This window comes from Microcoleus sp. SVA1B4 (assembly GCF_036700545.1).
Lineage (GTDB): Bacteria > Cyanobacteriota > Cyanobacteriia > Cyanobacteriales > Microcoleaceae > Microcoleus.
This window is the reverse complement of sequence record NZ_JAUBPB010000013.1, coordinates 57,672-111,293: the sequence shown is the minus strand read 5'-3', so window position 1 is coordinate 111,293 and position 53,622 is coordinate 57,672. Positions and strand designations below refer to the sequence as shown.

At 47.4% G+C, this 53,622-nt stretch carries 67 protein-coding genes (1 of these 67 cut by a window edge); 23 read left to right on the top strand and 44 right to left on the bottom strand.

The genetic code is table 11. The features are described from left to right. Positions 1–148: 148 nt before the first annotated feature. From rpsI to rplC, 29 genes are all read right to left on the bottom strand, one after another. Positions 149–562, bottom strand: coding sequence for a 30S ribosomal protein S9 (gene rpsI, locus QT987_RS09225; RefSeq protein ID WP_194067224.1), 414 nt, complete (start codon positions 560–562; stop codon positions 149–151). Further along, the gene (gene rplM, locus QT987_RS09220; RefSeq protein WP_015178725.1) at positions 562–1,017 is read right to left on the bottom strand and encodes a 50S ribosomal protein L13; all 456 of its coding nucleotides are present in this window, start codon (positions 1,015–1,017) and stop codon (positions 562–564) included. The genes rpsI and rplM overlap by 1 nt, the downstream gene beginning before the upstream one ends. 139 nt (positions 1,018–1,156) lie before the next feature. Then, the gene (gene truA, locus QT987_RS09215; protein WP_333239171.1) at positions 1,157–1,999 is read right to left on the bottom strand and encodes a tRNA pseudouridine(38-40) synthase TruA; all 843 of its coding nucleotides are present in this window, start codon (positions 1,997–1,999) and stop codon (positions 1,157–1,159) included. Positions 2,000–2,028: 29 nt separating this feature from the next. Then, positions 2,029–2,379 (bottom strand): 50S ribosomal protein L17, encoded by a 351-nt coding sequence (gene rplQ / locus QT987_RS09210; protein ID WP_006634978.1) that lies wholly within the window; start codon positions 2,377–2,379, stop codon positions 2,029–2,031. A 125-nt stretch (positions 2,380–2,504) separates the two neighbouring features. Continuing rightward, positions 2,505–3,449, bottom strand: coding sequence for a DNA-directed RNA polymerase subunit alpha (locus tag QT987_RS09205; protein ID WP_333057810.1), 945 nt, complete (start codon positions 3,447–3,449; stop codon positions 2,505–2,507). A gap of 174 nt (positions 3,450–3,623) precedes the next feature. After that, complete coding sequence (rpsK, locus tag QT987_RS09200; protein ID WP_332978136.1) at positions 3,624–4,022, bottom strand: 30S ribosomal protein S11; 399 nt, start codon at positions 4,020–4,022, stop codon at positions 3,624–3,626. Between the two features lie 84 nt (positions 4,023–4,106). Continuing rightward, the gene (gene rpsM / locus QT987_RS09195) at positions 4,107–4,490 is read right to left on the bottom strand and encodes a 30S ribosomal protein S13 (RefSeq protein WP_006634981.1); all 384 of its coding nucleotides are present in this window, start codon (positions 4,488–4,490) and stop codon (positions 4,107–4,109) included. Positions 4,491–4,573: 83 nt separating this feature from the next. Further along, positions 4,574–4,687, bottom strand: coding sequence for a 50S ribosomal protein L36 (rpmJ, locus tag QT987_RS09190; protein ID WP_015178722.1), 114 nt, complete (start codon positions 4,685–4,687; stop codon positions 4,574–4,576). 368 nt (positions 4,688–5,055) lie between these two features. Next, complete coding sequence (gene infA / locus QT987_RS09185) at positions 5,056–5,280, bottom strand: translation initiation factor IF-1 (RefSeq protein ID WP_006276978.1); 225 nt, start codon at positions 5,278–5,280, stop codon at positions 5,056–5,058. 293 nt (positions 5,281–5,573) lie between these two features. Next, complete coding sequence (locus QT987_RS09180; protein ID WP_333209323.1) at positions 5,574–6,158, bottom strand: adenylate kinase; 585 nt, start codon at positions 6,156–6,158, stop codon at positions 5,574–5,576. Positions 6,159–6,163: 5 nt separating this feature from the next. Beyond that, entirely contained in the window at positions 6,164–7,468 is a 1,305-nt protein-coding gene (gene secY, locus QT987_RS09175; RefSeq protein WP_333057793.1) for a preprotein translocase subunit SecY, read from the bottom strand. Positions 7,469–7,570: 102 nt separating this feature from the next. Further along, positions 7,571–8,017, bottom strand: coding sequence for a 50S ribosomal protein L15 (gene rplO, locus QT987_RS09170; RefSeq protein WP_006634984.1), 447 nt, complete (start codon positions 8,015–8,017; stop codon positions 7,571–7,573). A 146-nt stretch (positions 8,018–8,163) separates the two neighbouring features. After that, positions 8,164–8,715, bottom strand: a complete 552-nt coding sequence (rpsE, locus tag QT987_RS09165; RefSeq protein ID WP_333239169.1) for a 30S ribosomal protein S5 — start codon at positions 8,713–8,715, stop codon at positions 8,164–8,166. Positions 8,716–8,877: 162 nt separating this feature from the next. Further along, a complete protein-coding gene (gene rplR, locus QT987_RS09160; RefSeq protein WP_333101803.1) occupies positions 8,878–9,240 on the bottom strand; it encodes a 50S ribosomal protein L18 in 363 nt (120 codons plus the stop codon). Positions 9,241–9,242: 2 nt separating this feature from the next. After that, a complete protein-coding gene (gene rplF, locus QT987_RS09155; protein WP_333057791.1) occupies positions 9,243–9,791 on the bottom strand; it encodes a 50S ribosomal protein L6 in 549 nt (182 codons plus the stop codon). Between the two features lie 123 nt (positions 9,792–9,914). Continuing rightward, the gene (gene rpsH / locus QT987_RS09150) at positions 9,915–10,319 is read right to left on the bottom strand and encodes a 30S ribosomal protein S8 (RefSeq protein ID WP_332978141.1); all 405 of its coding nucleotides are present in this window, start codon (positions 10,317–10,319) and stop codon (positions 9,915–9,917) included. A 22-nt stretch (positions 10,320–10,341) separates the two neighbouring features. Continuing rightward, positions 10,342–10,887 carry a 50S ribosomal protein L5 gene (gene rplE, locus QT987_RS09145; protein WP_006634989.1) on the bottom strand — a complete coding sequence of 182 codons (546 nt, stop codon included), beginning with the start codon at positions 10,885–10,887 and terminating at the stop codon, positions 10,342–10,344. Between the two features lie 127 nt (positions 10,888–11,014). Then, positions 11,015–11,377 (bottom strand): 50S ribosomal protein L24, encoded by a 363-nt coding sequence (rplX, locus tag QT987_RS09140; RefSeq protein WP_333212630.1) that lies wholly within the window; start codon positions 11,375–11,377, stop codon positions 11,015–11,017. A 1-nt stretch (position 11,378) separates the two neighbouring features. Then, positions 11,379–11,747: a 50S ribosomal protein L14 gene (gene rplN / locus QT987_RS09135; RefSeq protein ID WP_006634991.1), complete on the bottom strand. Its 369-nt coding sequence runs from the start codon at positions 11,745–11,747 to the stop codon at positions 11,379–11,381. Positions 11,748–11,863: 116 nt separating this feature from the next. Further along, entirely contained in the window at positions 11,864–12,112 is a 249-nt protein-coding gene (rpsQ, locus tag QT987_RS09130; RefSeq protein WP_006634992.1) for a 30S ribosomal protein S17, read from the bottom strand. 68 nt (positions 12,113–12,180) lie between these two features. After that, complete coding sequence (gene rpmC / locus QT987_RS09125) at positions 12,181–12,462, bottom strand: 50S ribosomal protein L29 (RefSeq protein ID WP_333239166.1); 282 nt, start codon at positions 12,460–12,462, stop codon at positions 12,181–12,183. A 160-nt stretch (positions 12,463–12,622) separates the two neighbouring features. After that, a complete protein-coding gene (gene rplP, locus QT987_RS09120) occupies positions 12,623–13,042 on the bottom strand; it encodes a 50S ribosomal protein L16 (RefSeq protein ID WP_333239164.1) in 420 nt (139 codons plus the stop codon). Between the two features lie 115 nt (positions 13,043–13,157). Continuing rightward, positions 13,158–13,886: a 30S ribosomal protein S3 gene (gene rpsC, locus QT987_RS09115; protein WP_242719701.1), complete on the bottom strand. Its 729-nt coding sequence runs from the start codon at positions 13,884–13,886 to the stop codon at positions 13,158–13,160. A gap of 114 nt (positions 13,887–14,000) precedes the next feature. Next, entirely contained in the window at positions 14,001–14,360 is a 360-nt protein-coding gene (gene rplV, locus QT987_RS09110) for a 50S ribosomal protein L22 (RefSeq protein WP_006634996.1), read from the bottom strand. A gap of 97 nt (positions 14,361–14,457) precedes the next feature. Further along, positions 14,458–14,739 carry a 30S ribosomal protein S19 gene (gene rpsS, locus QT987_RS09105; RefSeq protein WP_041623488.1) on the bottom strand — a complete coding sequence of 94 codons (282 nt, stop codon included), beginning with the start codon at positions 14,737–14,739 and terminating at the stop codon, positions 14,458–14,460. Between the two features lie 131 nt (positions 14,740–14,870). Then, positions 14,871–15,734 (bottom strand): 50S ribosomal protein L2, encoded by an 864-nt coding sequence (gene rplB / locus QT987_RS09100; RefSeq protein ID WP_333045754.1) that lies wholly within the window; start codon positions 15,732–15,734, stop codon positions 14,871–14,873. Positions 15,735–15,909: 175 nt separating this feature from the next. After that, complete coding sequence (locus QT987_RS09095) at positions 15,910–16,218, bottom strand: 50S ribosomal protein L23 (protein WP_006634999.1); 309 nt, start codon at positions 16,216–16,218, stop codon at positions 15,910–15,912. Further along, positions 16,211–16,843, bottom strand: coding sequence for a 50S ribosomal protein L4 (gene rplD, locus QT987_RS09090; RefSeq protein ID WP_190657994.1), 633 nt, complete (start codon positions 16,841–16,843; stop codon positions 16,211–16,213). The genes QT987_RS09095 and rplD overlap by 8 nt, the downstream gene beginning before the upstream one ends. A gap of 190 nt (positions 16,844–17,033) precedes the next feature. Then, a complete protein-coding gene (gene rplC, locus QT987_RS09085) occupies positions 17,034–17,669 on the bottom strand; it encodes a 50S ribosomal protein L3 (protein ID WP_190657996.1) in 636 nt (211 codons plus the stop codon). Positions 17,670–18,100: 431 nt separating this feature from the next. Here rplC and QT987_RS09080 point away from each other — a divergent pair, with 431 nt between their 5' ends. The 3 genes from QT987_RS09080 (at position 18,101) to QT987_RS09070 (ending at position 19,856) form a co-directional block, all read left to right on the top strand. After that, positions 18,101–18,577, top strand: a complete 477-nt coding sequence (locus tag QT987_RS09080) for an NAD(P)H-quinone oxidoreductase subunit N (protein WP_333239162.1) — start codon at positions 18,101–18,103, stop codon at positions 18,575–18,577. 114 nt (positions 18,578–18,691) lie between these two features. Next, positions 18,692–19,297: a VWA domain-containing protein gene (locus QT987_RS09075; protein WP_333057785.1), complete on the top strand. Its 606-nt coding sequence runs from the start codon at positions 18,692–18,694 to the stop codon at positions 19,295–19,297. Between the two features lie 73 nt (positions 19,298–19,370). Beyond that, positions 19,371–19,856, top strand: a complete 486-nt coding sequence (locus QT987_RS09070; protein ID WP_333239160.1) for a salt stress protein, Slr1339 family — start codon at positions 19,371–19,373, stop codon at positions 19,854–19,856. 300 nt (positions 19,857–20,156) lie between these two features. On the opposite strand, the gene QT987_RS09065 is transcribed toward QT987_RS09070, so the two are convergent. The 3 genes from QT987_RS09065 to QT987_RS09055 form a co-directional block, all read right to left on the bottom strand. Next, on the bottom strand, positions 20,157–20,699 hold the full coding sequence (locus QT987_RS09065) for a dCMP deaminase family protein (protein WP_333239158.1): 543 nt from the start codon (positions 20,697–20,699) through the stop codon (positions 20,157–20,159). Then, positions 20,696–22,246, bottom strand: coding sequence for a thymidylate synthase (locus QT987_RS09060; RefSeq protein ID WP_333239156.1), 1,551 nt, complete (start codon positions 22,244–22,246; stop codon positions 20,696–20,698). Before QT987_RS09060 ends, QT987_RS09065 begins: the two co-directional genes overlap by 4 nt. A 76-nt stretch (positions 22,247–22,322) precedes the next feature. After that, positions 22,323–22,946 (bottom strand): Uma2 family endonuclease, encoded by a 624-nt coding sequence (locus QT987_RS09055; RefSeq protein WP_333239154.1) that lies wholly within the window; start codon positions 22,944–22,946, stop codon positions 22,323–22,325. Between the two features lie 145 nt (positions 22,947–23,091). Between QT987_RS09055 and QT987_RS09050 the strand changes: the two genes are divergently transcribed. The 3 genes from QT987_RS09050 (at position 23,092) to QT987_RS09040 (ending at position 25,612) form a co-directional block, all read left to right on the top strand. Then, positions 23,092–23,661: an HD domain-containing protein gene (locus tag QT987_RS09050; protein WP_333239192.1), complete on the top strand. Its 570-nt coding sequence runs from the start codon at positions 23,092–23,094 to the stop codon at positions 23,659–23,661. Between the two features lie 50 nt (positions 23,662–23,711). Continuing rightward, entirely contained in the window at positions 23,712–24,845 is a 1,134-nt protein-coding gene (locus QT987_RS09045; RefSeq protein ID WP_333239152.1) for an ABC transporter ATP-binding protein, read from the top strand. Positions 24,846–25,207: 362 nt separating this feature from the next. Continuing rightward, positions 25,208–25,612, top strand: coding sequence for a hypothetical protein (locus QT987_RS09040; RefSeq protein ID WP_333101815.1), 405 nt, complete (start codon positions 25,208–25,210; stop codon positions 25,610–25,612). Positions 25,613–25,675: 63 nt separating this feature from the next. On the opposite strand, the gene QT987_RS09035 is transcribed toward QT987_RS09040, so the two are convergent. The 3 genes from QT987_RS09035 to rbfA form a co-directional block, all read right to left on the bottom strand. Beyond that, the gene (locus QT987_RS09035; protein ID WP_333057778.1) at positions 25,676–25,909 is read right to left on the bottom strand and encodes a DUF4327 family protein; all 234 of its coding nucleotides are present in this window, start codon (positions 25,907–25,909) and stop codon (positions 25,676–25,678) included. A gap of 365 nt (positions 25,910–26,274) precedes the next feature. Further along, a complete protein-coding gene (locus tag QT987_RS09030; protein WP_333239150.1) occupies positions 26,275–27,975 on the bottom strand; it encodes a glycoside hydrolase family 3 N-terminal domain-containing protein in 1,701 nt (566 codons plus the stop codon). Positions 27,976–28,138: 163 nt separating this feature from the next. Beyond that, the gene (gene rbfA / locus QT987_RS09025) at positions 28,139–28,549 is read right to left on the bottom strand and encodes a 30S ribosome-binding factor RbfA (RefSeq protein ID WP_333239148.1); all 411 of its coding nucleotides are present in this window, start codon (positions 28,547–28,549) and stop codon (positions 28,139–28,141) included. 290 nt (positions 28,550–28,839) lie between these two features. On the opposite strand from rbfA, the gene QT987_RS09020 reads away from it, so the two are divergent. The 5 genes from QT987_RS09020 to QT987_RS09000 all read left to right on the top strand — a co-directional run bounded on the left by QT987_RS09020 (position 28,840) and on the right by QT987_RS09000 (position 30,304). Beyond that, on the top strand, positions 28,840–29,265 hold the full coding sequence (locus QT987_RS09020) for an NUDIX domain-containing protein (protein ID WP_333239146.1): 426 nt from the start codon (positions 28,840–28,842) through the stop codon (positions 29,263–29,265). A gap of 138 nt (positions 29,266–29,403) precedes the next feature. Next, positions 29,404–29,610 carry a hypothetical protein gene (locus QT987_RS09015; RefSeq protein ID WP_333239144.1) on the top strand — a complete coding sequence of 69 codons (207 nt, stop codon included), beginning with the start codon at positions 29,404–29,406 and terminating at the stop codon, positions 29,608–29,610. 27 nt (positions 29,611–29,637) lie between these two features. After that, a complete protein-coding gene (locus tag QT987_RS09010) occupies positions 29,638–29,859 on the top strand; it encodes a hypothetical protein (protein ID WP_242719660.1) in 222 nt (73 codons plus the stop codon). Positions 29,860–29,925: 66 nt separating this feature from the next. Beyond that, positions 29,926–30,165, top strand: coding sequence for a regulatory protein SipA (gene sipA, locus QT987_RS09005; protein ID WP_333239142.1), 240 nt, complete (start codon positions 29,926–29,928; stop codon positions 30,163–30,165). Then, entirely contained in the window at positions 30,158–30,304 is a 147-nt protein-coding gene (locus QT987_RS09000; protein WP_333239140.1) for a hypothetical protein, read from the top strand. The genes sipA and QT987_RS09000 overlap by 8 nt, the downstream gene beginning before the upstream one ends. A gap of 135 nt (positions 30,305–30,439) precedes the next feature. On the opposite strand, the gene QT987_RS08995 is transcribed toward QT987_RS09000, so the two are convergent. Then, positions 30,440–33,802: an EAL domain-containing protein gene (locus QT987_RS08995; protein ID WP_333239138.1), complete on the bottom strand. Its 3,363-nt coding sequence runs from the start codon at positions 33,800–33,802 to the stop codon at positions 30,440–30,442. 530 nt (positions 33,803–34,332) lie between these two features. On the opposite strand from QT987_RS08995, the gene QT987_RS08990 reads away from it, so the two are divergent. Further along, positions 34,333–34,773, top strand: coding sequence for a pentapeptide repeat-containing protein (locus QT987_RS08990; RefSeq protein WP_333239135.1), 441 nt, complete (start codon positions 34,333–34,335; stop codon positions 34,771–34,773). A 152-nt stretch (positions 34,774–34,925) separates the two neighbouring features. Here the strand turns inward: QT987_RS08990 and crtH are convergent, their stop codons facing one another. Then, positions 34,926–36,470, bottom strand: coding sequence for a carotenoid isomerase (gene crtH, locus QT987_RS08985; protein WP_333239133.1), 1,545 nt, complete (start codon positions 36,468–36,470; stop codon positions 34,926–34,928). A 24-nt stretch (positions 36,471–36,494) separates the two neighbouring features. On the opposite strand from crtH, the gene QT987_RS08980 reads away from it, so the two are divergent. Next, positions 36,495–36,743, top strand: a complete 249-nt coding sequence (locus QT987_RS08980; protein ID WP_333239131.1) for a hypothetical protein — start codon at positions 36,495–36,497, stop codon at positions 36,741–36,743. A 20-nt stretch (positions 36,744–36,763) separates the two neighbouring features. Here the strand turns inward: QT987_RS08980 and QT987_RS08975 are convergent, their stop codons facing one another. Further along, positions 36,764–36,949 (bottom strand): hypothetical protein, encoded by a 186-nt coding sequence (locus QT987_RS08975; RefSeq protein ID WP_333239129.1) that lies wholly within the window; start codon positions 36,947–36,949, stop codon positions 36,764–36,766. Between the two features lie 25 nt (positions 36,950–36,974). On the opposite strand from QT987_RS08975, the gene upp reads away from it, so the two are divergent. The 3 genes from upp to QT987_RS08960 all read left to right on the top strand — a co-directional run bounded on the left by upp (position 36,975) and on the right by QT987_RS08960 (position 38,854). Next, entirely contained in the window at positions 36,975–37,625 is a 651-nt protein-coding gene (upp, locus tag QT987_RS08970) for a uracil phosphoribosyltransferase (protein ID WP_333155732.1), read from the top strand. 408 nt (positions 37,626–38,033) lie between these two features. Continuing rightward, positions 38,034–38,501, top strand: coding sequence for a TMEM165/GDT1 family protein (locus QT987_RS08965; protein WP_333035444.1), 468 nt, complete (start codon positions 38,034–38,036; stop codon positions 38,499–38,501). A 59-nt stretch (positions 38,502–38,560) separates the two neighbouring features. Beyond that, positions 38,561–38,854 carry a TMEM165/GDT1 family protein gene (locus tag QT987_RS08960; RefSeq protein ID WP_333082112.1) on the top strand — a complete coding sequence of 98 codons (294 nt, stop codon included), beginning with the start codon at positions 38,561–38,563 and terminating at the stop codon, positions 38,852–38,854. A gap of 437 nt (positions 38,855–39,291) precedes the next feature. On the opposite strand, the gene QT987_RS08955 is transcribed toward QT987_RS08960, so the two are convergent. Continuing rightward, positions 39,292–39,798 carry a hypothetical protein gene (locus tag QT987_RS08955; RefSeq protein ID WP_333239126.1) on the bottom strand — a complete coding sequence of 169 codons (507 nt, stop codon included), beginning with the start codon at positions 39,796–39,798 and terminating at the stop codon, positions 39,292–39,294. Positions 39,799–40,119: 321 nt separating this feature from the next. Here QT987_RS08955 and QT987_RS08950 point away from each other — a divergent pair, with 321 nt between their 5' ends. Then, a complete protein-coding gene (locus QT987_RS08950) occupies positions 40,120–41,382 on the top strand; it encodes an MFS transporter (RefSeq protein WP_333239124.1) in 1,263 nt (420 codons plus the stop codon). Positions 41,383–41,473: 91 nt separating this feature from the next. On the opposite strand, the gene hisIE is transcribed toward QT987_RS08950, so the two are convergent. Continuing rightward, positions 41,474–42,124 carry a bifunctional phosphoribosyl-AMP cyclohydrolase/phosphoribosyl-ATP diphosphatase HisIE gene (hisIE, locus tag QT987_RS08945; RefSeq protein WP_333239122.1) on the bottom strand — a complete coding sequence of 217 codons (651 nt, stop codon included), beginning with the start codon at positions 42,122–42,124 and terminating at the stop codon, positions 41,474–41,476. A 327-nt stretch (positions 42,125–42,451) separates the two neighbouring features. On the opposite strand from hisIE, the gene hemL reads away from it, so the two are divergent. Further along, positions 42,452–43,750 (top strand): glutamate-1-semialdehyde 2,1-aminomutase, encoded by a 1,299-nt coding sequence (gene hemL / locus QT987_RS08940; protein WP_333239120.1) that lies wholly within the window; start codon positions 42,452–42,454, stop codon positions 43,748–43,750. Between the two features lie 236 nt (positions 43,751–43,986). On the opposite strand, the gene QT987_RS08935 is transcribed toward hemL, so the two are convergent. Both QT987_RS08935 and QT987_RS08930 read right to left on the bottom strand, forming a co-directional pair. After that, complete coding sequence (locus tag QT987_RS08935) at positions 43,987–44,388, bottom strand: biopolymer transporter ExbD (protein ID WP_333239118.1); 402 nt, start codon at positions 44,386–44,388, stop codon at positions 43,987–43,989. Beyond that, positions 44,372–45,031, bottom strand: coding sequence for a MotA/TolQ/ExbB proton channel family protein (locus QT987_RS08930; RefSeq protein ID WP_333058279.1), 660 nt, complete (start codon positions 45,029–45,031; stop codon positions 44,372–44,374). Before QT987_RS08930 ends, QT987_RS08935 begins: the two co-directional genes overlap by 17 nt. Before the next feature lie 768 nt (positions 45,032–45,799). On the opposite strand from QT987_RS08930, the gene QT987_RS08925 reads away from it, so the two are divergent. From QT987_RS08925 to QT987_RS08905, 5 genes are all read left to right on the top strand, one after another. Beyond that, the gene (locus tag QT987_RS08925; protein ID WP_333239116.1) at positions 45,800–47,401 is read left to right on the top strand and encodes a TonB family protein; all 1,602 of its coding nucleotides are present in this window, start codon (positions 45,800–45,802) and stop codon (positions 47,399–47,401) included. A 101-nt stretch (positions 47,402–47,502) separates the two neighbouring features. Then, positions 47,503–48,576: a hypothetical protein gene (locus QT987_RS08920; protein WP_333239114.1), complete on the top strand. Its 1,074-nt coding sequence runs from the start codon at positions 47,503–47,505 to the stop codon at positions 48,574–48,576. Between the two features lie 170 nt (positions 48,577–48,746). After that, positions 48,747–48,941 (top strand): hypothetical protein, encoded by a 195-nt coding sequence (locus QT987_RS08915; protein WP_333239112.1) that lies wholly within the window; start codon positions 48,747–48,749, stop codon positions 48,939–48,941. Positions 48,942–48,987: 46 nt separating this feature from the next. Further along, on the top strand, positions 48,988–49,464 hold the full coding sequence (locus QT987_RS08910; protein ID WP_333174112.1) for a hypothetical protein: 477 nt from the start codon (positions 48,988–48,990) through the stop codon (positions 49,462–49,464). 140 nt (positions 49,465–49,604) lie between these two features. Beyond that, positions 49,605–51,692, top strand: a complete 2,088-nt coding sequence (locus QT987_RS08905) for an acylase (RefSeq protein ID WP_333239110.1) — start codon at positions 49,605–49,607, stop codon at positions 51,690–51,692. A gap of 155 nt (positions 51,693–51,847) precedes the next feature. Here the strand turns inward: QT987_RS08905 and QT987_RS08900 are convergent, their stop codons facing one another. Together QT987_RS08900 and QT987_RS08895 are read right to left on the bottom strand one after the other, a co-directional pair. Then, positions 51,848–53,134 carry an MFS transporter gene (locus tag QT987_RS08900; RefSeq protein ID WP_333239108.1) on the bottom strand — a complete coding sequence of 429 codons (1,287 nt, stop codon included), beginning with the start codon at positions 53,132–53,134 and terminating at the stop codon, positions 51,848–51,850. 247 nt (positions 53,135–53,381) lie between these two features. After that, on the bottom strand, positions 53,382–53,622 hold the 3' portion of the coding sequence (locus tag QT987_RS08895) for a PepSY-associated TM helix domain-containing protein (protein ID WP_333239106.1). 941 nt of this gene lie beyond the right edge of the window; only the last 241 of its 1,182 coding nucleotides appear in the window; its start codon lies off the right edge, out of view; it ends in the stop codon at positions 53,382–53,384.

The window sequence follows — 53,622 nt, the reverse complement described above, 5'->3', positions numbered from 1 at the left end:
GGACTTGTACACCAACAACAGCACGAATTTTGCCTTATATCTGTTGGAACCAGCGATCGATCGTAGGAAATAGACTTGAAAAAAAAAAGGAAGATAGAATCTGGATAATTTTGCCTTCTTCCTTCTTCCCTCTTCCTTCTTCCCTGGATTACCGCTTCGAGTATTGAGGAGCTTTGCGAGCTTTCCGCAAACCGTACTTTTTCCGTTCTTTTGCCCGCGGGTCGCGAGTCAAATAGCCCTCAGTCTTCAGAGGCTTGCGGTTGTCCGGGTCTAATTGACAAAGTGCTCTAGCGACACCCAAGCGAATCGAGTCAGCCTGACCTGTCAAGCCACCGCCTTCGACTTTTACCAAAATGTCGTACTCATTTTCCAGACCCAAAGTTTCCAGAGGGGCCTTAGCCAGAGCCAAATAAGTAGGATTGAATTGCAGGTACAAATCCCCCTCTTTACCATTGACAGTCAGTATGCCAGTGCCGGGAACCAAGCGCACCCGCGCTACGGAACACTTGCGGCGGCCGGTACCCCAGTACACAGCGCGACCCGATGTATCTGTTGCTTGCATTACTCATTTCCTCCCGGAATCGTGTGAACAATTAATTCTTCTGGTTTTTGAGCTTGGTGCGGGTGGTTGGGGCCAGCGTACACCTTGAGTTTAGTAAACAGTTGTCTGCCCAGAGAAGTGTGAGGCAGCATTCCTCGTATAGCTTCTTCGACAATTCTTTCGGGTAAACGTGCTTGCAATTTGGCAAAAGTTTCTGTTTTCATCCCGCCCGGTCTTCCAGAATGGCGGCGGTAGATTTTCTGGGTGCGTTTTTTGCCAGTAACAGCGATTTTGTCCGCATTGATGACAATTACGAAGTCGCCGGTATCCATAGAAGGAGTGTAAGTCGGTTTGTGTTTCCCCCGGAGGTACATGGCAACTTCTGTTGCCAGACGGCCCAGCCGCTGGTCAGCGGCATCGACCACGTACCACTTGTGCTCTAGGGAGTCTTGAGTAGGGACGTAAGTTTTGTTCATTGTTTGTTGTTAGTTGTCTGTTAACTGTTAACTGTTGTTAGTTGTCAGTTGTCAGTTGTCAGTTGTCAGTTTTTAATTGTTAGTTGTCCTTAGTTTTTTATTAGTAGTTACCTAATGACTAATGACTAATGACTAATGACTAATGACTAATGACTAATTTTGGCTGGGTGTCGTACCAGACCTCTGGGGGAAAGGGAAATTCTGAATAGCCAACCCGCAGCAGGCACAAACCTTGAGCGGGAGCGGCATATTTTACCATTTCTCGGCGTTCGTTGACCCAGATATCGGTGAAATTGTCGATCGGCCTTTCCCCGCGACCCACCTGCACCAGCAACCCCACCAGCAGCCGCATCATCCCGTACAGAAACCCGCTCGCCTGAACCTCAATATAGATAAGAGGCCCAGAACGCTGACACTCGGCAGCTTGCACGTCCACCCAGGAATGGGGGCGGGCAGAACCCGCGCGGTGGAAAGCAGCCAGGTGATGCCGCCCGATGAGCGGTGTCAAAGCTGTCTGAATCAAAGATTCATCCACAGGAGCGTGATAGCAGTGCCAAGCAAAAGGACGCACAAACAAATTAGGGGTCGGGTCTGTATAAAGGGTGTAGCGATAGCGCCGCCAACTGGCTGAGAACCGAGCGTGCCAGGTAGGTTCCACCTTTGCCGAAGCTCGAATTAAAATATCTTTTGCCAGTCGAGAGTTGAGAACGCTTGCCCAGCGGTGAGCCGGAATTGGGCCGTGGGCATCAAAATGCGCTACTTGAGCAGCGGCGTGAACTCCCGCATCGGTTCTCCCAGCAGCGTGCAGCGTTACCGGGCGTTCCAGAACAGTCGATATTGCTGTTTCAATTTCTTCTTGTACTGTACGCTGGTTCGGCTGTCGCTGCCAACCGTGAAAGTTAGTGCCGAGGTATTGGATTACTAGAGCAACGCGCTGTATCGATTGGGGATTTTCGATTGGGGAGTTTGGATTGTCAGTCATAAATCACAAATCTCCAACCCAAAATGGAATTAAACCAGTTCAACGATCGCCATTTCGGAATTGTCTCCTTGACGGGGGACAGTTCGCACTACGCGGGTGTAGCCGCCGTTGCGCGAGCCGTACCGTTCTTGGGCAGCCTCAAACAGGGCGTGTACTAACTGTTTATCGTAGATATAGCCCATAGCTTGGCGGCGAGAGGCTAAGGAGCCATCTTTGGCCAGGGTAATCATCCTGTCCGCCTCTGAGCGCAGCGCTTTGGCGCGGGCGAGAGTGGTAGTGATTTTACCGTGGCGGATTAATTCGGTGGTCAGCGAGCGCAGTAGGGCGCGGCGCTGGTCAGCCGGTTTGCTGAGTTGGGGAACGCGACAGCGGTGACGCATGGCAGTTGGTAATTGGTAATTGGTAATTGGGTGCCGGGATAGTCCGCGAGTTTTGAGCGGTGATTTCTTTAACTTAAAAACTCACCTACTTAAAATTCAGAACTTTTTTACCCGTTACCCGTTGATTAACTTTTAGCTGATTTTTCCTGTGGCAAGGTAATGCCCAAGCGTTTTTGTAAAGCTTCAATCACTTCTTCAGCAGACTTCTGCCCGAAGTTCTTGATCTCGAGCAAGTCTTCTTGGGTATAATCCAATAAGTCTGCGACTGAGTTGATCTGAGCCCGCTTGAGACAGTTGTAAGCCCGGACGGACAACTGCAATTCTTCGATCGGAATTTGGCTAGTAGGATCGGCTTCACCTGGATACTCTGGTTTGAGAGAATCTTGGGTGATGTCTTTGAGAGGTGAAAATAAATCTACCAGGATGTTGGCAGATTGACTCAAAGCTTCTTGAGGAGTCACGCTGCCATCAGTCCAGATTTCCATAATCAGCCGGTCTTTCTCGACAGTACCGCCTACCCTAGCATCTTCAACGCTGTAGTTGACTCTGCGAATCGGCATAAAGATGGCGTCAATTTGGAGAAAATCCAAAGCCGACCCATCATCGCGACTGCGGTCTACTGCTCGGTATCCGATGCCTTTTTCAATTCTGAATTCCATTTCCAGAACTGAGCCTGGGGAGAGAGTTGCAATGTACTGGGAACGATCGATCAATTCCACCTCTGAGGGCAAATCGAATCGATCGGCCGTAACTGTGACAGGCCCCTCAATCCGCAACCTGCCGATTTGGGGCTGCTGAGAATGAGTTTTGAGGACGACCTCTTTCATGTTCAGGAGAATTTCTAGAACATCCTCACGTACCCCTTCGATCGTGGCAAACTCGTGATTGACGCCCGCGATTCGGACTGAAGTTACTGCTGTTCCTTCCAAATTTGACAGCAAAACTCGCCGAAGCGCATTCCCAACAGTTGTTCCTTGACCGCGATCGAGCGGTTCCAGGACAAATTTTCCGTACTGACTGCGGTCTTTGTCAGTGTTAGACTCTATACATTCAATTTGAAACTGCGCCACGGAGTGACCTCCCTTTTCCACTTTGGATTTTTGATTTTGGATTTTAGATTGCAGAGCATACCCCTGAACGGATTTCGGATTTTGGATGGACGGGGCAACAGTTAGAACCATTAGTTTGTGACTTTAAGCAGTTAGCCATTATCCAAAATCTAAAATCTAAAATCTCAAATCGTTTTAGACTCTACGCCGCTTGGGAGGGCGACAGCCGTTGTGAGGAATTGGGGTAACATCTCTAATCAGGGTGATTTCCAGTCCCGCCCCTTGCAGCGCCCGGATTGCAGTTTCTCTACCTGCTCCAGGCCCGCTCACCATTACTTCTATTTGGCGCATTCCTTGGTCGTTGGCTCTGCGGGCAGCACTTTCTGCTGCTGTTTGAGCGGCAAAGGGAGTTCCCTTTTTAGCTCCTTTAAAACCGCTGGAACCTGCCGATGCCCAGGATATCACTTCGCCGTTGAGGTCGGTAATAGTTACAATCGTGTTGTTAAAGGTAGACTGGATGTAGCCTACCCCATTGGGTACATTCCGTTTCTGCTTTTTTGCACCAGATTTCTTGCCTGTTTGTGGTCGCGCCATATTAGTCTCTTTAACGTTTCTCTCAACTAATGTCCCGAAGCGCTAGGAGCCAGCAGCCCCCAGCGTATTTTTCCCAAAAAGATGTTACTTCTTGGAAGGTGCCTTTTTCTTGCCCGCAACTGTTCGGCGGACGCCACGACGGGTTCTGGCGTTGGTACGGGTTCGTTGTCCCCGCACCGGCAGACCCAAACGGTGACGCCGACCGCGATAAGTTCCGATGTCCATCAGGCGCTTGATGTTCATTGACTCCCAGCGCCGGAGGTCTCCTTCGATTTGGTATGTTGTTTCTACATGAGCCCGCAGAGCTGTCACGTCGGCCTCTGTTAAATCCTTGACGCGAGTGTCAGGATTTACGCCTGTTGCAGCGATAATTTTTTGGGCTCGCGACAAGCCTATTCCGTAAATGTATGTCAGACCTATTTCGACGCGCTTATCGCGTGGAAGGTCTACCCCGGCAATCCGTGCCACACTTTTTCTCTCCCTAGTTTTCCTGTTTGGCTACAATGTTCAATTAGGATGCACCTGCGTGCAGTGCCCAATCTTCTTTTTTTCTAACCTTGGCGTTGTTTGTGTTTCGGGTTAGTGCATATCACCATCACTCGACCGCGACGGCGGATGACGCGACATTTCTCACAAATTTTTTTGACAGATGCTCGAACTTTCATCTTTCTTCCTGCCTGGAGAACCCCGCTCTAGCGGAGAACAGGCACGCTGGGACTGCCCGTAGAGCGGTGGGAGGAGAGGCTGGGCAAGGTGTAGACCTCTCCTCGATTAAATTGTATAAAGTGCGGGTTGTTTCATGAAGGAGCCCGCTTGCACCCACTCCCATTGCTGGGTAAAGTTCGCCTGCGCCAGAGTGGTGGCGAGCGATGTTTTTACGGTGTAACAATGACTTAACCCGATACACCGGTAGGTTGTTGACGCCCTTCTCGGCAACACTACAAACGTAGCATTATAGCATAAATTTGAAGCTTTTTACCAAATTCTCTCTAAATTAAACTTAGAATTAGTTTTTAGAAAGTTTTATCTAAGCCTATTTTTTCCGAAGGCGATATGTAATCCTGCCTTTGGTCAAGTCATAGGGAGTCAATTCGACTTTGACGCGATCGCCAGGCAGAATTTTGATGTAGTTGCGGCGGATCTTGCCGGAAATGTGAGCCAGCACGTTAAACCCATTATCTAGGTCAACGCGAAACATCGCATTGGGCAGGGATTCCGTCACTGTCCCTTCCATTTCAATTAAATCTTGCTTAGACAATTTGGTATTTACCTCAACTCTACATTTGATTAACTAGGAGTGTCCCGGCGTTGGCCTCAAAACCTATTTACTGGAAGGAGTCAAACGGGAACGGGGGGCAATAATTAGGGCGCCTCGATCGACTTTAATACTCAACCAACCGCTTGTTTTAGCTTTACTTGAGTAAAGTTGTGGCAATTAGTATCGAGTTCAATCCGGTCTCTAGCAACCCTCACAAAACCTGATAGCACAAAAAGCTCCTAGTTAACATATCTTAGCAAAAGCTTGTGAGTAACAAGCTGTATTGAGAGGGTTCAAGAGTCGATCGAGAGAGATTGTTGCAGTTCTGCGGTGACTAATTCCATTGCTCGATCGCCATCAACCGCAACTAACTGTTGACGGCCGCTGTAAAAATCAATCAAAGGCTCAGTTTGCTCGCGATAAACTTGCAACCGACGGCGGATCGTCTCCTCATTGTCATCCTGCCGGCCCCGCGACAGCAGGCGAGACACCAAAATGTCGTCAGGAACGTCGAGATTAACAGCTTTGAGACCACATTTTGGGTTCGATGTACTCCCCTCGGCACCGCTAAGCTCGTGCAGCAGTTTGTCTAAAAAAGTTGCCTGGGTAACAGTGCGGGGAAAGCCGTCGAGAATCCAGCCCGCATTAGCGTCCGGTTCATTCAAGCGTTCCTGCACGATATCCATCAGCAATTGGTCGGGAACCAACTCACCCCTGTCCATGTAGGCTTGCGCCTTTAGACCCAAGGCAGTTTTCGCCACCACGCAGGCGCGCAGGATTTCGCCGGTAGAAATGTGGGGTATTTTCCAGAGAGCGCCTAATATCTGAGCCTGAGTTCCCTTTCCCGCCCCTGGAGGCCCCATGAAAATAAATTGCATTACGATTACTTCACCATTCCTTCATATCTCTGGGAGATGACGTAAGTTTGAATTTGCTTAGCAGTTTCGATCGCGACACCTACTAGAATCAGTAGGGAAGTTGCGCCAAAACCTCTAAAAGTTTGCACTCCGATCGCGCTTTCTACAGCAGTTGGTACAATGGCCACCAGACCTAGAAAAATCGCTCCCAAGAAAGTCAAACGGTTCAAAACCTTCTCCACATAATCACTCGTTTTCTGACCCGGACGAATTCCCGGAATGCTAGCGCCCATTTTCTTCAAGTTCTGAGACATATCTACGGGGTTGACAATCAACGAAGCGTAGAAATAGCTGAAGAATAGAATCAAAGTCAGATAAAACAGCGCGTAAGCCCAAGGGGCTGGGCCGTTCGGACTCAAAACATTAGCAACTTGAACCAAAAACGGGTTATTGAGAGACTGAGCGAGGAAAGAAGGCACAATCAACACCGAAGATGCAAAAATAATCGGCATCACTCCGCCTTGATTCAAGCGCAGGGGCAGATAACTCCGGCTCTCCCGATAAACTTTGCGGCCGACTTGGCGCCGGGCAGAGATAATCGGAATGCGGCGAGTACCTTCCTGAACAAAAACAATCCCGACAATCGTCACCAAAAAGACCAGCAGTAGAACGACTACGCGGCCGACAACTTGCGTGTCCCCACTTTGAGCCAATTCAAAAGTTTGTCCCAAAGAGCGTGGCAATACCGACACAATATTGATAAAAATCAACAAGGAAGCTCCGTTCCCGATACCTCGTTCCGTCACCACTTCCGATATCCACATCACAAACATTGAGCCGGCTGTCAGAGCCAAAGCAGTTTCTGCTATGAATAAAGGCGCTGGAGATTGAGCAAAAGGGCTGACCCAAATCGCAATGCCAATACTTTGCAGAATTGCCCAGCCCAATGAAACGTAGCGAGTAATTTGAGAAATCTTGCGCCGCCCCGCTTCCCCTTCATTTTTTTGCAAGTCTTCTAAGCTTGGCAGAGCCGCAGTTAGAAGTTGCACAATAATTGAAGCATTAATGTAGGGCAAAATCCCCAACGCGAAAATCCCCAACGCTGACAAGCCGCCTCCTGAGAACAAATCCAGAAAGCCAATTAAAGGGCTATTTTGGACGTTTTGGGCAAAGGCGACTCGATCGATGCCGGGGACTGGCAAGTGGACACCCAGGCGTACTAAAATCAGTAAGCCAACGGTTACGAGGATGCGGCCTCGCAAACCAGCAGCTTGAGCCATCTGCATGAACGTCTCTTGTGCAGTTGGCGCTTTCTCTCTACTAACGTCCATAGTTACGATTTTGGATTTTAGATTTGGGATTTTCGACTAAATCATTTTCTGATAGCAAGCTTGAGGATTTGAGATTTGGACAGACTCTCAAACCTCAAATCTTCACGCAACTAATTCGCAACTTCCGCCTGCAGCTTCAATTTTGGTGCGAGCACCTGCGGTAAAAGCCGAGGCGCGCACTTGCAAAGGTACATTCAGTTCGCCATCTCCTAAGATTTTCAGCGGCCCGTCGTCTGTGGTGACAATTTTTGCTTGGATCAGAGAGGTGAGAGTAACTTCGGTGTTTGCTGGCAGCGATGCTAATTTACTTACATTAATGGTAGTGTACTCTTTCCGGTTCACTAGAGGGAAGCTTTTCAACTTGGGGAGACGGCGGTAGAGAGGATTTTGACCTCCTTCAAAACCGGGTCTAGTGCCGCTACCGGCTCTAGATTTTTGACCGCGCATCCCTTTGCCGGAGCTCGCGCCTTGACCGGCAGAAATACCTCTGCCCAAGCGTCGGGGGCGCTTTTGGGAGCCTGCTTTGGGTCGGGCGTCTTGCAATCTCATAGTTTTAGTAATTGGTAATTGGTAATTGGTATTTAGAGAGGGGGTACGCAGTAGTTTTGAGTGCGTGAGTTTTAAGTTGCGGATTTTTTTATTTTCACCGCAAGCACTTAACACTCAAAACTTACAGTTTCCCATTCTCGCGTGCCCTAACCGTAGAGATTTTCTACTGGAATTCCGCGCTCTTGAGCAACTTCGGACAAGGTGCGGAGGGTGGAGAGGGCATTGACTGCGGCTCGGGCGTTGTTTAAGGGATTTCCAGAACCTAGCTGTTTGGCTAAGATATTGCGGACTCCTGCTAGTTCGAGAACAGTTCGCACTGCTCCCCCTGCAATTACCCCGGTTCCTGGAGCGGCCGGCCGCATCATCACTTTAGCTCCGCCACCGTCACCGTTGATGGGGTGAGGGATGGAGTTAGATTTGGTGAGGGGGACTTCAATTAGGTGCTTTTTGCCGTCAGCGACGCCTTTTTTAACGGCACCGATTACGTCGCTAGCTTTGCCTACTCCTACTCCAACTTGACCGCGTTCGTTGCCGATAATGACTATGGCGCGGAAGCTGAGTTTTTTACCACCTTTGACTACTTTGGTAACGCGCCGAATCTGAACAACCCGTTCTTGCCATTCGGATTCTTTTTCGCGCCCTTTGTTGTTGCTGCTGCTGCTTTTTTTCTTGTTGCGCTGTTCTTTTTGTTCTGCCATAGTTTTGTCCTGTGGGAATTAGTAATTGGTGAAAGGCGATCGGCAAGTGGTAATTGTTTGAGTAAAAAGTAAAAATAGAAGAAATCTGGATTTTGCCTTTTAACTTTCAACTTTTGACTTTTTACTTTTTAATTACTCATTACCCGCTACCCATTACCCCCTCTAGAAGTCTAACCCCGCTTCGCGAGCTGCTTCTGCGAGGGCTTTGACACGACCGTGATAGAGGTTGCCCCCGCGATCGAATACGACTTTGACTATGCCAGCGCTGGAACAGCGTTTGGCAATCAACTGACCGACTTGCACGCTCGCGGAACAGTTGCCGCCAGAACTGAGAGTTGACTTCAATTCGGGATCGAGGGTTGACGCGGCGGCCAAAGTGTGCTGGGCGGTGTCGTCGATTACTTGAGCGTAGATGTGCTGATCTGAGCGAAATACCGCTAGTCTGGGACGTTCGGAGGTGCCGAACACCTTGCGCCGAACACGGCGGTGTCTGCGCTGGACTGATTCTTTGCGAGTAAGCTTCATTGTTACTTCTTACCTGTTTTGCCTGTTTTACCAGCTTTGCGCCGGACGACTTCGCCGCTGTAGCGAATGCCTTTGCCCTTGTAGACTTCGGGCGGACGCACCGCGCGGATGCGGGCTGCTGTATTGCCTACGAGTTCTTTGTCAATGCCGGAGACAATGACGTTGGTGTTGCCTTCAACTGCCATTGTGATGCCTTCTGGAGGGGGCATTTCAACGGGTTTGCTGTAACCGACGTTTAAAATCAGGTTCCGTCCTTGAACCTGTGCCCGATAACCTGTGCCGATAATTTCGAGACGCCGCTGAAAACCTTCTGATACACCTTCGACCATGTTGGCGACGAGGGTGCGGCACAAGCCGTGCAGTTGTCTGGCGACGCGAGATTCGTCTCGGCGGGTAACGAGTAAAGTCTCGCCTTCAATTCCCATGAGGATTTCGGCTGGGATAACTCGGGAAAGTTCACCTTTAGGGCCTTTGACGGCTACTTTTTGACCGTCTAGGGTGACGGTGACTTTCGTGGGGATGCTAATCGGACGCTTGCCAATTCGCGACATAGTTTTTGGGTCCTTTGTTTTTAGTTATTAGTCCTTGATTATTAGTGCTTAGTTATTAGTCCTTAGTGATTGATTTTTGAGTCTGTTGCCAACGACCAGTGACTAATGACTAATGACTAATGACTACCAAACATAACAAAGCACTTCACCGCCCAAACCTTGGCGTCGGGCTTCTCTATCCGTCATAATGCCGCTGGAGGTGGAAATAATGGCTATGCCAATTCCACCTAACACTCTGGGCAGTTCTTTACGGTTCGAGTAAACGCGCAGTCCTGGTTTGCTGACTCGCTTAAGTGCCGTGATAATGGGCTTGCGAGTTTTACCTTTGTACTTTAGAGAAAGCACTAAATGTCGCTTGATCCCTTCTGGTTCTGCTTCTTCAAATTCGCTGATAAAGCCTTCACTTTTGAGGACTTGGGCGATGCTGCGGGTCATTTTTGTAGCTGGAATTTGCGTTGTTTGGTGGCGCGCCATGCAAGAATTGCGAATGCGCGTCAACATATCTGCTATGGTATCGTTAGCTGCCATCTTTTGCTTCTTACTCTAGTGCTTAGTTGTCCCGGAACGGCATTCCCATTTCTTTAAGCAAGGCGCGTCCTTCTTCGTCGGTGTTTGCTGTGGTGATAATTGAAATGTCCATGCCTCGAATTTGATCGATGCGGTCATATTCTATTTCTGGAAAAATTAGCTGTTCTCTCAGACCCAAGCTGTAGTTGCCGCGCCCGTCGAAGCTTTTGGGGCTGATGCCGCGGAAGTCGCGGATGCGGGGAAGTGCGAGGTTGATCAGCCGATCGAGAAAATCGTACATCCGATCGCCGCGCAGCGTCACCATAACGCCGACTGGTACTCCTTTGCGGATTTTGAAGCCTGCGATCGCTTTTTTCGCCCGCGTCACCACGGGTTTTTGCCCGGTGATGATACCAATTTCGTTGATCGAGGAATCCAGTGCTTTAGCGTTTTGAGATGCTTCTCCCAAACCGCGGTTCACTGTGACTTTGACGAGTTTGGGAACCTGATGGATATTAGTATATTTAAACTGATCCATCAGTGTGGGAACGATTTTTCCTTGATAAAGAACTTTGAGTTTGTCCGGCATAGTTTTTGTGTTTCGTTAACTGTCCCTGGGCTTGGTCAGGGAATTGGTTTTTGTCAGTTGTCAGTTGTTAGTTGGCAGTTGTCAGTTGTTAGTTGTCAGCTAATGACTAATGACTAATGACTAATGACTAATTATCGAGGATTTCTCCAGTTTTTTTGAGCTGTCGCAGTTTCCGACCGTCTTCGCTAAATGTATAGCAAACGCGGCTAGCTATTTTTTCTTTTTCGGAATAGTGCATGACATTTGAGCTGTGAATGGGAGCCTCAAACGTGAGTATTTTCCCGGACTCTCCCTCTTGCTGGGGCTTGACGTGCTTTGTTCTGATGTTTACACCTTTAACAATTACTTTGCTGACTTTAGGATATGTCTTTAAGATTTCTCCGACTTTTCCTTTCTCTTTGCCAGTAATTATTTGCACGGTATCGCCTGCTTTGACGTGCATTCTGTAGCGCTGCGGCTCGCTAGTTGGTTTACCCTTTTTTCCGTACATTTTAAAGTACCTCCGGGGCTAAGGAAACGATTTTAGTAAAGTTTTTGTCGCGCAGTTCGCGGGCGACGGGGCCGAAGACGCGAGTGCCTTTGGGGTTGCCGTCTACGTTGATAATAACGGCGGCGTTATCGTCAAAACGAATGCTCATGCCACTGTCGCGGCGCAAACCTTTGCGGGTTCTGACAATGACAGCCCGAACGACATCTGATTTTTTGACGGCCATATTGGGGATGGCGTCTTTGACGACGGCAATGATGACATCGCCGACTCCGCCGTAGCGACGGTTGCCGCCTCCCAATACGCGGATGCACATCAGTTTGCGGGCTCCGCTATTGTCGGCGACATTGAGGTATGTCTGGGGTTGAATCATGGTGATTGTTGACTGTTAACTGTTGACTGTTAACTGTTGACTGTTAACTGTTGACTGTTGACGGCTAATTGATTAATCAAGTACCGATCGGGCGAGCGCGAGATCGCAATTAACTCTTAGCCGTTTTTTGTCCCAAAAATCTCAGCAACCGTCCAACGTTTGGTTTTGCTCAGTGGGCGAGTTTCAGTGATGCGGACGCGATCGCCGGATTTGCACTGATTTTCTTCGTCGTGAGCTTTGTACCGCTTGGTGCGGACTACGATTTTGCCGTATTTGGTGTGGGAGGAGCGGTTTTCGATTGCTACCACGACGGTTTTATCCATCTTGTCGCTGACTACTACGCCAACTCGTTCTTTAATTGCCATAGCTACCTATTTTTGTTGTGCAATTGACTTGTTTTTAGCTACTGTGCGAGCCGAGGCTAGGCTGCTGCTCACTCTGGGCTGACTTCTGGGCTGGGAGCAGAATCTGCTGTTTCTTTAGCTGGGGCTGATTTTGCTTCCGCTTCTTTCTCAGCAAGGATTTGGCGCTCGCGTTCAACTGTCATCAATTGAGCTAGCCGGTGTTTGGCGTGCTTGAACAGGTGAGGCTTTTCCATGCGGCCGGTAGCTTGCTGGAGCCGCAATTCCATTAGTTGGCGCTTGACGGCTAAAATTTGCTCTGCTACTGCGGCATCGCTTAATTCTCTAGCTTCTTTAATCTTGGTCAAAGACATAATTGTGTGCTTTATCGTTAGCGAGCGGTATGACAGAAGACAGAATTGTCTCGCTTGGCTGAAGGTCGAAGGAAAGAAAAGTTATGAAAGCCAGATTTTAAAATGCTGTAGCCGTTTAAAATGCTGATTAATACAGACCTAATTCTACCTTCGCTCTTCGCTATGACTGGTCTTCTTCGCGAGTGATGAACTTGGTTTTAATTGGTAATTTGAAAGATGCCAAACGCATTGCTTCGCGGGCAGTTTCTTCACTTACGCCGCCAATTTCAAACATTACCCGGCCCGGTTTGACCACGGCAACCCAAAACTCAGGTGAGCCTTTACCAGAACCCATCCGGGTTTCTGCTGCGCGCTGGGTGACTGGTTTGTCGGGAAAAATTCGAATCCAGATTTTGCCACCCCGACGGATATAGCGGGTCATGGCGCGGCGTCCGGCTTCTATTTGGCGGGAAGTAATCCAGGCGGGTTCGACGGCTTGGAGCGCGAAGTCGCCAAAGCTAACTGTATTGCCGCGGGTGGCAATACCGCTCATTCGCCCGCGCTGTTGTTTGCGGAATTTGGTTCTTTTGGGGCTTAACATGGCGAAAGGGAGTTGGGTAATTGGTAATTGGTAATTGGTAATTGGTGATTGCTAATTGCTAATTGGTTTGGAACAACTGACAATTAACAAGTGACAACTAACAGTTAACAATTAGCTAGCCTTCGTTCGATCGATCTTCAAAGTTCTGGCGGCGGCGCTTTTGTTTGGTGCGGGGCACTGCTGCATTTGGTGCAGCCTCTTGTTCCTGTCCGGGAATAATTTCGCCTTTGAAAACCCAAACTTTAATGCCCAGAATACCGTAGATGGTTTGAGCAGTGCAGTAGGAGTAGTCAATGTCTGCCCGCAGCGTGTGCAAGGGGACTCTTCCTTCCCGTGTCCATTCGGTACGGGCAATTTCTGCACCGTTGAGGCGTCCACTGACTTGAATTTTGATGCCTTGGATGCCGACTTTTTGGGCGCGGGTGATTGCTTGGCGGACGACTCGACGGAAGGATACGCGCCGTTCTAGTTGCTGAGCGATGTATTCCGCAATCAGTGTGGCATCGGCGTCTACTCGCTGGACTTCGACGACGTTGATGCGGATTTGGCGGTTGCTACCGAGTTGCTGCTGCAAACCGACGCGCAAGGTTTCGATGCCTGCTCCGCCGCGGCCTACGACAACGCCTGGTCTGGCGGTGAACACTTCTAGGTCGATTTGATCGGCTTTCCGCTCAATTCTGACCGAGGAAATCCCAGCATTGCTGAGGGTTTTACGAACGTACTTGCGAATTTTATAGTCTTCTTGCAAGAGTTCTGGATAGTTTTTAGGATCGGCAAACCAGCGAGAGCGGTGCTCTTGGGTAATGCCGAGGCGAAAACCAATTGGATGTATTTTTTGGCCCATAATAGTTGATGAGTTAATTGGTAATTGGTAATTGGTAATTGGTAATTGGTAATTGGTGATTACCCATTTTTTTCAACTTTAAGCTGTTTATTACCTCTTACGTTTTTCCCTGGTTTAGTTTTCTACGAGCGGAGCTACTACTACGGTAATGTGACAGGTTGGCTTGCGGATTTGGTAGGCGCGACCTTGAGCGCGGGGTCTAAAGCGTTTGAGGACTGGGCCTTGGTCTGCGTAAGCTTGAGAAACTACCAGCTTGGATTTATCCAATCCTGCGTTGTGTTCGGCGTTGGCTACTGCCGATCGCAAAACTTTGACGATTGGTTCGCAGGCGCGGTAGGGCATGAATTCGAGTAAAATCAGCGCTTCTTGGTAGCTTTTGCCGCGAATTTGGTCGAGGACTCGGCGCACTTTGAAGGGAGATGTCCGGATGTAACGGGCGATCGCCTTAATTTCGGATGTGGTATCTATAACCATTTCGATTTGGGTAATTGGTAATTGGTAATTGGGAAAAAGGTAATTGGTAATTGGGAAAAAGTTTGTCCGATTACCTATTACCTGTCACCTAATTCGGCTATCTTTTTGCCTTTTTATCACCACTTTTCGCGTGACCTCTAAAGGTGCGAGTGGGGGAAAATTCTCCGAGTTTGTGACCTACCATTTGGTCGGTGAGGTAGACTGGTACGTGCTGTCTGCCGTTGTGAACGGCGATCGTGTGACCTACCATTTGGGGCAGGATTGTGGAAGAGCGCGACCAAGTTTTAATTACTTGTTTTTGGCCGGCGGCGTTGAGCTTTTCGATTTTTGTCATCAGATGATCTGCGACAAACGGGCCTTTTTTTAGCGATCGAGACATGATTTTTGTAATTAGTAATTAGCAGTTGGAATTGAATTGGGAAGAAAGTCGGAGGAATAAAAGAGCGCGGAAAACTTTTTTGTTGTTCCTTCTTCCTTCTTCCTTCTTCCTTCTTCCTTCTTCCTTCTTCCTTAACTTTGTCTGCCGCCCTTGCCGCGCTTGGAAGCTTTGCGGCGGCGCCGGACGATTAAAGCGTCGCTGCGCTTGTTTTTGCGTCGAGTTTTTGCACCCAAAGCTGGTTTACCCCAAGGAGTGACAGGCCCCGGACGTCCGATGGGAGCTCTGCCTTCGCCACCGCCGTGCGGGTGGTCTACCGGGTTCATGACGCTACCGCGAACGGTGGGTCTGCGACCTTTCCAGCGGGTGCGGCCGGCTTTACCCAGGCTGATGTTTCTGGCGTCGGTGTTGCCGACTTGACCGATGGTGGCGTAGCAGTCGGCGCGGACTTTGCGCTGTTCGCCGGATGGCAGTTTGAGGGTGACGTAGCTACCTTCTTTTGCCATTAGCTGAGCGCTGGAGCCGGCGGAGCGAACGATTTGTCCGCCTTTTCCGGGTACTAGCTCGACGTTGTGGATGCTTGTACCGAGGGGAATGTTCTTCAGGGGGAGGGCGTTACCGATTTCGATCGGCGCGTCTGGGCCTGAGACAATTACTGTACCGACGTTTAAGTTGAGCGGGTGCAGGATGTACCGTTTTTCGCCGTCTTTGTAGAACACGAGGGCGATGCGGGCGTTGCGATTGGGGTCATATTCGATCGCCTTGACGGTAGCGGGAATGCTGTGTTTGTCGCGGCGGAAGTCGATGTCTCTATACAGCCGTTTGTGACCGCCTCCCCGGTGGCGACAGGTGATGACGCCTCGGTTGTTGCGGCCTTGTTTGGTGTGCTTGTTGCTGGTTAGAGACTTTTCTGGCTCTGATCTGGTAATTTCAGCAAAGTCCGAGACGGTTTGTTCTCGGGTGCTGGAGGTATAAGGTCGGTAAGAACGGATGCCCATAATCGATCTATTTTAGATTTTGGATTTTGGATTTTGGATTTGACGTTTATCGATTTTAGATTTTAGGTTGAAGATTGGCGATATTTGGTTAACTTACGAGTTTTCTGGTTCGAGAATTTTCACCAGTTAACCGCAATTTAAAATCTAAAATCTAAAATCTAAAATCCAAAATCGTCTAGACTTCTGGGAATAGGAGTTTGCGGATCGAGTCTCCGTCGGTCAGAGTTACGGTTGCTCGCTTGTAACAAGGTTTAAAGCCGACGAATTTGCCAACTCGACGCTTTTTGCGCGGCGGGTTTTGGGTGTTGACGCCGATGACTTTGACCTTAAATAGTTCTTCGATTGCAGCTTTGATTTGAGGCTTCGTCGCTTTGGGAGCTACGTCGAATGTGAATTGATTTAATTCCATCATTCGGGTAGCTTTCTCGGTGAGAATCGGACGCTGGATCAAATCTGCGTAGTCGCGGGGGTCGATTTTACTCACCGTAAATCTCCTGAATTTTAGCTATGGCTGTAGATGTGACGATAATTTTGTCAGCCGCGAGAACGTCGTAAACATTCAGGGAGGTTGCCAAGATGACGTTTACTAATTCGATGTTGCGTCCGGATAAGTAGACGTTTGGTTGCGGTTCTGGCAAGATTAACAGAACTTTTGTATCGGGTTCGATACCCCAGCGGGCGATCGCACTCAGCAATTCTTTGCTTTTCGGTCTCGGAAATTGCTCTGCAAATTCTTCAACCACAATGATGTCTTCGGTGCGACTTTGGAATGCTGTCCGCAAAGCGAGACGGCGTTCCTTTTTGTTCATTTTGACTTCAAAGTCTCTCGGTTTTGGCCCGAAGATGACACCGCCGCCCCGCCACAGCGGAGAACGGATTGAACCTGCTCTGGCTCGGCCGGTGCCTTTTTGACGCCAGGGTTTGCGGCCACCGCCTCTGACTTCCGATCGAGTTTTGGTGCAAGCATTTCCTTGACGGGCGTTATTTAGTTGCCGCGTCAATGCTCTGTGAACGATGTGAGACGCATTTTCTTCTTTGGCTACGCGCAGTTCTAAAGTTGTTTCTCCAACTTCTTCGCCTTGCCAATTTCGCACTACACAATTAACCATATCTTTTGTCCTTTGTCTGTTGTTAGTTGTCTGTTGTTAGTTGTCTGTTGTCTGTTGTCTGTCGTCTGTTGTCTGTTTTCAGGTCTTAGTTTTGGGTTCTTAGTTTTCAGCTTTTAGTTCTTAGTTATTGCTTGCTACTAACGACCAACCACTATCTACTGACTGCTGACTACTGACTAATGACTACTGACTAACGTCCTACTTTTTTCTCAGGCACAACATTGACTAAGGCGCCAGCTTTGCCGGGAACTGCTCCCTTAATTAGCAGCAAATTCTGCTCTGTATCCACCCGGACAATTGTTAGTTTGCGGACGGTGACTTGAACGTTGCCCATACGTCCTGCCATTCTTTTCCCAGGATAAACGCGACCAGGAGTAGTTCCAGGTCCGATCGATCCAGGCTCGCGGTGGTTCTTGGAACCGTGAGACATGGGGCCTCGTTTAAAGTTGTGGCGCTTTTGAAAACCTGCAAAACCTTTACCGATGCTGGTACCGATGACATCTACTATTTGTCCCGGTGTAAAGGTATCTGCTTTTAGTTGTTGACCTAATTCAAAGGAACTGGTGTCTTCCAATCGGTATTCCTGCAAGTGGCGCAATGGATTCGCCCCCGACTTGGCAAGGTGTCCTAGTTCTGGCTTGTTGAGAGCCTTTGGTTTGACTTCGTTGTAGCCAACTTGAACGGCACCGTAGCCGTCAGTTTGTTTTGTTTTGATTTGAGTTACTGTACAAGGCCCTGCTTGTATGACGGTGACGGGGATGGCTCTCCCTTGGTCGTCAAACACTTGAGTCATGCCTAGTTTAGTGCCAAGAATGCCTACAGACACGGATTTTCTTCCTTTTATTTACGCAAGAGGTTTCGGATTGCGAAGTTTTCGTCAATCCGCTTGCTCTTGTGCAGAAACATTTATTTCAGTGTTCCTGCAATTAACTGTTATCAACCAACAGCCTTCCTCGGTGTTTAAAATTGGAGTTTTAAATTTGGGAGCGAGCTTGTGGAAGTCTTGCAAGGGTTGAGATTCGCGGCTTTTTACCGACTCTATCTCCGAGTTTTGTCTCGGTCTTGCTTGTTTGCGCCAGGACTTGAGCAGCAAACCACTCAGTATCCTTTACGGCGACAATTCACAATAGTACATGAAGTGTTTGCCGTTTGTCAAGGCCGCGATGAGAATTTTTCGCCTCAACTTTAGGATTTATAATATTTCCAGCTCGCAAGCAGCGATCGACCAAATTTTGATACAGCAGGAAACACAAATTTATGGGACTGATTACGACGGGATCTGATCTGATTCGGGATTTGGAAAAGTCGGGGTCGCTGGCCCTGTACGTTCCTTTAGAAGGAGGATTTGAGGGGCGCTACCTCCGCAGGCTGAGGGCTGCGGGCTACGGTGGGTACACGATTACGGCGCGGGGTTTGGGCGATTTGGCGATGTATTTAACGGGGGTTCACGGGGTGCGGCCGCCCCATTTGGGCAAGAAAACTACTGGCAATGAAGGGGCTGTGGGTTATACGTACTACGTGCCGCCGATGTTGAAAACTCAATTAGACAATTTGCCACCTAAAGCAAAAGGACTGGTGCTGTGGATTATTGAAGGGCAGATTTTGTCGAGTCAGGAGATTGAGTATTTGACTGTTTTGCCGACGTTAGAACCGCGAGTTAAAATAGCAGTTGAGATGGGGGGCGATCGAGCTTTTAGCTGGAAGCCACTTAAAGATGCTTTAGTTGCAGCTTAAATTCCGGTATTTGCGATCGCAAATCAACTAAAAAACGCAGCGAGCAACTAAAGCTCAACAGCTTCTGCTCGCTGGTTTTGATATTTTTGGAACTTAATTAACAGGAAAAATCTTATGCTTCAGAACCGCGATTATACCATCATTATTGACAAAAGCGGCAGTATGTACACAAAAGACCAGATGGGCGGTAAAAGTCGGTGGGCGCTCATGCAAGAATCGACGATCGCATTGGCGAATAAATGCGAAGAACTCGATCCTGATGGCATAACAGTTTATGTGTTTTCCGGTCGCTTCAAGCGCTACGACAACGTAACATCAGCTAAAGTCGTGCAAATTTTCCAAGAAAACGAACCTTCGGGAACTACGAATTTAGCGGCTGTTCTGCAAGACGCCCTGAACAGTTATTTTCAGCGCAAAGCATCCGGTAAGACTAAGCAAAATGGGGAAACAATATTAGTGGTGACGGACGGGGAACCGGACGATCGCAAAGAAGTGATGAAAACGATTATAGAGGCTTCCCGGAAGCTCGATCGAGATGAAGAGTTGGCGATTTCTTTCATTCAAGTAGGAAATGCGCCGGAAGCTACTAAGTTTCTCAAAATATTGGATGACGAACTGCAAAGCGCTGGGGCTAAATTTGATATCGTTGATACTGTCACGATGGATGATATTGAAGGAATGACCCTGACAGAGGTATTGCTGAATGCAATAACTGATTGAGGAGGCGGGCGAAGTTCACGCGATTATATTTGGGCTAGTTAGCCCAGCAGCATTTTTTAGGGGGGTTTAAGTTATGGAATCTATCGAACGCCTGTTAGGTGAACTTAAGGCAGAGTATCAAGCATCTCAAAAAAATGCTGAGTTAAAAACTCAGGCGCCGGTGCCAGCACAAGCGCCAGCAAATCCAACATTTAAAACATCAGATATAAATTTGTATGCTAGTCCTTTGGACAAGGATTTAGCTCAAATTAAGGCTGAGTACGAAGCACAAAATAAAGCTCAAGAAGTGGCTTTACCTGAACCGCTTAAGGCTGAGAACCAAGCACAAAATAAAGCTCAGGAAGTGGCTTTACAGGAACCGCAGCCAGCCGAAAAAGTCGCGGTGCCGCAGTTGGACGTACAAACGCACAGACAGAAAGTTAGGCAAGCTCAGGTTTGGCTGAAAAAGTTGGATAAGAATTCCGATGAGGGATATTGGTTCGATCAGTTTGCTTTTAAGTATTCTTCGAGGATAGATGCGGCGATCGACTATTTGCAAGTGGTGAATGAGTTTGATTGAATGTTGATTGTTGGCGGTTGGCGGTTGACGGTTGAGGATTTACTGTTAAACTATCATTCCAAAATAGACCTCTTGCAAAAGTCCTTTTCATAAATTTATTGGACGGGCAAGATGCCCATCCCACAAGAAAAAATAACTCTTGTGGGATGGGCATCTTGCCCGTCCTAGTTATTTTTGCAAGAGGTCTCATGTAAAAAATATGAAGTAGAAGCAGAAGTAAAAGTAGTAGGTTGGGTTGAGGTTACGAACCCAACCTACATATTGGGGATTTCACTTAATTAAGAACCGCTGTAGCTATTTTCAACTAATAGCATCTTTGAGGACAGAAGTAGGATGCAATAAAAACAAAGCCGCCTTTTTTGCTGTATCTTCAGATAGCTGAATTTGTTTTAACTCAACAATACCTTCACTGATAAAAGTATCTCTCAAAGCAGCTTTTTCTCCGCTGTTAAAACTCGTTTCGTAAAACACTTCTCGAATTCCAGCCGCAATGACTAATTTCAAACAATAGATGCAAGGTTCTAAAGTGACGTAAATACTAGCCCCAGCAGTAGATATACCGTGTTTAGCAGCTTTGGCGATCGCATTTGCTTCCGCGTGAACCGCCCTTGATGGCAAAGTTTTACTGGCGTCGCAACTACTCAAACCAGGATAGCAGAAGCCTTGAGTAGTACAGTGTGCCGAACCTGACGGCGAACCGTTGTAACCCGTTGCTAAAACTTGCCTGTTTTTAGTGATCACTGCGCCTACAGGAAAAGCCAAACAAGTCGATCGAGTAGCGGCCAATTTTGCTAACATTAAGAAGTATTCGTCCCAAGTCGGTCTTTCTTCTTCTAGATTCATTTTCTATCCTGAATGTATTGGTTGCTGGTTTTCAGACACTCGGCCGCCTTTTGCAATTCTATTCCCAAATAACCAATATGCTCGCCTTTGATAGCCGGGGAAGCCGCACAAATTTCTCGCACTAACTTGAGAGGGTTTTTTCCAGAATAACAGGTGACAACTTCGCCACTGCCGGGGGTGGTTTGCGTGACTACTATTTGATTGTCCGCTACTTCAACTAAAAAATTGCCCGCTGCATCGAAAAAGTCTCGATCTTCGCAGATTTTAGCATATTGGGTTTGAATTAGTCGATCGGCATTTTCAAAGGTATCGTCATACAAGTGAGCAGATTGACTCAACGTTACTAACGGGCCCATTGTCAAATTATAATCGGAACGCCTCGCAATTTCATCTCGAATGTGCTGCTGCAAAGCCCGCAAACCCATTGCATTTGCCGGCCACGCCGCAAACATATCGTTACTTCGGAGAGTTGCAGTTAGCGATATTTCACCGTCTACAACTCGCACCCAAATGTGATTTAAACAAGGACTGCCGCTGTGCTGGTGGTCTGAGGAACCGTCAGGTCTTCTGTTAACATTTCCGCCCGCATCCCACAGACTAATTACAGCACTTGCCGCGTCAATTTCCTTAATTAGTTTGGCAATAACTTCTTCAATTTGATCTCGTCCAAACCACGACCGCATCCGCTGTGCGTAGGTATATTTAATGCCTTCGTTATATGGGGCATCTTCGAGCATTTGCGGTTTGTACTGTTCGAGGAAATCACGGTCTATTGGTAAGTAATTCGGTTCGGGAAAATAGAACTCCGCAGGTTCATCTGTAATCACTGCCATTAAGTCGATTAATTCCTGCCATTGTCCGTCATAACCAGTCGGCCGTAAGGTGCCAGTGGTCTTAATTCGGTGAATAATTTTTACCCAAGTTTCGGCGATAGTTTTGCCTTCAATTCTGTGTCCGTATTTCTGACCGGGGAGTACAGTCGGGACGATTTCGACTAATGGAAAAGTTACGGTTTCTCCCCAAGGTTCAACCACTGCTTTTTCGGAAAAAGACTTGACAAGAGTCACTGTTTCTGCTATATTTTGGGCTTCTTTCCATTCTATTGAATGACGCAATAGTTCTAAGGCTTCTGCTGCTATTTCAATATCAATGTAGCCAAATATTGAAGATTTAATTAACCAGCAATCTCTACCAGTATCGCTTTTGCCTGCTTCAAAGCCGTTGCGAAAAAAGTCGATTAAGCACGCTGCGGCACCAGAGTTGCGGTCTTCTTTGGTAGCGTTGAGAATTACTAAAAAGCGGACGTGGGGATTGCATAGCAAGTTTCTAATTAAGAAGTTGATGCCGCGAGTAGGAGAGTATAGTTGTCCTATGACAGCAAATTCATTGGGTTGTAATTTTTTGCCGTTAGCGCAGCCCTTGGAAAGGATCGCACTTTTTACTGTCCAGCCACTGACAATGGCTGTTTGCCCCGTTCCGCAAATTAATTGATTTGGTTTGTATAGGGGTTTGTACTCAAATTTATTGACGAGATTTGTGGCTGTCATGGTTTACCGTTTTTTGCACCGCGTACTACTATATCAATACTGCTGAATCTTTGATAATTTTGTTTAAACAAATTCCTCAAGCCAACAATTCACTCACAGCTACGCTAAAACCTGCAAGCACACTTTGAGTGTTAACAACTTCATCCGCATTAAACAACCGCCAGCGTTGCCCTGCATTGACAAATATTAATCTAGCTTCAGGAAACAACAACCAAACTTCTAAACATCCCGATTCCAAATATTCTTGAGCTTTGGCAAATAACTCTTCGCCGCTATCTTCCGGGGAAGCAACTTCTGCTATCAAAGGAAAACTTTGGGAAAATGCTGTAAAGTTGCCTGATTGTGGCAGCAGTTCAGGAGTAATGTAAGCAACATCGGGACGGCGACCCTGTTTGCTAGTGCGGCAAAGGACTTCTGTAAGAACTTCTCCTCCCTGTCCGCTGGAATGTTTGTAATTTCTCCAGGATGTAGATAATTTAGCTTGAGCGAGACCGTGCTTGAATGTCATTCCTGTTTTCTCAACTAAGTTGCCGTCAACCCATTCCATTCTATCAGGAGGCTTGACTAAAAACTTTTCGAGAGATATGACTTTTTCTGGCTGAGATTCTGGGTAAATTTCGGGTGTATTTTCTGATTTTGAATGGGAGTCTTGCTCTGAGTTCTTGTCGGCATTTTTGGGTATAATTATAGTAGCTGTCATGCTAGCAACCTCTCTTTAATGATTATAATTGTACAAGCGATCGCTGTCGATCGCATCTTTATGATCTTATGGAACTTCGTAGAGTTTGTCTTTTCAACTGAGCCAGACAATTTATATATCATAGCAATTCACAAAGGTGACTTTCATGATTCTCTCAAACCGTTTTTCTGAAGCCCTCACCTATGCTGCCGAATTGCACGCTACCCAAGTTCGCAAAGGTTCTGGCGTTCCCTACATTGCCCATTTGTTGGGCACTGCTAGTATAGCTTTAGAATATGGGGCAAATGAAGATGAGGCGATCGCAGCTTTGCTTCACGATGCGATCGAAGATCAAGGCGGCGCCACCACCCGCGAAGCCATCCGCCGCCGCTTTGGGGATACTGTCACAGCGATTGTAGACGGCTGTACCGACAGTGACGCGACGCCGAAACCCCCTTGGCGTCAGCGAAAACAAGCTTATATCGATCGCATTTCTACAGCTTCTGGCTCAGTCAGATTAGTCTCGGCTGCTGATAAACTTTATAATGTTCGATCGATCCTGAAAGATTACCGTCAATTAGGAGATACTGTTTGGGAACGCTTCAAAGGTGGCAAAGACGGTTCTCTCTGGTATTATCGTTCTGTGGTAGAAGCATTCCGCAAAGCTGAGTTAACGCCTATAGTTGAAGAATTACATCGCACAGTTTTAGAATTGGAACAGTTTTCTGAAGGCTGAAGACTGAAGGTAAAAATCACTAATTATCAATTACCAATTACAGTCACAAAATGGCAAATGTTCGCTTAGAAAATATTACCAGACGTTACCAAAACGTCACCGCGATCGAAAACATCAGCTTCAAAATCCCGGACGGGGAATTTTGGGTATTAGTCGGGCCATCCGGCTGCGGAAAATCCACAATTATGCGGACAATTGCAGGTTTAGAAACCGCAACTTCCGGCAATCTTTACATCGGAGATAATTTAGTTAACAACATTCCGGCGAGACAGCGGGACGTTGCAATGGTGTTTCAAAATTACGCGCTTTATCCGCACATGACTGTCGGCGAAAATCTGGCTTTTGGATTGCGGATGCGGAATGTTGACGCGACTAAAATTCAAGAACGAGTCGAAACAGTCGCCCGATCGCTCTCGATCGACCATCTCCTCAAGCGTAAGCCCAAACAGCTATCAGGCGGACAGCAGCAGCGCGTAGCACTCGGAAGGGCGATCGCCCGCGAACCGAAAGTATTTCTTTTAGATGAACCGCTTTCTAACCTCGACGCTCAACTACGAGACGACACTAGAGCAGAACTCAAACAACTGCATCAACGGCTGGGAATTACCACAATTTATGTCACCCACGACCAAGTGGAAGCGATGACTTTAGCTGATAAGATTGTAGTCTTAAATGGGGGAAAAATTCAACAAATTGGAGACCCGCAAAGCATTTATGCCAAACCAGCTAACCGCATGGTTGCGACATTTTTAGGCAATCCCGCCATGAACATTTTGCCGGCAATTTATACTAACGACTCCTTTCAAGTAGGAGATCAATCTTTAGCCTGTCCGCCCTCGATTCAGAAAAAATTGCAGGCGAGAGAAGGACAAGGATTTGATTTGGGCATCCGTCCAGAAAATATAGAAATCTTTAGGCCACAAACAGTAGAAGATGATGATTTGAAAAGCGATGTTTGGGCCTTAGAAAAAGTCCCCCTCGATGTAGAGGTAAAAGTAGTGGAACCTCTGGGGCGAGAAACTTTAATTCGGGCGAGTTTGCCGTTGTTGAGTGCTGAAACTACTGTACAGTTACAAATACCTGCGAGTGTTCGCTTGCGATCGGGCGATCGGCTGAAGGTACAGCTTGACTTCGATCGACTATTTATATTTGACCCTTCCACCGGTGAGGCGCTGTATCCTTAACGGGCTTGAACATGACTTACGCACGGGTAATCAGCCACCGGGGTTTTTTTAGTCGCCGTGCCTAAGTCCTCTTCAATCTAAAATCTAAAATCTAAAATCTAAAATAGACTGAGCCTTCCAGTGGGAAAGTCTCGATTCGTAGTTACAAAAATTTACACTTGACATTTATTAATTTACGCAGTAATGATACGATTAGTATTGGCACAACGGTAAAACCTCCCCCCAAAAGTTGATATTTCCTGAATCGGGGCGATCGCGACCCACAACGCCAGCATCTTCGCGCTAAAAAGCGGCTTTGCGCTCCGACTTGGGAGCAACTAGCGAACCAAAAACTCAGAAAAACGTTCTAGCGGCATTTTTAGATGAATCCCGACAACCTGCCTCAAATGCTGCAAACAGGATTTCACCTAACTTTAGGTGCAACTTCCTTTTTAATTGAGACATTGCAAGATCCCTTGAAGCGAGAAGAAAATCTGGACAAACTGAAGTCAGATTTTGGTCAGCTAGCCGATGATCTGCTGGAAAAAGGAGAAATGACTGAGCGAGAAGCCCGGAATTTTGTAGATACTATTTTCTCTCAACCGGGCGATCGGGAGAATGCAGACAGTGAATCTGTCTCGCCCAAGCAATCAGATGCAGCGACTGATGCTCCTCCCGAGTCGGTTGTACAGCCTAACGTAAAGCTAGAGATTCAAGAATTAACTGCACAGATGGCAGCGCTAAGGGCCGAGTTGGAAAATTTGCGCGCCGAAAATTCCCAGTATTAAAGAATCAAGAGTCTTTAACACAGCCGGAGTTTACTTGCCAACTTAATTTAACAGAACCAAACTTTAGTCATTGTCCCATTTTTCAGAACCGATCAGGTCGGCGATGCGATCGCGCAGCAAGAAGTCGCATTTTTCTAATTCGCACTCTACACAAGCCCATTCCCGAGGCGGAATGAATTGGCAAAGCGTGTAGATAGGCTGTTGGCGGCTCAGCACACCCTCGTGGACAAGGTGACGCGCTTCATCTTGGATCACATCTAAAGAGTATTGGATTTGGGGAATAGTGGAGTGAATCATAATGCGCCCTCAATGTTTTACTAAAAAAATTTATGGCCCTGGTAATAATATAGTCCAAACTTACGAATATGGAAGTTAAATTTTGTCCGTATACAGCTATACAATTCACTGCCGTCCATTTAAAAAAATTATAGGAATGATCGGTAAGTGATGGGATCAGTCTTGGGATTTTCAGACGCAGCACATTTTCCTCAGTAGCAAGCGGATCTGCTGGAAAGCTCTATTGAGAACTTAGGAACCCGCCTCCAATTCCCGGTTTCTGGATACTTCGCCACCAAAGGCAGAATTTCTCGCGAGAAACCGGGTTGATAAATTTAACTCCTAACGCAGCAAGCAGCAAAGGAAAGATTCAGAAGTCGCGCAACTCAATCATTACCAGTGGCGTCAATGCCGAATAGCACTTCTAGAACGAGAGATTGCGCTGTCGGCATCTGGCCAAAACAAAATACATAAGGAAGACTCGGAGGCAAGTGTGGCAAAAATTGCTCTAAAACGTAGGGACTGCCGTAAATTAACACAGCTTGCAGTTCTCCCGTTTTTAATAATTTCTTAAACCAATCTTGAGCTGCTTGGGTCAAACCAGCACTGCCTCGGAAGCAATTGCCGCGAATGAAAATTTGCAGCAGTGTCGGAGAAAAATGCTCTGCACCTGTATTTTCAGCGATCGCCCCTGTGCGATCGTCAATCAGTTGCAATTCGTAACCAAACTGTTCGGGAATGGCGATCGCCGGAGTGTGGTTGCCCAAAAACTCGCACCCCAAAACATCATCTACAACAATCAAATTCCGCAAAAGCTGGTTTTCTGCTGGTTTTGCAACCTGCAAAGGTAGATTGCCGCCAAATTTCAAAGAATCTCGCAAAATATCGGCAGCAGTTGCCCTGGCATCAGGAGTTGCCAGCAAACTTAAGTCGATCGACTCGATCGATTCTAAATTCTTGCTCCCCCCCTTAGCAAGGGGGGGTTGGGGGGGGTCAGAAATCGATTCTAGATTCTTGCTCCCCCCCTTAGCAAGGGGGGGTTGGGGGGGGTCAGAAATCAACATACCCACCTTTATTTTCGCTTTCCAAATCCGCTTGACAGATTCTTTTATTTGTGCTATAGAAATCCGCCCTTGAGTGACAGCTTCGCAGACAGCCAGAATCGCCCCTTCCGGGTCAAGCGGCATCAGCAAAACATCAGCACCAGCCTCAGCAGCCAAAACAGCAGCTTCATTAGCGCCGTACTTATTGGCGATCGCACCCATCACCAAAGCATCCGTCACAATCAAACCTTCAAATCCCAACTCTTCTCGCAGCTTCCCGATCAAAATTTTGCGAGAAAGAGTAGCAGGAAACTCCGCATCCCAAGCCGGAATCAGCAAGTGAGCACTCATCACAGCATCTACCCCAGCAGCGATCGCCTCAACAAAAGAAGGCAACTCAACCTGGGCTAATCTCGCTGGCGAATGTGGCAAAACCGGCAATTCCAAGTGAGAATCAACCGCCGTGTCCCCGTGGCCGGGAAAATGCTTAGCTGTAGTCAAAACCGGGTGCTCACCTGCGCCGCGGATAAAAGCAGTGGCTAATTTCCCGACAATTTCCGGTGTCTCGCCAAAAGCGCGGACGTTAATCACAGGATTGTCGGGATTGTTGTTAACATCAACCACTGGTGCGAGAATCCAATTTAGACCGATCGCCCTAGCTTCGATCGCAGTGACAGCGCCCATTTGTTCAGCATATCGATCGGCTTTACCTGCATCCTGTCGCGCCACCTCGGCAATCGCCATCGGCGGCCCGAACCAAGTCGCCCCCGCGAACCGCTGGCCGACACCTTCTTCAATATCAGCCGCCAGCAGCAGCGGAAACTTGGCCCAAGACTGCAATTGGTGCGATCGAACTGCCAACTCCGCAGCACTTCCCCCGACCAAAATCACCCCACCGACGCCCAAATTTTCCAGATAATAGCGGAGTTTGCTGGCAGTTGGTTCCCATTCCCGATAGCGAATTTGGTGGTCGAACAAGCAGCCAGAAGCGCGCACCACGAACATCTGGGCCACCAGTTCTGGTAAGGAAAGATTGTCAATCATTCGATTTTAGATTTTAGATTTTAGATTTTAGATTTTAGATTTTAGATTTTAGATTTGGGAATCGGGAATCGGGAATCGGGAATCGGGAATCGGGCATTGGGAATTTTCCCTATCTCCTTCTCTTCCCCTCTTCCTTCTTCCCTCTTCCTTCTTCCTTCTCGCTTCAATCGGGACTTTCATCCTCAGCGAATTCTTCATCGGGATCTAAAGTATCCGGTTTGCGATCGGCAGAAAGCTGATTCAGCAGTATCAACATTTTATCGCCCCGTTCCAAAGAACGGTCTTCTAGAAATATCACTTCCGGTGTCCGGCGCAGTTGCACCCGTTGACCCAACTGGTTGCGGACGTAGCTAGTAGCAGATTTCAAACCCTCCATAGTCTCTGCCTTTGCCTCATCAGTACCGTAGATGCTGACAAAAATTTTTGTATGCTGAAGGTCTCCCGAAACAATTACGTCGGTAACGCTAACCATACCAGCACCTACACGGTCGTCCTTGATTCCATTCAGCAACATCAGGCTGACTTCCCGTTTAATCAGTGAAGCTACACGCTCAATGCGACGATTTGTAGCCATAGAAACTATCCCCTACTTTCCTAATCAGCCGTTTTTATCCCGATCCATAATTGTAGCGCGATCGGTCAGGGGTTTTACGGGCGATCAGGGGAAAAAATGAGAATCAGCACGACACGGATGCACACGAATACAAGGAGGATAGTCAAGTTAGCCAATTGTGCAAACAGTCAGATGACTCAAGTCATCCGTGTATCCGTGTTCATCCGTGTTATGCTCTACTTTTTGCCGGCGAGGGGACTGAAACAAAGTAAACCAAGTTTAACTAAACTATACATTTTAAAACATCTAATATGAATATTCCTAAGTCAATTGTTCGCATTTTTCTAATTCTCCCCAACGGTCAGATTGTGGCACAACTGCGAGATAATATTGTAGGTATTGCAAGTCAAGGGATGCTTTCTACTTTTGGTGGTGGCGTGGACGTTGGAGAAAGTCCAAAGCAGGCAGCGGTGCGAGAACTGGAGGAAGAAACTTGCCTCGAAACCAATTACACAATAGAATTTATCACAACTTTTCTACACCAAAAAACCCAAAATAATCAAAAAGTTATACAGGAAAATCACTTATTTTTGGCTAGGATTAGGAATTTTGAGCAAATAGAAATCAAAGAAGGTGTGGGTTTTGTAGTTTTGAGAAAAGATGTAGATTTTGGGAAAGTCAACGCAGGCGAGGGTACTCAAATGGCTTGGAAATTCTTGCAGGAATATTTAAAATAAAAAGTCATACACAATATTTTTCTTGTGCTGGGACTGAAACATGGAGCAACCCTGCGTTATTATTAGAGCTAGAAGCCATTATTCTGAGAGCAACTGAGCCGCCCTAAAACGTTCCAATCCCACCGGAAAACTAGACTCATGCGATCGACAACTCTGGAACAACTATCTGCTGCCGATGCCGAAGCCATCCTAAAATACCTTCCAGAACGAATTCGTGCCGCCCTCATCGCCCATGCTGCGGAAATTGAATATCCGATCGAAATTGTTGTGGAAATGGCAATTGCTAATTTCCTCGATAGCGAAGCACTTGGTTTTGCCGATTGCAAACCGGGGCGAGGCAAGTAAAGAATCTGAACTTGAAATCAGAGAATCATGAATCAAACAATCGCCACGCAACACCTTTCTCCAGAAGCTATTCATCAGTTGGTCGATTATTTGCCTGACTATATAAAAGCTGCCCTCTTGTCCAAGTCCGCTGAACTTGAATGTTCTCTCGAAGCCGCGATTGAAATGGCAATCTCCAGCTTTTTAGACGAAGAATCCTTTAGCTTTGAGGATTGTTTGTTGGCTAAACGCATGAAAGATACTGTCTGAAATTTCATCGCTCTCGATCGCACTCCCAGTTACGATTAGATTAGGCCGCCAAAAGGAATAAAACTCATGGAAAAAGAATTTACAATCGGTCAAAAAGTCCGAGTTGTGGCGATGCCGCCTTACGTCAAAACTGCCGAACCGATGCCGATGCTGCGGCCTGCGAATTTAATTGCGATCGGCGCTGAAGGCGTTGTGATCGATCGGCGTCCCGGCAATTATTGGGGCATTCGCTTTGAAAAAGGTGCTTTTCTGTTAGACAGTCAGTACATTGAAGCAGCGGAAACTCTTGTAGAAGGTAATGGGTAATGGAGAATGGGGAGTGGGGAATGGGGAAGTGATATCAAATCCGGGTTACTCATCCCCTTTATCCTATGGTATGGTGCGTCGCTCGATCGCTTTTTGGGCAGCAAGAATTGTTCGTGGCGACGCACCCTACTTTTACTAAACATCAAGGGGGTACGATACCCGGATTTGGTATGATATCACAACTTAAAATCTCCCTTGTCCTTCTCCCTTTTCCTTCTTCCCTCAACATCCATCTGTTAAATCCGTTAGACAATCGATTGCCCAACATCCTTCTTCAACAAGCCAGCTTAGCCTCAAAAGCCAAAGAATTAACAGGAAACTCCCCCAAAACTTCCTCTAAAATCGGAGATGTGAAGTTACAAGGTTGAGGCTTGCCCAAATGATAACCTTGAGCGTAATCTACCCCAAGTTCATTGAGTTTATCCATAATTGTTTGATTTTCAACATACTCGGCAATAGTTTTAATTCCCATAACGTGAGCGATTTTGGTAATAGCTTCCACCATGGCGACATCAATAGGATTGTCTACAATATGCTTAATAAAATTGCCGTCTATTTTGAGATAATCAACCGGCAAGCTTTTCAGGTAAGCAAAGGAAGACATCCCGCTGCCGAAGTCGTCCAAGGCAAACTGGCAGCCTAGTTCCTTAAGTTGCCAAATCAAGCTGGCTGCCTTGCTGAGATTACCGATCGCCACGGTTTCGGTAATCTCAAAACAAATTATTTGCGGCGGTATTTGATGGATAGAAAACTGTTCCTGAATAAACTCGATAAACTTTTCTTCGTTGAGGCTGTCCCCAGAAAGGTTAATTGAATAAAGGTTAGGATATTTGCCAAATGACGATTGCAGATCAGACAAAAGAGAGCAAGCAGGGAAGGTAACTATTTTATCGCTGCCTACCCCGGGGTTTTGAACTAATAAATTTGCCGTGAAAATTTTAGATAAATTGCTAAATAACGTGCTAATTACCCAGCGGTCGATCGCGTGCATCAAGTTGTAGCGTTCTGCAGCCGGAATAAACGCCATCGGCGACACCAACTCACCAGTTTCCAACTGGAGGCGCAGGAGGATTTCGCAGTGGGTTCCGGTGGTTGGAGAATTGAGCAAAGGTACGATCGGCTGAGAGTACAAGCAAAAGCGATTCTCTTCTAAAGCTTGATGAATTTGCACCACCCACTCGGTTTCGCCGTGCTGTTTGATTAATTCTTGATCGCCGGCTTGATAAACCTGTACCCGGTTGCGACCTTTATTTTTAGCAGCGTAGCAGGCCATATCGGCGGCGCTCAAAATCGCAGATGTCGAGGCTGTTTTGGGATTGATTGCTACCAAACCGATACTGACGCCGATCGAAAAAGTTTTGTCCTGCCACGCAAAGCGGAAGCCCTGAATGCTTCGCAGCAGCGTTTCCGCAACATTCAATCCTCGTTCGACGGGACGATTGTACAGGAGTACGGCAAATTCATCGCCGCCGAGACGCGCCAAAATATCGGTTTTGTGGATATTGCTTTTAAATAGCTGGCTGACTTGGCGCAGCAGTTCGTCCCCAGCAGCATGACCGCAGGTGTCGTTAACTATTTTGAAGCGATCGAGATCCAGGTAAAGCATCACGTGTTCTTGGCCGTAACCTTGAGCGCCGTGTAGGGCGTGCTCTAGCTGGTACTCAAATTCCCGGCGGTTGACTAATTGCGTCAGGGGGTCATGAGTTGCCTGCCAGGTGAGTTGCCGCGCTTGAGTTCGCACTTGGGTGACATCTCGGAACACAACAACGGCCCCGACAATTTCGCCGCTGCTAGCGTGGATGGGGGCGACGCAGTGGTCGATCGCAAATTCGGTGTTGTTGTGGGCAATCAGCAAATTGTTGCGCCCTTGGTCAACAATCCGACCTTCGCACAAAGCGATTTCGGCGATATTTTCGATCGGCAGCCTGGTAGTTTCGTCAACTATTCTCAGCACGCTGGCGAGGGGCAAACCCTTAGCTTCCGAGGTACACCAACCCGTGAGTGTTTCGGCAACTGGATTCAGGGTGGAAATACAGCCGTCGGCGTCAGTAGTGATGACGGCATCGCCGATCGATTGTAGAGTAACAAACGCGAGTTCTTTTTCTTCAAAAAATGCTTGTTCCATGCGCTTGCGATCGGTAATATCTCGCTGCACCGACACCCAGTTGGTAACGTTCCCGGAGGTATCGGCAATGGGTACACTGTTGAGTTCCACCCAATAAGTTGAACCGTCTTTGCGGTAGTTAATCAATTCTAGGCGTAGGGGTTCTCGGCGAGAGAAAGCACGGCGAATTTTAGCGACTTGGGTGGGGTCGCTTTCTGGGCCGCGCAAGCAACTGGGGGTTTGTCCGATGATTTCTTGGGGTAGGTAGCCCGTCATTTGGGTAAAAGCTTCGTTGGCATAGATGATGGTGGGGTCGGAGATATCGCTGTCTCCGGCATCCATAATCACGATTGCGTCGTTAGCGTTCACTACAGCAGATTCTAAAAGGTGGAGTCTGGCCTCGGCCGCTTCGCGGATAGCAATTTCGCTTTCTAGTCTGGCGTTAGTCAAGCTGAGGGATGCGATCGCTTTTTCCAATTCCCTAGTTCTTTCTGCCACTGAATCGTGCAGAACATCGATCGCCCCGGACATTTCCATCGGGTCAAGTACGCGCAGTATGTTGGTTTGAGTAACTATTCCCTGGAGTTCTCCGCGTTCTCCCGTTACTACCAACCTGCGGACTAAACGCTGGTGCATTTCCTGATGAGCTACCCACAGCGAGTCTTCTTGCTTGAGGCTAAATAAAGGGGTACTCATCACAGTTTGGGCGATCGTTTGCGACAAATCTATATCTAAAGCTTGAAATTCGACAATATCCCGTTCTGTGACTATACCTACTGGAATGGGGAACGGTAAATCCATCGATAATTCTGTTGATTCGGTAATTACTACGCAGCTAACGCGGTGCTGCGCCATCAACTCAGCTAAACTCCTAACTGACGCGGAGCGAGGTGCTTGAATGACTTGTGCGGTCATTACTTCTTTCACGCGCCGCATTTTTAAGATATTTGCCGGTTTGAGCATGGCTTGGCGGATGCTTTCCGGCGTAATTACTCCTAAGAGTTGACCTTCACTATCCAATATTGGCAGATGCTTAATTCTTCGTTGCCCCAGCAGAATTAGGGCGCTGAAAATGTCTTGAGTCTCGGATTTTGTCAGAGTTGCTGTCGGCTGCCTCATCACTTGTGCGATGGTGACACCTTTTAAGTTTTTGCCCGAGGCAATCAAATCGACAAGATCCCTTTCTGTGAAGATTCCTTGCAATTGAGAATGTGGAGCACAAGGCGAGGATAATTTTAAGAGTGATTTTTCCACGACAAAGACGCAGACACCTGTCGCGTCTCTGAATGCACTCTTAGTGGGCGGATTTACGATTTCTGTTAGTGGCTGATAGATATCGGTTGGAATGACTGCGTTTAGAGAGCAACTTGGGCGCCGTTGGCCCATCAGGGTAATTACTTCTGCTAGTGGGGTATCGGGCGCCACTGTCAAGGGGTAGCGGTCTATTACTTGAGCTAAGGTTGGCAGATACTTGGATGAATCGTTTTTGAGCATATTTAATTGAGTTTTGCGATCGCGTGGACTCTGCGACATTCCAAAAAAGTGCTGATTTCCAAGCACTAGGTGGATTTTTACGGCGCTGGTGAGACCTAATTAAAATTTATTGTTAAAAATGCAGCAGAGCTTGGGCTGGGGATCGGGCCAGTGACTGCTTTTCTTCTACCTATAAAGTTAGAAGCTTATCTTTATTTTAAGTTAAATTTTCTATCCCGTGACACATTTATTAAAAATAATGTATTTGTTGTGAACTTTTTGCGATAAGATTACCGGCTAAAATCATCCATAGCATTGCGAATCATCTCCCTCTTCAGAAAGACGCATCTGTTTGCTGTATTAGCTAACCTAGAAAAGGTTACTACAAAAAGGCACTGTATTAAGTTCGGCAGTGTTAAGTTTTGCAAAATTAAGTTTGGCAAGCTGGTCGAGACCATGTATGCGTTGTTGAGGGCAATCGATATCACAGCCAATGTGTGAATTAGATCGCAAGTTGCGAAAACAACCATGGTACGATTGTAGATATCAAGACAAGAACTTGAATACAGAGTCTGTGAGGAAAAGAGATTATGAAACGCAATCTATTAGCCGCTACTTTTTTAATTGCTCCCCTAGTGTTGGCAGGCCCGGGTCGCGCTGAAAATCCCGTTCACGTCGAACAGTTATTGTCAACCGGGCAATGTTTTAAGTGCGACTTGTCTGGAGCAGATTTAACGGGAGCTCATTTAATTGGTGCTGATTTGAGAGAAGCAAATTTACGAGGAGCAAACCTATCTCAGGCAAACCTCGAAGGTGCTGACTTGACGGGTGCTGACTTGACGGGTGCTAACTTAACTAAAGTTTTCCTGACTAATGCTAGTTTAAATGACGCAAACCTCGATCGGGCAGATCTGACCGCGGCCATAATTAACACCGCTGACGTATCCGGCGCATCAATGGAAGATATGACCATCACAGATGCGAAAATCTACAATACCCAAATCGGCGTCGGCGGCAGCTACGACCAGTAAACTCATTAAAAGAATGGAAAACACCAATTTTGAGGTTAAAAACCCGGTTTCTCTGCTGAAACCGGGTTTTTAGTCTTTGTGTAGGGTACCCCGGAGCCTCACATTTTCTCTCGTATTTCCAGCGAACAATCTGACGTACCCTACCACTACCACTAAAAACCCAAATCAACCGCAATTCGGTGCGCGCAAGCAAACCCAGAAAACGCCACCGCATTTAAACCCTGTCCGGGAAACGTACTGTCACCCACACAATACAAACCAGGCATAGAAGTTCGATTAAACGGCATTCCCAGCAAACCCATTAGCTTCTGTCGCGGAATCGGCCCGTAAGTTCCGTCTTCACGCCCCAAAAAGCGGCGGTGAGAACGCGCTGTCCCAACTTCCATATAATCCAAACCGGCATCTAAACCGGGAAAAATCTTTTCTAATCTTTCAATAATTCTCCCTGCAGCCTCTTCCTTTTTATCCTCATATTCCTGCTGCGAAAGTCCTTCCCACTCTTCCATCCAACTCGAAGTAAAAGCGTGGACTATGTGATATCCTGCGGGAGCTAAATCCGGGTCGAGCACGGTCGGAATTGACACCAAAACAGTTCCCTCCGGCGCTTCCATTTGGTTCCAATCTTCTAACAAAATGTGGTGACAGGCACTACCCGCAGGGATTACGCTTGCTTCCACTCCCAAATGCAAACTCAAGAAACTGGGGGCTTTTTGATAGCGCTGCTGCCATTTCTTTTCGCTAGCGGGCATCTCTTCTGCAGGCAGCAATTTCTCAAAAGTATCCCAGCGCGTGGCGTTAGAAACTATCCGCTTTGCGCGGTAAACTTCGCCGGTTGCTAGCTCGACTCCGACAGCGCGGCCGTTTTCTGTGATAATTTTTTTCGCTTTAGCTTTGTATTGAATTTGCCCGCCGCATTTTTCTAATCCTTCTACTAATTTTTGGGCAATTTGACCGACTCCGCCTTTGGGATAATTGATGCCGCCGTAATGTCTGTCGGAAAATACCATTCCGGCGTTAATCATCGGGGTCAAGTCTGCCGGTACTACAGACCAGTAGTAGCATTCCATGTCGATAAATTTCAGCAAAGTAGGGTCTTTTATGTAGCGCCGCGCAATGTCGCCAGTATTTTGAGGCAGATATTTTACTAATCCCAAACAGGCTAAAGGATTCTGAAAAAAGACTCGGACGAGATATCCGGGTTCTTCTAGGGATAGCAATTCCATGCCGTTGAGGCAGTTGAAGACGTTCCAGCATTCGCCGTAAAATTTGTGGATTCCTTCGCGTTCGTGAGGGAACCTGTCTGTTAATTCTTGCAAGTATTTGTCATAAGCTTGGGGAACTTCAAGTTCCAAGCCGCTGGGTAAGTGATAGTGAAGCTGTACGGGGTCGGGAATCGTTTCTAAGGTGACGTTGACTGCTTTCAGGGCGCGGGTGAGGAGGTTGGTGGTGCCGCGCTGTCCGAAACCAAAAATCATGGAGGCGCCGACATCGAATCTGTAGCCTTCTCGATCGAAATATCCAGCGCTACCCCCCGGAATTGTATAGCTTTCGAGCACTAAAACTTTGGCTTTCTTAGCGGCTAGCTGGGTGGCTGTCACCAGTCCACCAATGCCGGAACCGATGACAATTACATCAAACTCTTGCTCTGTTGGGCGGGAGTTGGGAGAAAATAACTGGGATTGGGTAGGAGCTGACATTCGGTTAAAAATCTTAATATTTCTATGATTTTACAGTCGATCGCTCCAGAAGCAAGAAGTTCGGCAACGGATTATGTAGCGGATGTAGCGGATGTCAAGAAGACCGAAGTTCGGCAAGGCCCGATGCCCTGTTTGGCCGATGCCCTGTTTGGCCGATGCCCTGTTTGGCCGATGCCCTGTTTGGCCGATGCCCCTGCTTCCCAAAAAAATGCGGGAACAGTCTACCATTGCCGACTGCCCCCGTCTGCCGATCCTTTGAGAGGAGAACACTAAAAATCAATATAGCCTTGTTGCTAATTAATGTCAATACTATTAGAAAAATATTTCAATAAGCGGATGGAGGTCGATCGGCGAATGGGTTCTAACTCAATCTCTGGCTTGTATGCACCCTCAAGGATGTGATAAGTTGCACAGAGCGATCGATCGCCCGTTGGGGAAGCCCTCGAAGCAGATCGATCGCACCGCATAAAATTCCTCAAACCTAGCAATCTCCCCAATTTCCTAATGTCCCTGCAACTGCGCGTTTACGTTCCTCCACATCCGTTAATTAAACACTGGCTGGCTGTTGCCCGCGACGCCGCCACCCCATCGGTACTTTTTCGTTCTGCGATGACAGAATTGGGAAGGTGGCTGGCTTACGAGGCGATTCGAGAATGGCTGCCGACAGTGGAAACCACAGTGCAGACGCCTTTGGCAGAATGTCCGGCGACTTTTATCAACCCAGAAGCTCCGTTAGTTGTGGTACCGATTTTGCGGGCGGGTTTGTCACTGCTGGAAGGAATTCAGACGGTTGTACCGCTGGCTTCGGTTTACCATCTCGGCATGGCAAGAAATGAGGAAACGCTGCAACCGACTTGTTATTTGAACAAATTGCCGGCGCAGTTTAACCCGGAAACGCGGGTGATAATTAGCGAGCCGATGCTGGCTACGGGCGGGACGATTATAGCGACAATGCAGGAATTGACTGCACGGGGAATTGATCCGAGCTTGATTCGGATTATCTCTGTGGTGGCTGCTCCTCCGGCTTTGAAGAGGCTGAGTGCAGAGTACCCAAGTTTGATGATTTACACGGCAACGATCGACGAAATAGTCAACGAACAGGGCTTTATTGTACCTGGTTTGGGAGATGCGGGCGATCGAACTTACGGCACATGAACCAGTCAGTCAGTCAATTTTAGATTTTAGATTTTAGATTTTAGATTTTAGATTGACTCGACAGATAAGTCTGGGGGCTTGTAGGCCTTTTTGGGGGGGGTGAGTGGTTCCAGGAACCAGTTGCTGAAATATCGGGGGAAAAAGATGAAAATCAAGCATCCAGGATACCCGCCACGTGATTCATTCCAACGCGCAAACTCAGGATCCAGAAATAAAAAACCTGTATCCGATGAAACTTGCCCCCGAATTTATCCGTGGGGTCAATCCTTCAATCCTTCAATTCTAAAATCTAAAATCTAAAATCTAAAATCTAAAATCGATTGACCCTGGTTTGGTAAAAGCAGCCACCGAGAGAGTTAGAATCAAAAGTACAAGTCAAAAATAAATAGCGTTTAGCACTCATTGCCCGTGAAACTTGATTCTGTTCCGCCAAGCTTGTCTGCTTCTGACTCAGTAAACCTCAATTATGATTTGCCACAACAGGTACAACTACAAATAAAAGAGGTTACTGAGATTTGTGCTGCTTTAACCCCGGAGCCCGCTGAACTCTCAGTGACTGTCAATCCCGATATTTGTCAGGAACAAAAGAAACTGAAGCCCAAGCACTGGGCAATTTTTGCTTCGACTTTTGCAACTATTTTTTTAGCTGAAATTGGAGACAAAACTCAGCTCGCGATTTTGCTGATGACGGCTGAATCTCGAAATCCTTGGATCGTGTTTGCGGGTGCGGGTTCGGCTTTGATAGCAACCAGTTTGCTGGGGGTGTTGCTGGGAAGGTGGCTGGCTAGTCGGATTGCTCCGAGAACTTTGGAGAGAGCAGCCGGAGTGATTTTACTGGCGATTTCGGCGGTTCTGCTGTGGGAAGTGTTGGGTTAATTGTCTGCCTGTCGGTAAGTCCTAGATTTCTACAATAGCTAACTAAGAACTAAAAAAACATGGACTGGCAACTTTTGGGAATCAGTTTTATTACAGTGTTTTTGTCAGAATTGGGAGACAAAAGTCAATTAGCTGCGATCGCCCTGGGCAGTAGTTGTAACTCGCCGCGGGCTGTATTTTTCGGTACGGCGTCGGCGCTGCTGCTGGCGAGTTTAATCGGCGTGGGCATTGGCTTCAGCACGGCAGAGGTGTTGCCGGAACGACTGGTAAAGGGACTCGCGGCGATCGGATTTGCGGTAATGGGCTTGCGCTTGCTGTGGCCAAAAGCAGATTTACCGGAAGCATCCGAGTAGGGCAGTCGATTTTAGATTTTAGATTTTAGATTTTAGATTTTAGATTTTAGATTTACTCTACAGATGAATCTGGGAGGGTGAACAAGAGTCTAAAATTTTGCTTTCTCCACGGGAGGAGTTCGCAAGTATCCGTTTTTGCGCTGGTTCAGGAAACTTGACAGTATAGTTATCTCAAATCTGTTAGCCTCGGAGTTTATTCATATCTCTCTTCTCGACAAGCGCGTGAATCAGCGTCAATCCATTGTCATCTGCGGCCCAAGAAATTCTCTTTTTTGAACCGCAGATAAGGGCAGATAAACACAGATTAACGCCGATGAATATCAAATCCGGTGTTTACGATCGCGTTAAAATTTAAAAAAAATTAGCAGCGGGCGTGAATTCATGCCCGCTGCTAAAGGTTGAGTTTTTCTTAACTCAACCTCTGAGGATTGTGTCGATTAAACTTGGTTTTGGTAGCACCAACCCAGCAGCGTACCGGCGACAGCCAACTTCAGCGCTTCCAAGGCAAAATAGCCTTGGTGCAGTAGATTCATCCCGGCGGGGACTTCTGCTGCGGAATCGAACAGATTTAGCTGCATTCCCAAGGCGCTCATTTGGGGTGTCAGGGCGTAGGTGTCAATCAGGGCGATCGTCAGAAGTACCAATGATAATAAAATTGCTGTGCGGCTGCGCTTGCCGAAGTCACCGACTAAATTGCTCAAAACCATCAAACCCGTTGCCACCACGCCCGCACAGATTAACTCAACGCGGTTGAATCCCCAGAACATTAAATTCCCGGCAGTTGCAAACTCCGGTGATGTCGTCATGCCAGATACGTAGAGACTGGGCATAATTACTAGATCCAAAATCAGGCTAACGCTGAGCCAGAAAATTAGGGCAACCATGACAATTGCTTGCCAGCGCGGTTTGATTGATTCCACTCTTGATGTTGTAATAGCTGTCATATAATTAGACCCTCTAAAAATTTTCTTCTGCCTTTTCTAGAGTTTAACTAACTTTTTCCTAAAATCGTGTTAAGTATTTTTAAATTAATGGTAACTTTTGTGTAACAGACGCTGAAGAATTGTTAAGCTCACTTATGTTTCTCCTCATCTGCGTTAACTAATACTAATTCCGAAAAACTACGGAATCAATTAATAATTACTCACAGGACTTATGCACTGCGACCAAAGACATCTGGTTTTGATCCTGATTAAACACCGTAACGTATTTTTTATAAAAAACCAGGTTTCTGTGTCCCGAAATAACTCCTAATTTAAGTGTATATGCCTAAATTTCAATTATCCTCTTGGTTGCCCCGTCTCCCCCCTCAAGTCTGGATTCTTGCCGCCGGCAGATTCCTCTCCCAAAGCGGCACCGGTTTTACTTTATTTTACGCGCCGATATTTTTTGTCGATCGCGTCGGTTTATCTGCTACTGCTGTTGGGATTGGTTTGGGTAGCGGTTCAGTTTCGGGAATATTCGGCAGAATTTTGGGCGGTTCTTTTTGCGATTCCAAATTTTGGGGAAGGCGGCGAACTTTATTGCTGGCGACAATTATTTCGGCGGCGGCTTCTTTTGTACTGGCGGCGACTAATGATTTCGCCGGCTTAATTGCGGGCAATTTACTGATGGGTTTTGGTGTGGGTTTGTATTGGCCTCCAACCGAGACGATGGTGGCGGATTTAACTGAGGGCGAACAGCGACAGGAGGCTTTTGCTTTGACGCGGCTTGCTGATAATTTGGGTTTGCAAGTTGGGATTATTTTGGGCGGTTTGTTGATTGCTGTAACGGGGAATTATCGATCGCTCTTTATTATTGATGGTATCTCGTTTTTAGTGCTGTTTGGGGTAGTTGCGATCGCAATAGCCGAAACCTACAAACCAGCTAATTCAGCCGATATAGTCAAAAAAAATCGGGAAAATGGTTGGATGGTGGCGCTGAGCGATCGAAGTCTTTTAGTTTATGCTTTAGTAAATACCCTGTTCACATTATATATTTCCCAAATCCAAACCACAATGCCGCTGTACTTTAGCAAGTTTGTCGCGGTGGGGACATCGGGAAAAGGCTTTTCTACAGGTACAATTACGGTTTTGTTTGCTTTTAGCACGTTTTTAACTGTGGCTTTGCAAATGCCAGTTGTTAAAGCTTTGAAGCGGTTTTCCCATCCAAAAGCTTTGATGATTTCTGCGCTGCTATGGGGAATGGGATTTATCGCGATCGGCTTGACGGGAATGGCTGCAACTGGCAATCTATTGTTAGCTGTTTTAGGCTTGAGCTTTTTGTCGATGGCGACTGTTGCTTATACGCCTTTTGCTTCTGCTTTGGTGGTGGATTTAGCGCCGGAGTCTTTGCGGGGCGTGTATTTGGCGGTTAGTTCTCAGTGTTGGGCGATCGGCTATTTAATCGGGCCGCCGCTGGGCGGTTTGGCTTTGGATGGAGGTAAAGGGGCGGCGGATAATTTTTGGTTGGGTTTGGCTTTGAGTGTGGGCGCGGCTATTTTTATTTTGCAAAAGCTCGATCGAATGTTGAAAAATAGCAGTCATTAGTTATTAGTCATTAGTCATTAGTTATTAGTCATTTGTTGCTGCTACCAATGCCCAATGCCCAATGCCCAATGCCCAATAACCAATAACTAATTTATTTTCGTCGATCGCCCAATTTGCGGTAAACTTCTCTTAAGTCAACTTGATGGTGAGCCAAAGCAACCAAAGCGTGATAAAATAAATCCGCAACTTCCCCAGCAATCCCCTCTTTGTCGTCATCTTTGCAAGCCATCACAACTTCCGCCGACTCTTCGCCAATTTTCTTGAGAATCTTGTTGTCGCCGCCCTCGAACAACTTGCAAGTATAAGAACTTTCGTTAGGATTGTCGCGCCGATCGCAAATTACGGCAAATAATTGAGATAACATATCCCCTGGCGGCGGTGAAATTTCCCCATCAACTTGGTGAAAACAACTTCTTTCTCCGGTGTGACAAGCAATATCTCCGACTTGTTCGACAGTCACCAGCAAAGCATCGCTATCGCAGTCGTAACGCAGCCCTTTGACATTTTGAATGTGTCCCGAAGTCGCACCTTTGGGCCACAATTCGGAACGCGATCGACTCCAGAACCAAGTTTGCCCGGTAGAGAGCGTTTTTTGCAGGGACTCCCGATTCATCCAGGCCATCATCAACACTGTACCGTCCAAATAATCTTGGACGATCGCAGGCACTAAACCGCGATCGTCGTAACGAATCTTTTCAATTGGGATCGATCGGCTCAAACTCGATAAATCAGTGGTAGACATAATTTTATTTCAACTTGGTAATATAGATTAACGCTTTCCTGTCGGAGATTGTTTTTTTATTAACCGCAGAGAACGCAGAGGACGCAGAGGAAGAGAGAAGATTGAGCAAGGGATGGCTAAATTGTCAAGAACTATTTTACAAAAAATTACATTTTAGGGCGCTCGGTGCTAGTGCGACAAAGCCTAAAAAACCCAAGCTAGTATTGCTACTGATTGGTTTGTACCCTAAAATCTACTAGAATAGTTTCCTTGAATCGACCTAACCTTTATGTTGAACTGGCTATAAAATTATTCTACCAACAACAGACGTTCACTAAGGAGAAAACATTGGTTTCCACAACCTTGAAAACGACCAAATCAGAAGAAATTTTCGCTGCAGCCCAGAAGTTGATGCCAGGTGGCGTCAGTTCCCCCGTGCGCGCCTTCAAATCCGTGGGCGGACAGCCCATCGTCTTTGACAGGGTAAAAGGAGCCTACATTTGGGATGTTGACGAAAACCAATACATTGACTATGTAGGCACTTGGGGCCCCGCCATCTGTGGCCACGCCCACCCGGAAGTCATCAAAGCCTTGCACGAATCTTTAGAAAAAGGTACGAGTTTCGGCGCACCATCGCTGTTGGAAAACGTACTCGCTGAAATGGTCATCGATGCCGTTCCCAGCATTGAAATGGTGCGATTTGTCAACTCCGGCACCGAAGCCTGTATGGCCGTTTTGCGCCTGATGCGAGCTTTCACCGGACGCGATAAACTGATTAAATTTGAAGGCTGCTATCACGGGCACGCCGATATGTTCTTGGTAAAAGCCGGTTCCGGCGTCGCAACTCTGGGTCTTCCCGACTCTCCGGGCGTCCCGAAATCCACTACTGCCAATACCCTCAACGCTCCCTACAATGATTTAGAAGCAGTCAAAGCTTTATTTGCCGAAAATCCCGGCCAGATAGCAGGCGTAATTCTCGAACCAGTGGTGGGGAATGCCGGTTTTATTACCCCGGATGCAGGTTTTCTCGAAGGTTTGCGGGAAATTACTAAAGATAACGGCGCTTTGTTGGTTTTTGATGAAGTAATGACCGGTTTCCGCATCGCCTACGGTGGAGCTCAGGAAAGATTCGGTGTCACGCCGGATTTGACTACTTTGGGTAAAGTTATCGGTGGCGGTTTGCCGGTGGGAGCTTACGGGGGAAGGCGGGATATTATGGGGATGGTGGCTCCTGCTGGGCCGATGTATCAAGCGGGTACGCTTTCGGGAAATCCTTTGGCGATGACTGCTGGGATTAAGACTTTGGAATTGCTACAAAAACCCGGCACTTACGAACAGTTGGATAAGATTACCAAAAAACTGTCTGATGGATTGCTAAAAATTGCTAAGGAAGCCGGACACGCGGTTTGGGGCGGGCAAATTAGCGGGATGTTTGGCTTGTTTTTTGCGGCTGGCCCGGTTCACAATTACGAGGATGCGAAGAAGTCGGATTTGACGAAGTTCAGCCGCTTTCACCGGGGAATGTTGGAGCACGGAATTTATCTTGCTCCTTCGCAGTTTGAGGCGGGATTTACTTCTTTGGCTCATACTGAGGAAGATATCGATCGAACTTTGGCTGCAGCGCGTGAAGTGATGGCAAGTATTTAACGTGAGTTTTAAGGATGTTCATCCTTAAAACTCAGGAATAAATAATTAAAGTCCTTGCTGTTTTTTGGCAGTAAGGACTTTAATTTTTAACTGCTTTATCAAATAAATTCCTGAATCATACAGACTATTCAGGAGTCGCTTTTAATAAGATTTACAGGCTTTTTTAGTAAATCTGCACTGGGTAATTTCAGCTTAATGATGTGAGCGAATTACTAATTAGTAATTATAGGAACTCTCTACTTTGCGGTAGCAATTCCTAACTTAGCTCCCTTAATTCGGCGTAATCGATCCATCACTTCCACAACATTTCCGTGATTGACGCTTTTATCCGCATTCAGCACAATTAATGAGTTCTGATTTGACCCCATTACCTGTCGCACTGTACTCTCAATCTGCTCTAAGTTGACTAACTTTTTATCAACCATTAATTTTCCCTGAGCATCAATCGTGACGGTAATTTTAGCAGGCGAGTCTTGGACTTGAGAGGTTGCTGCTTTCGGTAAATTTACGGGTAGACCCTCGGATTTGGATAAAGACAAAGAGGAAACAATTAAAAACGTTAATATGGCGAACACCACATCAATCATTGGCACGATGTTAATCTGGGCAATAGTCTCAGGTTCATCGGGTAGGCGCATAATTAGATTCTCTTGGTAGTTTTTCGTAGCGGTGACGGTACATTAACTCTAGCTGGCCTCCAGCTTCCTGAATAAAAGCAATCTGCTGTAAGTAAAACCCACGAAACATATTGGCAAATAAGAGTGTAAAGATTGCCACAACTAACCCTATTGCCGTAGAAACGAGGGCTTCGCTAATCCCAGAAGTAACGCCTGCGGCATTGGTGCCCGTGGCATTCCCCAGTTTGAGAGAACTAAAGGTGGTAATTAACCCCAAAACTGTTCCGAGCAACCCAAATAGTGGGGAAAGGCTGATAATGGTGTCAAATATTGTATTGAATCGCTTCAGGATGGGGATTTCTGCCTGAGCACCACTCTCTAAGGCCAAACGAAATTCTTCGATGTTGGGCGAGTCTAATTCTAAAGCTTCTAAAAAAATCCGGGCTAGGGGCAAATCGCTGTTTACTTGTAACTTTTTGATAGCGGAATCGGGGTTTTGACTGTAAAGCTGTAGCACTTCTCGCACGACTCGCCGCTGGCGCCGATTTACCCTAAACCAAAAGGCAAGACGCTCTATGATCAGCGCGACTGCTGCGATTGAGGAGGCAAATAGCGGCCAAGCAACAATGCCTGCGGCGCGAAAAATGTAAATGAAAGCATCCATTGATTTGTACTCTCGCTAGCTCGGTTGAGTGATCGCAAGCTGCCTAATGCTGCAATTAGCCCGATCGAAGGTTGGTAGAGTTTCTGCGTCAAGTCGGCACAAGTGATTCAGGCTGCGAATTGTTTCACTCAAGCGCGATCGCAAGCGCGATCACAAGCGCGATCGCACTACCTGTATGTGACTATCTTCGTCTGTACCCAAAATGCTCCTACTGTGATCCCGATCGAGATCGCGACAGATTGTTCTGCCAGTGCTTCTTTGCTAAATATTTGCGTTAGGACTTGACAATAATCTTCAATAATTTAAAAGATTCTCAACTAGATTTCCACAAACTTCAGGGTTTGTCAAGTCATGAGCCATACCTTTTGATAACAATTGCCTATTAGTTGTATAAAATTAATTAGTTTTAATTAACTAATTAATTTTATGAAAAGCTTGAGAATGTGGAAATTTGTTGGTAGATTACGGGCTAAAGTATTGCATTTAAGGCATTTTGGAACCTTTCCCTACCAGAATCAAAACATTGACAGCGCCCATAAGAGTAAGGTAGACGCCCCCAAAGGAAATGCTGATTGGTAGCCTCTAGCCGCTATCTCAAAATTAAATAATGAAAATAAATTGCAAGAGTCTTGAACAGGGTGACACTCTTCTTATAGGATGGGTAGGTTCATCAGTGATAGCAAGCTCAACCCGCAGGTGGTAGCTTGTTTCGGGTTATGTCGGGGAGCCAGCGAGGATGTTGCCATCCATAAAGGAGAGTGAGAAGGCATGAGTTTTTCAAATATTTCGGCGACGCAAAGACAACAACAAGAAGAAGCTCTCAAAAAAGTTCTGGCGATCAGTCTGTTAGCCTCAACCTTACTGCACGGTGTCGCGCTGCCGTTGAGCCTCAAGTTCGTCAAACCTGCTGAATTTGAAGAGGATGCAATTGAAATTGTTGTGCTTGATGAGCCAAAAGTAGAGGAAACCCAGCCAGAGCAGACTATTCCAGAAAAAGTATCTCCCCCGCCTGAGACGTTGAAACCAGAACCGCCACCAGAGCCAACTCCCGCAGAGGAGCCACCAGTAGCGGTAACGCCCCCGCCGATTCCAGAGGAGCCACCGGTTGCGGTAACGCCACCACCGATTCCAGAGGAGCCACCGGTTGCGGTAACGCCACCACCGATTCCAGAGGAGCCACCCGTAGCGGTAACGCCACCACCGATTCCAGAGGAGCCACCCGTAGCAGCAACGCCACCGCCGATTCCAGAGGAGCCACCCGTAGCGGTAACGCCACCACCGATTCCAGAGGAACCACCGGTAGCGGTAACGCCACCGCCGATTCCAGAGGAGCCTTCCCCCGCACCTCAACAGGATTTAAATTCCCCAGAAACTCCTCAAACCCCGATCGCCCAAGAACCCGAAACCCCTTCGCCCGATCCTCCAAAAATCGATCGCCCCAGCACAACGGCGAGCCAGGAGCCCCCTCCCAGCGAACCACCCGTTACAGCCTCCCGCCCCAAGGGTGCTGCAAGTTCCACAGACTTTACAAATGATGCTGGAAATCCCAACTCCTCCGACAGCCCTGAAAAAAATAACCCCCTCTCGCCATCTGCTTCGGCGGGTAGCGGCGAGCCTTCCTCAGAGCCATTAAATCCTTCTTCCGGGCCCATACAGCGATCGCCCGCGGCTGGCCCACCAGTCACAGCTACTAGGCCAGGAGGCAGTAGTAAATCTGGAAATGCGATCGGGGATCTCACAAACCCCTCCTCCTCTGATAGCCCCGGAGCAAGTGCGTCCAACTCACCATCGGGTGCCAGCGAAAATGGCAACATACCTTCCTCAGATCCATTTGCGACTGGTTCGGGGCGATCGCCCCGATCGCCTGCGGCTGGCTCACCAGTCACAGCTACCAGGCCAGGAGGTGGCGGAAATTCTGGAAATCCGATCGGAGATGTAGGAAACCTCCCCTCCTCTGGTAGCCCAGGAGGAAGTGCATCGAACTCATCACCCGGTGGAGGTGGAAATGGTGGCGGGGGTTCGTCACAGCCATTTGGCAGCGGTTCCGGGCAAGTGCCAAAACCGACAAATCCAGGAAGAGGGGGGAGTCCTTCGCGCCCTGCCGGCGCGCCTCTGGCCACTTGCATTAGTGGCTGCGGTAAACCTGAATATCCGATCGCAGCCAGAGAACAAGGGCGGCAAGGCCGAGTGGAACTCATTTGTGACATTGACCCCAACGGTAAGACATTCAACATCAAGATATTGACTCCTAGCAAATACAACGACTTGAATAAGGCAGCGATTAAAGCAGTAGAAAAAAGGAAATATGCCTCATCAGAGAGTGGCCTTCAAGGAGAAAAAATATCTATTATCTTCGAGCTCACTGACTAGGGATTTTTTGAGACTATAGCAATTTGGCTGGGAATTCTATAGAACTGTCCAAGGAATAGCAAAGTTAAAAGTTGAATTTTTTGTGAATTATGAATGTGGGAATGTCGTCAGCAATATTAAGTAAACTTCAGCGAGTTGGACTCGCTCTCTTACTGGGTTCCAACTTGGGAATGGCTTTGTTGTTTGCCAGCCCTGACAGCGCAATGGCAGGAGTAATTACTTTACCCGATGGCGGACGTTGCGAGGGAGAATTGAGTGAGGGAAAACTCAGCGGCCCCGGCAGTTGTCAATATGCCAACGGCGATCGCTACGAAGGCCAATTTCTCAACGGCAAACCTCACGGTAAGGGCACCTACAGCTTTAAAGAAGAAGGTCGATACCAAGGAGAATTTGCCGATGGAGAATTCAACGGCCAAGGTGTCCGCGAATTTGCCAACGGCAACCGCTACGAAGGTACTTTTAAAAACGGTGAGTTCGACGGTACAGGGACTTTTACCTCAACTAACGGCATTCGTTACGAAGGCTCTTTTACCAATGGTTCTCCCAGCGGTCGCGGGGCTTTTACGTTCAGTAACGGCACTCGTTGCGAAGGAGATATTAAAGAAGGAAAAGTTAACGGCAAAAGCGTCTGTCAATATGCTAATAAGAACCGCTACGAAGGAGAGTTGCTGAATAATGTGCCTCACGGGCAGGGAATTTATACCTTTGCTGAAGGAGGTCGTTATGAGGGGCAATTTAGTGAAGGACAATTTAACGGTAAAGGGGTTCGCGAATATCCGAACGGCAACCGCTATGAAGGAGAGTTTGTGAAGGGCAACATTCAAGGCCAGGGGTTGTTTACTTTTAAAGAAGGGGGACGTTATCAAGGGCCGTTTGACAATGGAGAATTTAGTGGTGAAGGTGTCCGCGAGTTCGCCAATGGAGATAGCTATAAAGGCACTTTTGTCAAGGGTAAGATGAGCGGGAAAGGAGTTTACATTTTTAAGAATGGCGATCGCTGCGAAGGCGAATTTACCGATGGTCAGTTCAACGGGAAAGGTACTTGCATTTACGCCAATGGCGATCGCTATCAAGGTGAATTCCTCAACGGCCAGAAACACGGGCAAGGTTCCTACATTTATGCAGATGGAACGAAAGTAGAAGGAAATTGGCAACAAGGTCAAATTAAAAAATAACTCTTTGATATACTCACCGTCTTTTCAGATGGGGTCATTCTTGACGCTACGTACAAGATGAATTGCCCGCTGTGCCGTTGCCCCCTCACCAACTGTCACAAGCCCAATCCGACTCTTCGCCTGAAGAAATTCCCGATTGGTGGCGGGGTTGTGTAAAATAGCAACATTGGATGAGATTGAGGCGCAAAGATGGAGTCTCAATCCTGGGCGTTATGTGGGAGTGCCAACGTCAGGAGGCGGAGGATTTTGATTTTGCCGCACAGTTGGAAGAGTTGAATGAGGAGTTGGAAATTCTTAATGTTGAGGCACAGGAGTTGGAGGAACGGATTGCTGAGAATGTAGTGATGCTGTGGGAGGGAGACTGATAATTTTTCTGATAAATCAACAAGGATAAATACAGCTAATAAAAAGATGTACATAGCACAATTAAACCTATCTATTAGTGATATTACTGGCATTGTTCAGACTATTGCAGTAGTTGTATCACTGATTTATTTGGCAATTCAAGTTAAAGAAAGTACAAAAGCAACCAAGGGTGCAACCTATCAATCAATTATTAGCGCTTGTGCAGAGCTTGAGTCACGTATAAGCCAGGATGATGAAGTGGCGCGGATATACAAGTTAGGCATAACAAATCTGGAAAAATTAAATGAGAATGAATTCACCCGGTTTAACGAGCTTATTTGTAGTTTTTTTAATCTGTATGAAAATTTGTATTATCAATATAAAAATAAGTTGTTAGAAGAAGAATTATGGGCTGGTTGGTGCCTAAATATGCGGAATGACTTACAACAAAAAGGGGCAGCAGCTTGGTGGAACTCAAAAAGTCATCTTTACAGTAAGAGTTTCCGTGAATATGTTAATTCAGGAAAATGTCCTAGAAATTAATTTTGCTTGTATAGCATAACCTATCAACTGATATCAATATAATATAGCGGTTCTCACCAACATGAGGTACACTCTATTCTGTGAATGCCAGGATTTTCGAGGCTTTTTCTTTACCCCACCTACCTGAGAAAGGCTATAGTATGTTTCTAAAACTCAAAAAACAAGGCCGACGGATTGTCTCGTTATTGATGAGTTTTATTTTAGTTTTGCTTCTAAATAATGGGGTTCAATCCTCGCCTCAAACCGGCACTCAAATTCTTTGGGATACCTATGGAATTCCACATATTTACGGAGAAAATAGTAAAAGCCTTTTCTACGCTTTTGGGTGGGCGCAGATGCAAAGTCACGGTAATCTGATTTTGCGTCTTTATGGACAAGCTCGCGGGCAAGCTGCCGAGTTTTGGGGCGAAGATTATCTGGAATCCGATCGCTGGGTGCAAACTATGGGAATTCCTAATCGCGCTAATGCGTGGTATGAATCACAAACTCCCATTTTCCGCAACTATATCGATGCTTTTGTTGGCGGAATGAATGCCTATGCAAAAGAACACCCAGAGGCACTCACGGAAGAATTAAAGGTAGCATTGCCCCTCAAACCTGCAGATGTATTGGCACACGCGCAACGCGTCATCAATTTTACTTTTATAGTCGAGCCAGATAGCGTTGAAGATATCGCTGAAAATGAGACCCCCAAAGGCTCTAATGGTTGGGCGATCGCTCCTTCCCGTTCTGAAAGCGGCAATGCCATGCTATTGGCAAATCCTCACCTTCCTTGGTCGGATTTATATTTATGGTACGAAGCGCAACTGATTGGCCCAGAAATTAACGCTTACGGAGCGACTCTCGTGGGATTTCCTGTATTAACGATCGCCTTTAATGACAACTTGGGATGGACTCATACTGTCAACACTCACGATGGCTGGGATGCCTACGAATTGCCCCTCGCTAACGATGGCTATCGCTTCGATGGCGAAGTCCGAAATTTTGACAGGGAAGAGAAGGTTTTAAAAGTCAAAGAAAAGAATGGAAATTTGCGATCGGAATCTCTAGTCGTGCGGCGTTCTGTTCACGGGCCGATTATCACAGAAAAACAGGGCAAAGCGATCGCCCTGCGCGTTGTCGGGCTCGATAAACCAGGAGCCCTTCAGCAGTGGTGGGATATGGCACGATCCAATAATTTTTCTGAATTTGAAGCCACTTTAAAGCGCTTGGAAATTCCCATGTTTACCGTCATGTATGCCGATCGAGAGGGGCATATCATGCACTTGTTTAACGGTCAAGTCCCCATACGCAAAAAAGGAGATTTTAAATATTGGTCAGGCACGATCGCAGGCAATACGTCAGAGACTTTGTGGACCAAAAATCATCCCTATGCGGATTTGCCGCGCGTTGTCGATCCGCCCAGCGGTTGGTTGCAAAATACCAACGATCCTCCTTGGACGACGACGTTTCCCAACGCGATCGCACCGGATAATTATCCCGCCTACATGGCACCGCGCGGCCCGATGGATTTGCGATCGCAGCGATCGGTAAAAATGCTCTTAGAAGATGAGAAAATCTCTTTCGATGAATTGATGCAATACAAACATTCTACTCAGGTAGAACTCGCCGATCGCCTCCTCGATGATTTAATTCCCGTCGCACGCCAAGGCAGTGCTCAAGCGCGTCGCGCTGCAGAAGTTCTCGCCAATTGGGATCGCAAAGTCGATGCTAACAGTCGCGGTGCGGTGCTGTTTGCCTTTTGGAAAAAAGCGATGGATGACGATAAGTTATTCGCTAAACCTTGGAGCGAAGATGCGCCGCTAACGACGCCAGACGGGTTGGCAAATCCTGCGGAGGCGGTGCGGGTGCTGTCCGCGACAGCAACCAAAGTTGAGGCGACTTATGGTGCGTTAGATGTGGCATGGGGGGAAGTCTTCCGATTGCCTGGGGAAGCGAATCTGCCGGCAAATGGAGCTGACGGTGCTTTGGGTGTATTTCGCTCAGTATGGTTCGCTCCTGGGAAAGACGATCGCTTATCTGCGGTTGCGGGCGATTCTTTTGTCGCTGCGATCGAGTTCTCGAATCCCGTGAAAGCGATGGCGCTAAACAGTTACGGCAACGCCACTCAACCTGGTTCGCCCCACGCCCGCGATCAGTTGCAGCTCTTTGCTCGCAAGGAATTGCGCCCTGTATGGCGATCGCGATCGGAAATTGAAGCTCACCTGAGTTCGCGCCAGAAACTATAGCAGAAGACAGAAGGCAGAAGTTAAAAGACTTCTGTGCGCCGTTTCCCCTTGATATCAAATCCGGTAGCATCCGAATTATTCCTCTCTGTATTCTCTCCCTCTGCGTTCTCTGCGCCCTCTGCGGTTAAATCATTCCGATCCAACCGGAAACGATATTATCCATCGCGCAACAGCCGGCAAGCATACCCACCGACGGCAACGAGCAATAAGCCCAGCGAGGAGATAGCGTATAACAAAGCCATGCCAGCACCCGCACCTGTCCCCAGAATTGGGCCAAAAATAGCTGCTAAAAAACCGGACGGTTGCATGGCGGGTTCAAAGACGCGATCGGCAAGTGGCCCTGCGATCAATAAACCGATCGCGGACGCCAATTGCACGATAACTGCTCTGGTAGCAAAAACACGCCCCTGTACTTCAGGTGCGACTTTCGCCAGCCAAATCGCCTCGTTGGAACTGCCGAGGATGGGGAAATTGAAAGACGAACAAAATTGAGCGGGAATCCAGATAGAAAGGGCCTGGCCGAAAGCAAAGACTATTTTACTCAAGCCCGCGCCTGCCATGCCCAGCAGATAGCCCTGGATTCGGCGTTTGGGGCCGCCCCAAATACTGACGATCGATGCTCCTAAAACGCCGCCTGCGCCGGCGGCTGAAAGGATAGTACCGAGGATTTTGGCATTGTTGCCGGTGCGTGCCAGAATCATCGGTGAGTAGAGGGCCGCGCCGATGTCGTGAGCAAACCAGAATAGCGAAACGGACACCAGCAAGGCAAGCAGGCTGGGACGCTCGACGATGTAGCGGAATCCGAAGCTGAGTTCTTGCCATAGGTGAAAGCGAGTCGGCTGGGGATTGGAGGCGATATTGCTCCGCAACGCTGGCGCGATCGCGGGCTGGGGTATTTTGACAGATACTAGGGTGGCGATCGCGATTGTAAAAGTTGCCAGGTCGATCGTAAAAATCCCGCCGGGCCCGATCGCAGAATAGAGAATCCCCGCCAGCGTCGGAGCAATAATACTCGCACCGTAATTTGCCAAAAAACTTAAACTGCTAGCGCGACTGTAATGCTTTTCTGGCATCATTGTGGCGATCGCTGCTGAGTAAGCTAACTGCTGAATTTGGTCAAAAATTCCGTTAACCGCAGCCGCTACATATATATGCCATATTTGTAAGTTGTGGCTGATATAAAGTAATAGGATAGCGAGCGTTAACAAAGCTGAAACCGCATCACCACTCGCCATCAAAAATTTTCGATTTCCGCGATCGACCAGAATGCCAGCAACCGGAGCGAGCAAGATGCGCGGCAATTGAGTAAAAAACATCAACAAAGCCAAAGCTGTCGCTTGACTGGTAGAGTCCCAAATCCAAATAGTCAGCGCAAACGCGGACATAGCGCTGCCAATCATCGAAGCAGTTTGTCCGAGCCAGAGTTGAATAAATTTTTGCATTAAAGAAGCGATTGATAGGATTTAAAATTGAGAGAATCGGGGTTTTTAGGCAGGAGAATGACCGAAAGCATCCAGGATACAAGCCCCCGGATTCATTCCTTCGCAGACTCAGGACGGAGAAATAAAAAACCTGTATCCGAGAAACTTGCCCCCCGAATTTATCCGTGGGGTCAATGCTTCAATCGAAAATCTAAAATCGAAAATCTAAAATCGATTGACACCCGCATAAAATCCCACGCCACTCGCATTAAAACCAAGGCCATTGCTGGCTAAGGGGAGATAATTCTTCATATTGCTGTCTCGCCTCCTTGCGGTAAAATTTCACCAAATGCCGCTGTCGCCACATCAGTACGCCCGTAACAAACAGTACGATCGCTGCTAATCCTGCGATCGTGTGTACCAGCCGCAAGTAAATTCCGCCATAGCTGCCAATATGTAGCGGATAAAGCGAGTTGAGAATTCGATTTGCGACAGAAGCTGAATTTACG

Bases quoted from the DNA above. Each gene is read 5' to 3' on its own strand.
- QT987_RS08915 (WP_333239112.1), top strand. From the start codon at position 48,747: ATGAGATTGAGGCGCAAAGATGGAGTCTCAATCCTGGGCGTTATGTGG.
- rplX (WP_333212630.1), bottom strand. From the start codon at position 11,377: ATGTACGGAAAAAAGGGTAAACCAACTAGCGAGCCGCAGCGCTACAGA.
- rplD (WP_190657994.1), bottom strand. From the start codon at position 16,843: ATGGTTAATTGTGTAGTGCGAAATTGGCAAGGCGAAGAAGTTGGAGAA.
- rpmC (WP_333239166.1), bottom strand. From the start codon at position 12,462: ATGTCTTTGACCAAGATTAAAGAAGCTAGAGAATTAAGCGATGCCGCA.
- rpsC (WP_242719701.1), bottom strand. From the start codon at position 13,886: ATGGGCCAAAAAATACATCCAATTGGTTTTCGCCTCGGCATTACCCAA.
- QT987_RS08955 (WP_333239126.1), bottom strand. From the start codon at position 39,798: ATGACAGCTATTACAACATCAAGAGTGGAATCAATCAAACCGCGCTGG.
- rplB (WP_333045754.1), bottom strand. From the start codon at position 15,734: ATGGGCATCCGTTCTTACCGACCTTATACCTCCAGCACCCGAGAACAA.
- rpsS (WP_041623488.1), bottom strand. From the start codon at position 14,739: ATGTCTCGATCGCTAAAAAAAGGCCCGTTTGTCGCAGATCATCTGATG.
- sipA (WP_333239142.1), top strand. From the start codon at position 29,926: ATGGAAAAAGAATTTACAATCGGTCAAAAAGTCCGAGTTGTGGCGATG.
- crtH (WP_333239133.1), bottom strand. From the start codon at position 36,470: ATGTCAGCTCCTACCCAATCCCAGTTATTTTCTCCCAACTCCCGCCCA.
- rplN (WP_006634991.1), bottom strand. From the start codon at position 11,747: ATGATTCAACCCCAGACATACCTCAATGTCGCCGACAATAGCGGAGCC.
- QT987_RS08910 (WP_333174112.1), top strand. From the start codon at position 48,988: ATGTACATAGCACAATTAAACCTATCTATTAGTGATATTACTGGCATT.
- rplF (WP_333057791.1), bottom strand. From the start codon at position 9,791: ATGTCGCGAATTGGCAAGCGTCCGATTAGCATCCCCACGAAAGTCACC.
- rplR (WP_333101803.1), bottom strand. From the start codon at position 9,240: ATGAAGCTTACTCGCAAAGAATCAGTCCAGCGCAGACACCGCCGTGTT.
- rplO (WP_006634984.1), bottom strand. From the start codon at position 8,017: ATGAGATTGCAAGACGCCCGACCCAAAGCAGGCTCCCAAAAGCGCCCC.
- QT987_RS08950 (WP_333239124.1), top strand. From the start codon at position 40,120: ATGCCTAAATTTCAATTATCCTCTTGGTTGCCCCGTCTCCCCCCTCAA.
- secY (WP_333057793.1), bottom strand. From the start codon at position 7,468: ATGGACGTTAGTAGAGAGAAAGCGCCAACTGCACAAGAGACGTTCATG.
- QT987_RS08960 (WP_333082112.1), top strand. From the start codon at position 38,561: ATGGACTGGCAACTTTTGGGAATCAGTTTTATTACAGTGTTTTTGTCA.
- rpsI (WP_194067224.1), bottom strand. From the start codon at position 562: ATGCAAGCAACAGATACATCGGGTCGCGCTGTGTACTGGGGTACCGGC.
- QT987_RS09050 (WP_333239192.1), top strand. From the start codon at position 23,092: ATGATTCTCTCAAACCGTTTTTCTGAAGCCCTCACCTATGCTGCCGAA.
- rpsH (WP_332978141.1), bottom strand. From the start codon at position 10,319: ATGGCAGCTAACGATACCATAGCAGATATGTTGACGCGCATTCGCAAT.
- QT987_RS09060 (WP_333239156.1), bottom strand. From the start codon at position 22,246: ATGACAGCCACAAATCTCGTCAATAAATTTGAGTACAAACCCCTATAC.
- rplM (WP_015178725.1), bottom strand. From the start codon at position 1,017: ATGAACAAAACTTACGTCCCTACTCAAGACTCCCTAGAGCACAAGTGG.
- QT987_RS09030 (WP_333239150.1), bottom strand. From the start codon at position 27,975: ATGATTGACAATCTTTCCTTACCAGAACTGGTGGCCCAGATGTTCGTG.
- QT987_RS09045 (WP_333239152.1), top strand. From the start codon at position 23,712: ATGGCAAATGTTCGCTTAGAAAATATTACCAGACGTTACCAAAACGTC.
- rplP (WP_333239164.1), bottom strand. From the start codon at position 13,042: ATGTTAAGCCCCAAAAGAACCAAATTCCGCAAACAACAGCGCGGGCGA.
- rpmJ (WP_015178722.1), bottom strand. From the start codon at position 4,687: ATGAAAGTTCGAGCATCTGTCAAAAAAATTTGTGAGAAATGTCGCGTC.
- QT987_RS09035 (WP_333057778.1), bottom strand. From the start codon at position 25,909: ATGATTCACTCCACTATTCCCCAAATCCAATACTCTTTAGATGTGATC.
- rpsE (WP_333239169.1), bottom strand. From the start codon at position 8,715: ATGGCAGAACAAAAAGAACAGCGCAACAAGAAAAAAAGCAGCAGCAGC.
- QT987_RS09070 (WP_333239160.1), top strand. From the start codon at position 19,371: ATGGAATCTATCGAACGCCTGTTAGGTGAACTTAAGGCAGAGTATCAA.
- QT987_RS09075 (WP_333057785.1), top strand. From the start codon at position 18,692: ATGCTTCAGAACCGCGATTATACCATCATTATTGACAAAAGCGGCAGT.
- QT987_RS08925 (WP_333239116.1), top strand. From the start codon at position 45,800: ATGAGTTTTTCAAATATTTCGGCGACGCAAAGACAACAACAAGAAGAA.
- QT987_RS09010 (WP_242719660.1), top strand. From the start codon at position 29,638: ATGAATCAAACAATCGCCACGCAACACCTTTCTCCAGAAGCTATTCAT.
- upp (WP_333155732.1), top strand. From the start codon at position 36,975: ATGTCCCTGCAACTGCGCGTTTACGTTCCTCCACATCCGTTAATTAAA.
- rpsK (WP_332978136.1), bottom strand. From the start codon at position 4,022: ATGGCGCGACCACAAACAGGCAAGAAATCTGGTGCAAAAAAGCAGAAA.
- rbfA (WP_333239148.1), bottom strand. From the start codon at position 28,549: ATGGCTACAAATCGTCGCATTGAGCGTGTAGCTTCACTGATTAAACGG.
- truA (WP_333239171.1), bottom strand. From the start codon at position 1,999: ATGACTGACAATCCAAACTCCCCAATCGAAAATCCCCAATCGATACAG.
- QT987_RS09020 (WP_333239146.1), top strand. From the start codon at position 28,840: ATGAATATTCCTAAGTCAATTGTTCGCATTTTTCTAATTCTCCCCAAC.
- QT987_RS09055 (WP_333239154.1), bottom strand. From the start codon at position 22,946: ATGACAGCTACTATAATTATACCCAAAAATGCCGACAAGAACTCAGAG.
- rpsQ (WP_006634992.1), bottom strand. From the start codon at position 12,112: ATGGCAATTAAAGAACGAGTTGGCGTAGTAGTCAGCGACAAGATGGAT.
- QT987_RS08900 (WP_333239108.1), bottom strand. From the start codon at position 53,134: ATGCAAAAATTTATTCAACTCTGGCTCGGACAAACTGCTTCGATGATT.
- QT987_RS09080 (WP_333239162.1), top strand. From the start codon at position 18,101: ATGGGACTGATTACGACGGGATCTGATCTGATTCGGGATTTGGAAAAG.
- QT987_RS08935 (WP_333239118.1), bottom strand. From the start codon at position 44,388: ATGCGCCTACCCGATGAACCTGAGACTATTGCCCAGATTAACATCGTG.
- hisIE (WP_333239122.1), bottom strand. From the start codon at position 42,124: ATGTCTACCACTGATTTATCGAGTTTGAGCCGATCGATCCCAATTGAA.
- QT987_RS08905 (WP_333239110.1), top strand. From the start codon at position 49,605: ATGTTTCTAAAACTCAAAAAACAAGGCCGACGGATTGTCTCGTTATTG.
- QT987_RS09000 (WP_333239140.1), top strand. From the start codon at position 30,158: ATGGGTAATGGAGAATGGGGAGTGGGGAATGGGGAAGTGATATCAAAT.
- QT987_RS08930 (WP_333058279.1), bottom strand. From the start codon at position 45,031: ATGGATGCTTTCATTTACATTTTTCGCGCCGCAGGCATTGTTGCTTGG.
- rplV (WP_006634996.1), bottom strand. From the start codon at position 14,360: ATGGTTATAGATACCACATCCGAAATTAAGGCGATCGCCCGTTACATC.
- rplQ (WP_006634978.1), bottom strand. From the start codon at position 2,379: ATGCGTCACCGCTGTCGCGTTCCCCAACTCAGCAAACCGGCTGACCAG.
- QT987_RS08980 (WP_333239131.1), top strand. From the start codon at position 36,495: ATGATTTTACAGTCGATCGCTCCAGAAGCAAGAAGTTCGGCAACGGAT.
- QT987_RS08995 (WP_333239138.1), bottom strand. From the start codon at position 33,802: ATGTCGCAGAGTCCACGCGATCGCAAAACTCAATTAAATATGCTCAAA.
- rplE (WP_006634989.1), bottom strand. From the start codon at position 10,887: ATGCCGGACAAACTCAAAGTTCTTTATCAAGGAAAAATCGTTCCCACA.
- QT987_RS09180 (WP_333209323.1), bottom strand. From the start codon at position 6,158: ATGCAATTTATTTTCATGGGGCCTCCAGGGGCGGGAAAGGGAACTCAG.
- QT987_RS09065 (WP_333239158.1), bottom strand. From the start codon at position 20,699: ATGAATCTAGAAGAAGAAAGACCGACTTGGGACGAATACTTCTTAATG.
- QT987_RS08990 (WP_333239135.1), top strand. From the start codon at position 34,333: ATGAAACGCAATCTATTAGCCGCTACTTTTTTAATTGCTCCCCTAGTG.
- QT987_RS09040 (WP_333101815.1), top strand. From the start codon at position 25,208: ATGAATCCCGACAACCTGCCTCAAATGCTGCAAACAGGATTTCACCTA.
- QT987_RS08920 (WP_333239114.1), top strand. From the start codon at position 47,503: ATGTCGTCAGCAATATTAAGTAAACTTCAGCGAGTTGGACTCGCTCTC.
- QT987_RS09015 (WP_333239144.1), top strand. From the start codon at position 29,404: ATGCGATCGACAACTCTGGAACAACTATCTGCTGCCGATGCCGAAGCC.